Genomic DNA, 57,366 nt, shown 5'->3' on the forward strand with positions numbered 1-57,366 from the left:
ACTCCCGGCCCACCGCCCCCCCCCCCCCGCCCCCCCCCCCGGGGGGGCCCCCCCCGGGGCGGGGGGGGGCCCCCCCCGGGGGCGGGGGGGGGGCCGGCCCGGGGGGGGGGGGCGGGCGGCCGCAACCCCGGGTGGAGCGGTCGTTCAGGTGGGGTCACTCACTCCAGGAGATCCGCGTACGCCCCCAGAGCCAGTGCGATGTCGGCCTGCGCCCAGAACCGGTGGTAGGTGAAGACCGGGGCGGCTCCGCCGTCCAGGTAGGCCTGCACCTTGGGCCAGTTCGGGTCGTCCTTGTAGAACGACCGGATGGAGAGGAACGTCGAGTCGTCGTCGACGGTGTCTCCGTTGGGCATCGCGCCCGTCCAGCCACTCGGGACGTAGACCGGGTCGTCGAACCGGTTGTAGTCGGCGCGCGTCTCGGGCACCGCCACTCCGGCGTCGTCCTGGTAGTGGCTCCACATGCCGTCGAGCAGGCCCTCGGCGACGGTCTTCGCCTCCGTGTCACCCGACTTGGCCGCGTAGTAGGTCAGCGTCCTGGCGTAGGCACCGGCCACACCGACGTCGTTGGTGTAGTCGGCGACCGTGACGTGGAGACCGGCGTTGGCACCGGGACTCGACGCGTTCCAGGTGTCGGGAGCTCCGGACCACTTGAGGGTGGACGGCATGAGATAGGTGCCGTCCGGGTTGATGGTCGTCTCGGACAGGGCCCAGTCGACCCACTTGTCGAGCACGGCCTTGGCCTGGGCGTCGCCCGACTCGTGGTAGTACTCGGCGACGCGCTCCATGGACCACGCCTGGAAGCCGAACCACTGGTTGGACGGCGGGTCGTGGTAGACGGGCTTCTCGTCGTAGTACATCCCGTAGAAGGTCGGCGTCCCGGCCGGCGGCTGGGCGTAGCTGCCCTTCCAGCTGTTGGTCGCACCGCCCGCGATGGCTCCCTCGTCGGACTGGAGCCACTGGTAGAAGTCCATCTGCCGGTCCAGGCTCTTCGCCCAGTCCTGCTGACCGGTGGCCGACTTCGGCTTCAGATCGGCGACCGAGCTCAGCGCGTACGCCGCCATCGGGTTCTGGTAACCGCCGTGGGCGTGGCTGGAACCGATGCGCCAGGACCAGCCCGCCGAGGTGTCGGTGGCGCCGCCCCAGGCGTAGTACCAGGACATCAGGTAGTGCGCGCTGTCCTTGCCGCTGCCGGCCGGGCAGGTGGTCGGGCCGACGCAGTTGCCGACCTTCTTGAAGTACTTGTCGAACATGGAGTAGCGGAGATAGTCACCCATCTTCGCGGCCTTGCCGACGGTCGCCGAGACCTCGCTCGACTTGCCCTGCTCCTTCGCCCAGACGTCCGCCCAGTAGGCGGCCTGTACGGCGCGTGCGTCCGCGTCCGGCGCGTTGGTGAACTTCCACTGCTTGGCGTAGGAGGCGTCCCCGGTGAACAGGTCCAGGTAGCCGTTGTCCCCGCCGTAGGTGAAGTTGTCGCAGGTCGGGTGGGTGACGGTCTCCCAGACCGACTCCTGCGCCCCGCGCTGGAAGGTGTTGATGTACGACGGTCCGGTCTCGGTCGGACCGGCCGAGCACTTACCGGGTGTGTTGCCGTATCCGTAGACGTTGTCGACGTCCTGGATCCAGTGCATCCCGTAGATGTCATCGGTGCCGTACGCGCTCTTCAGCTCGCCCGCGATCGGGTCCGAGCCGGAGGACGCCGATCCGTCGAGTACCGCCGGGTACTCGTTCGGGGTGTCGTGCTCGGGCGCGTAGGTGGCCGGCTTCGACGCGTTGTAGAAGGAGTTCGTGGGCTGGTCGGCGTGGGTGGGGATCATGTACTTCTCCATGGTGGCCCACGCACCGTTGAACTTCGTCCAGTCTCCCGTGATCTTCCCGTACATCGCCTGGAGCCAGATCAGATAGCTGTACGCCTCCGACGTGGTCTCGTGGCCCTGGTCGGGTGCCTCGACGATCAGCGTCTCCACGGAGTGGTAGGGGATGCCCTCCGAGGAGAAGTAGCCGTTCGCCGGGTCCGTGATCTTCCCGTACAGGTCGAGGAAGCGGGCGTCGTAGTCCTTCGCCGCCGCGAGCTGGGTGACGGTGACCTCGGACTTGCTGTGACCCGGTGCCGTGACGGTGAAGGTGGCCGCTCCGGTTCCCGACGCGTCGGCCGACACGGTGACCTTCTGCGGCGTGGACCAGTTCGACGGGGTGAAGGTGAGGCTCGCCCCGCCGGTGACGCTGAGCCCGGAGTTGCCCGCCGTCCGGGCCACCGTGGCGGTGACCGACGAGGAGGGGGCCGTGGACAGAGACACGTTGAAGGTCCCCGACTTGCCCTGCTGGACGCCCAGTTGGGACGGGGTGGTGACCACTGCGGGGCCCGCGACGACGGTGATGCCCGCGGGGGTCGACTCGGCCGACGCCCCGAGGCTGTCGTATGCACGCGCGTACACCGAGTGGGCGCCCGCGGAGAGACCCGTGGCGCTGTAGGTGTAGGGAGACGTGGTGTCGGTGCCCAGCAGGGTGGTGTCGTCGTAGAACTCGACCTTGCTGATCCCCGCCCCGTCCGCGGCGGCGGCGGTGGCCGCCATCGGCACGGGGTCACCGGCGGAGAAGACGGCGCCCGCCGCCGGGCTGGTGAGGACGGTGATGGGCGGCTGGTGGGCCCCCGTGCACGCGGTGCCGTTGACGGCGAAGGTGGCCGGAGCGGTGTTGGTACCGCTGTAGGAGAACTGTGCGCCCGTCGTGACCGCGGCTCCCGCGGCGACGGAGCCGTTCCAGGCCGCGTTCTTGACGGTGACGGTCTTGCCCGACTGTGACCAGGTGCCGTTCCAGCCGTTGGTCAGCTTCTGGTTGCCCGCGTAGTCGTACGTCAGGGTCCAGCCGGCGAGCGCTGCCGTGCTCCTGTTGGTGATGGTGAGTTCGGTGCTGAAGCCCGAACCCCAGTCATTGGTCTTGTAGTCGACGCTGCATTGGACGGCGGCTGCCTGGGCCGGCGTACCGGCTGCGGCGGTCATACCCAGTGGGAGGGCGAGTGCGGCCACGAATGCTGTCAACAACCGTCGGTTTCCGGATCGGGTTCTGCCCGGTCTGCTCGGTAACCAAGTTCTTCGTGCGCGTCCCGATGGCATGCGCGGTACCTCCTCGCGGCTCGGCGACATGGGGGGCGTGCGGGGTTGAGCACAAGCCTTGAACCAGTGGGAGCGCTCCCAGCATGGGGAGGAGGAAAAAGAGAGTCAAGAGACTTGAAGAGTCGAATTATTTCGATAGCAAGAGATGAGAACGGGTGTGTTGACCGACACCACTTGACGCTCTAACGTCAAGCCACACCAGTGGGAGCGGTTCCATCAGTCGACGTGCCGTAGGGGGCACGCCCGATCTGCAAGGAGTCGCTCATGCGACATCTCCCGCACTTATCGCACCTGCTCACACTGCTCCTCGGAGCGGTGCTCGCCACGGCCGGCGGCCCTGCCGCCCTCAAGGCCGCTGTCTCCGGTTCCGTCCCCGTACGCACGGTGTACGGCGGCGCCCGGAAGGTCGCCGTCGCGGCGGGCGCGAGGCTGTACAGGGCATCTGCGAACCGTGCGGGTCACACGGCGGCCCTCCTGGCCTCCGGTGCGGGATCGGACTCCGCACCCAGCGCGTCCAGGGACCACGGCGCACTCCGCACCACGGATCCGGCCGGTACCACTGCTCCGGTGGATCTCTCCGCTCGACCCCTCGGGCTGCTCGCTCCCGCGGCCCGGGGTACCGAGCTCGTCGGCGCCGCCCTCTCGCGGGCGACCGTCGGCGGGAGCGCCGAAACCGCCCTCACCCCCTTGACCGAGGAGTACCGGCTGGGCCAGAACACCATGGATCCGCGACATGCGGACGAGACCGACGACAGCGCCGTGAAGAACCCGTACCGACGGGGCGAGGACCACGGCACCACTCCCCCTGTCCGGATCCTCCCGGATCCTGGGCACTCACACCGGCGCCGACTGCTCCGATGCACAAACCGGCCGCACCTGTCCGGGCATCGGTCACGTGACCGCGGGCATCCAGCACCTCCCGCCGCCCCGTGACGCGTCCGCACCTGAGACATCCGTGCGAACGAGGACCGCTGGAACTCCACGCTCGCACACGGTCGACGCCGAAGTCCCCCTCGCCGCAAGCGAGATCGGCGAGAACACCTGCCGCCGCGGCTTGACCAGCCGCGTCCACGCAGGAGTTCGACGACCGAGGAAACCGCTCCACCGGACGGACCCGGAGACCTGGGACCAGCACCTACGGCCCGTCCTTGATCAGCGACTACGACGGTATCCCCACCCCGTACGGAATCGGGCCGCGCAGTCCCCTGCGCGCCCTCTACAGCTGAGGAAACGGAATTCGTATGAGCCGCACCACCATGCGCCGATCGAGAATGGCACTCATAGCGGCGGGAGCACTCGTCGCCGCAGCCGCGGGATCCGCCGCCGCGGCAGCCCCCTTCGGCGCGTCCGCCGCCGCGGCGGCCGGCTGCACCGTCGACTACAAGATCCAGAACCAGTGGAACGGCGGACTCACGGCCGCGGTGAGCGTCACGAACACCGGTGACGCCGTCTCCAGTTGGCAGCTGGAGTGGTCGTTCGCCGGCAGTGAGAAGATCAGCCAGGGCTGGAACGCCACGGTCACGCAGAGCGGCAGCGCGGTCACCGCGAAGAGCCTGTCGTACAACGGCACGCTCGCCAGCGGCGGATCCGCCTCCTTCGGCTTCAACGCGACGGGCAACGGCAACAGCACCGTCCCGGCGACCTTCAAGCTGAACGGCGTGACCTGCAACGGTGGCACGACGGGCCCGACGGACCCGCCGACCGACCCGCCCGCGGGCAGCCGCGTCAACAACCCGTACGAGGGTGCCAAGGTCTACGTCAACCCGGAGTGGTCGGCGAAGGCCGCGGCCGAGCCCGGGGGCAGCCGGGTCTCCAACCAGCCGACGGGTGTCTGGCTCGACCGCATCGCCGCCATCGAAGGCGTCAACGGGGGCATGGGCCTGCGTGACCACCTGGACGAGGCGCTGACCCAGAAGGGCTCCGGCGAACTCGTCGTCCAGCTCGTCATCTACAACCTCCCCGGACGCGACTGCTCGGCTCTCGCCTCCAACGGCGAGCTCGGCCCCACGGAGATCGGCCGCTACAAGACGGAGTACATCGACCCGATCGCCGCGATCCTGGCCGATTCGAAGTACGCGGGTCTGCGCATCGTCACCACCGTCGAGATCGACTCGCTGCCGAACCTGGTCACCAACACCGGCAGCCGTCCCACCGCCACCCCGGCCTGTGACGTCATGAAGGCCAACGGCAACTACGAGAAGGGCGTCGGCTACGCGCTGAACAAGCTCGGCGACGCGGGCAACGTCTACAACTACATCGACGCCGGCCACCACGGCTGGATCGGCTGGGACGACAACTTCGGTCCCTCCGCCGACATTTTCAAGGTCGCGGCCACGTCCGAGGGTGCGACGGTCGACGACGTGCACGGCTTCATCGTCAACACGGCCAACTACGGCGCCACGAAGGAAACCAACTTCACCATCGACGACTCCGTCAACGGGACGTCGGTACGTCAGTCGAAGTGGATCGACTGGAACCGCTACACGGACGAGCAGTCCTTCGCCCAGGCGTTCCGCACCAAGCTGGTCTCGGTCGGCTTCAACTCGGACATCGGCATGCTGATCGACACCTCGCGCAACGGCTGGGGCGGCGCGAACCGTCCGACCGGGCCCGGCGCCAAGACCACGGTCGACACCTACGTGGACGGCGGCCGTTACGACCGCCGCATCCACCTCGGGAACTGGTGCAACCAGGCGGGAGCCGGTCTCGGCGAACGACCGAAGGCGGCCCCCGCGGCCGGCATCGACGCGTACGTCTGGATGAAGCCCCCGGGGGAGTCGGACGGCTCCAGCAAGGAGATCCCGAACAACGAGGGCAAGGGATTCGACCGCATGTGCGACCCGACCTACACGGGCAACGCACGTAACGGCAACAACATGTCCGGGGCGCTGCCCGATGCCCCGGTCTCCGGCCAGTGGTTCTCCGCGCAGTTCCAGGAGCTCATGAAGAACGCCTACCCGGCGCTCTAGGCTCCACGTCGGCGGGCTCCGGGCGCTTTCCCGCCCGGGCCCTGCCGGCGTCCGCGCCACCTGTCGAAAAGAGCGCGTCCGTGAACGATCGGGGCGGACGCGCTCCGGCGCGCTCCGGAACCGGTCTTCACGCCGGTTCCGGGCGCGGCCTTCCCGTCGGCCTTCCCTCGGGATCCGATGCGGGGCAGCCTGGTCCTGGAGCTGGATCCGGTCCCGCTCGCAGGCTTGTTCCCCCTCTCCACGCGCTCGGCTTCGTCTCGCGCGGCCCTGGCCGTCCTGCGCGTGGTGGGCTTCGCCGTGGCCGGTTCGTCCGCCAGGACGTGGTACCGGTGGCTGAGCCGCCGCCCCAGCAGCATGTACCCCAGCAGGGCTCCCGCCGTATTGAGGATCACGTCGTCGATGTCGAAGGCCCGCCCCGCCACGAGCGCGCCCTGTACGAGTTCGACGACCGCGATGACCAGTACGGTCAGCACCGTCATCCTGATCATCCGCAGTCGGCGCGGCACCAGGATCGGGAGAAGAACGCCGAACGGCACGCCGAGCAGCAGATTGCCGCCGGCCTGCTTGCACGCGGCGAGGAAGGTGTAGTCCTCGGCGTACTGCCGCAGGGACCTCCCCGGCCGCAGGTTCGAGGTCACTATGCCCTCCGACGCCGGTGACGGCGTGAGCGTCACCTTCGCCAGCACCACGGAGAAGGCCACCAGCGCCAGGAAGGCAGCGGTCAGCACCACCACCCGTAGCAGGAGGCGTCCCACACCTCTGCGTCGTGCACTACCATTCGCCTCTGCAGTCATGGCGGAACGGATGCCCCGTACCCCGGCGGACACACCCCCTCCCGGGTGCGACCATGTGCGCATGAGCGCACAGAGCAAGGACGAACTGCTGGCCGAGGCCGTGCGGCTTCGTGAACAGGGCCATCCCGAACAGGCAAGGGAACGGCTTCTGGCCCTCACCGCCGCGTTCCCAGACGCCGTCGACGTCGCCTATCAGACGGCCTGGGTGCACGACGTACTGGGCCTGGAGGCCGAGGCGGTGCCGTACTACGAGCGCTGTCTGCAGGGCGAGGGGCTCACGGAGGACGATCGGCGGGGCGCGCTCCTGGGCCTCGGCAGCACCTACCGCGTCCTGGGCCGGTTCGGGCAGTCCGTCGAGACCTTGCGCCGCGGCGTGACGGAGTTCCCGGACGACGGTGCCCTGCGGACCTTCCTGTCCATGGCCCTGTTCAACACCGGTGAGCACCACGAGGCCATGCAGCTTCTGCTGCGCCTGGTGGCGGCGACGAGCGACAGCCCGCATGTCCGGCAGTACAGGCCCGCCATCGAGCACTACGCCGCAGATCTCACGAAGACGATGTGACACCGGTCGGGCACACCCCGGAAAAGGGGGAAGCCCCGGCCGGATCGGGGGAATCCAGCCGGGGCGGCCTGTGTGCGGAGGCGAAACCGGATGCTGCTCGGCGATCTCCGGCTGCTTGCCCCGCGCATAGATGAACGATAAACCACCACATCGCGTTCCCGGGAACCGGCACCCCTTCGCGTGATCCACGCCACCATCGGCGCAGGTCCAGGGGTTCCATCCGGCAGGGTCACGCGATGAGTGCTCCGGTCAGCGGGTCTCGCGGAACGTGACGTGCCGCCCTGCCGCCGGATCGAACTTCCGCAGTTCCAGCCGGTCCGGGGAGGTGCGCCGGTTCTTACGCGTGACGTAGGTGTGGCCGGTTCCGGCGGTCGACCGGAGCAGCACGACGGGCCTGGTCTCGTTGCGCGCCATGGGGCCTCCAGACAAGTTCTCCGACCCCGCCCCCTGGAGTGGGAATGGGTGTCGTTTTCGGTTCTGCTCCCACCAACACGGGATGCCCCGCTCCCATTCCCGGCCCTCTCTTTGCCCCTCGCCCCACCTCCCCCACCCGCCGCGCGGACCTTTCCGAACGCACGGGCGACAGATATACGACCGTGCTTCGAACGTTTCATCGACCGACGCGTGATCCCCGTCGGCGCACGGCGATCCGCGCCACCCCTACGAGGGTGCGTATGCCCTGATCCCGGCGCGTGCGAGCCGCGCGAGTCCCCGTGCGCGGGCGTACGCGGAGCTGCTCGCGCCGTGCGACTTGCGTCAACTACCCGGCACCAGCAAGGGTGTTCGGCGGACCCACGCCCCACCCAGCCGATGGCATATGCCGGAAGCAAGAACGTATCGAGTGTTGCCAAACCCCTTACGGGCCCTCGTCGCCTGTGCAACAGTCGTGTGCGGTCCACCCCCACGAACCGGCCGCACCGCCTGTATCGGAGTACCAGATGCCGTCCCATCTGTCTGCGGACCGCCCCGCCCCACATCCGCCCGAGCGGGATGCCGTCGATGCCCTGATCAACCGGACTCGGCTGCTCCGTGGTGACGTGGACGCCGTGCGGCGCGACACCGCGGTGATCGACGACGACGATCCTCAGCTGCGCTGGCAGCGAGCCCTCTGTGAGCTCGCCGTCCATCAGCTCGACGACCTCGGCGAGCATCTGGGGCAGCTGCGGGACGGGATACCCGGCGACACCTCGGCCGACGGTCTCACGGGTGTGCTCTCCTCCCAGGCACCGGCCGATCCTCCGACGGGGTCGCTCCTCAGCAGGGTGGGCAGCGCCGAGTGGAACCTGCTCACCGACGAGGTCAGCTGGTCGGACGAGCTGTACCAGATCTTCGGCCGGGACCCCGGCAAGGGAGCGCTGTCGCTGGACGAACTACCGACCGTCCTGCTCTCGGAGGATCAGCCCCTCCTGACGGCGATGGTGACGGACTGTCTGGTGGACGGCAGGGCGATAGACGGCGAATTCCGCATCCTGCTGCCGGACGGTGAAATGCGGACCCTGCACATGATGGGCGAGCCGGTCCTCGACGAGGACGGCTGCACCGCCTCCATGTGGGCGGTCCTGCGCGACGTCAGCAAGCTGCGGCGCAGCCAGCACCTCGTGGGCAGGACCCGGGACACACTGCGGCGCCAGGAACACCGCGCCCACACGGAGCACCGGATGGCGGTGGAGCTCCAGGAAGCCGTTCTGCCCTCCTGGCGCGGGGCGCTTCCGGTGCCCGGACGGACGGCGGGCCGCCTGGACATCGCCGCCCACTACCTGCCGTCGGCGTCGAGCGACCTGATCGGGGGCGACTGGTACGACGCCCTGCCGCTCCCGGACGGCAGGACACTGCTGACGGTCGGCGACCTCACGGGTCACGGCATCCCCGCCACTTCGGCCATGGCGATGCTGCTCGGGGCGTTGCGAGGCATGGCGGTCGCCGGGGTCGAGCCCGGCGCCGTGATGGGCCATCTGAACCAGCTCATCGAATGCTCGGCACAGCCCGCTCTGGGAAGCGCCGTGTGCTGCCGCTTCGACCCGGCGACCGGCACCCTGGCCTGGGCACAGGCGGGGCACCCCGCGCCGCTGCTGTTCCGTAACGGAGTGGGGCACCCGCTGCCCGCGCCCGAAGGGGTGCTGCTGGGCGCGGCCTCCAGGGTCACCTACGAGCAGGATCAGGTGGAGCTGCTCCCCGGCGATGTCCTCGTCCTGCACACCGACGGGCTGACACGACGGAGCGAGCGGAGTGCCGGCCCGGAGGTGCTTCTGGGACTGGCACCCCGGTTCGCCCGGGCCCGCACAGCGCAGGACTGTGTACGGGCTGTCGTCGAGGAGATCGGGACGACCGAACGACTCGACGACGGGTGTGTGCTGGTGGCCCGCGTCAAGGCGTGAGGAAGCGACGGTCGGGGCGGTGGCGGTGAAGGCCGCCCGGAACGGCAGGCACTCCAGGCAGCACGGGTACGAGGTCGTCCCGCCCTGGACCCGGACGCCTGTGCTGGGAGCATCTGATGCTCCTCGACCGGGGTCTCCCTGATCGGAGGCCCGGATGTGTGGTCAGATCTGCGAACCTCTGGCCTTCTTCTTCGTCCGCTGCGGGGGCAGGACGAGCTCGATCTCCTCGCGAAGGTCCTCGATCTTGGCGTATCCGGCAAACTGCCCGGTGAGCCGGTACATCTCGCGCAGCCGGTCCCAGGTGCGATGCGAGGAGGTCTCCCCCATCGACACCAGGGCGAGTCGCGCGTAGCGGTCGGCCTGCTCGGGGTCGTCGGCGATGAAGCAGGCCGACGCGAGCGAGATGTAGTCGAAGATCTTGGACCGCTGACGACCGTTCATGCGGAGGTCGAGGGCCTGCTTGGCGTGCCGCTGAGCCGTAGCGGCCGCCGCCGGGTCGTGCTCGGCGAGCGTACGGAAGGCCAGGGCCTGCATCCCGTGCATGTCCGCCTCGTCGAACATCTGCATCCAGCTCGGCGACGGCACGTCCCCCTTGTCCGAGACGAAGAGCTCCTCGGCCTCGCCCAGGGTGCGCCGCATGGCCTGGCCCCGGCCCATCGACGCCTGCGCCCAGGCCTCGATGGTGTGGAGCATGGCGCGGGTACGCGGCAGGGTCTCCTCCCCCGAACCGGACTTGGCGAGCTTCATGAGGTCCAGGGCGTCGTCCGGCCGGCCGAGGTGGACCATCTGCCGGGCGGCACGGGAAAGTGCCTCACCCGCACGTGGTCGGTCGCCGCCCTCGCGCGCCGCGTGGGCGGCGATGACGAAGTACTTCTGGGCGGTTGGTTCGAGGCCGACATCGTGGGACATCCAGCCGGCGAGGACCGCCAGGTTGGCGGCGACGCCCCACAAGCGGCGCTGCAGATGCTCCGGATGACGGTAGGCGAGCATGCCGCCCACCTCGTTGAGCTGGCCCACGACGGCCTTGCGCTGGAGTCCACCGCCTCTGGAGGCGTCCCAGGCCCGGAACACCTCGACCGAGCGCTCGAGAGCCTCGATCTCCTCGGATCCGATGGGGGCTGCCTCGTAGAGGTCGAAGCCCGCGTTGTCGGCGTGCAGGGAGCCGCTGTGGGTCCGGGCCGCCGGAGAGGGCTCGGAGTGCAGCCAGTCGTGCATGGCGCCGGTGAGAGCTGAGCCGGCAGCGAGCGCGGCGCCCGCGCCCACCAAGCCGCGTCGGTTGAGCATGAGGTCCATTCCCGTGAATTCGGTGAGGACCGCTGCCGTCCGCTCGGGCGCCCACGGCAGTCCGTCGGGATTGTCTTCCGTCCCGGCTTTTCGCCGTTTCCCCACACGCCCGCGTCGGCCGAACCCGAGGTCCTCGATGGTCACGACACGGCCGAGTCGCTCGGTGAACAGAGCTGCCAGCACTTCGGGCACCGGATCGCGCGGGGACTCCCCCATGTCGATCCAGCGCCGGACCCGCGAGGTGTCGGTAGCCAGCTGGAGGTGGCCCATGGCCGCCGCCTGCCTGTTCACCATTCTCGCGAGTTCGCCTTTCGACCAGCCGGTGAGGCCGAACAGGTCGGACAGGCGGGTGTTGGGTTCTCCGGTCACGTCAAGCCCCCAGGTTCTCGGCTGACTTGACCCTAGCCCCCCGGCGGATGCCGGGCGAATATTCGCCAGGCTTCGCCAGGGGTCGCCAGATGTTCCACTACCCGCGCGGCGGTGTCAGGTAGGAAAGCGCCACCCCGCCCGGCAGCCCTAGGTACTCCCCAGGGTGCCGAACGGCCGCCGGCCGGGGCGGCGCACGCAACTTGTCGGCGCACGAAGGGATCTGTATCGCCCATGTACACAGCATCGTCCTCCGTGTCCGCCCCGCCCCGGCCGCTTCGTCCCATGGGGGCGGGCGGCGGGCCGTATCTCGACCCCCGCGCCGCCGCACCGGCGTCCGTCACGGGTCGGACCCGGCGGGCGGCGGGGCCGGGCACCCAACCGCTCAGCGGACGGCTCGACCTGTCGGGCACCCAGGGCGCGCAGCTGCGCATGGCCATCGCCTCGGTCCACCGCATCTGCCCCGAGTTCAATCCCGTGCAGGTGCTGCGCCGCAGCGGCCGCTCGGTGCTCATCGTGGGCACCACGGGACGCGCGACCGCGGTGGCCAAGTGTTTACTCGACCACTCCCCCGCCTGGACCGAACGGTTCCGGCACGAAATAGCGGCATACCGGGCCTTCGTCAGGCACCGTCCACCGGTCCGCGTCCCGCGGCTCATCGCCGCCGACCCGGAGAACTGCACACTGGTGATCGAGCGGATGCCGGGCCGTGTCGCGGCCCTGACGAGGCACCCGGCGGAGGCACCGCCCCGGGCGGATCTGCGGGCCGTGCTCGGAGCGGTGAGCCGGGTCAACGCCTGGCGTCCGCCGGCCGGTCTCTTCGACGCTCCCCTGGACTACGCCGCGCGCATCGCCCGGTATCACGAGCTGGGCCTCTTCACCGACCGTGATCTCGGCGATCTGCAGAAGCTGCTGCACGGCCTGGCCCACGCGGGCGGCCGTCAGGGCATGGGGCAGTTCTGCCACGGCGACGCGCTGCTCTCCAACATCCTGCTGCCGCCCACCGGCCCCGTGCTGGTCGACTGGGAGCACGCCGGCTGGTATCTCCCGGGCTACGACCTGGCGACGCTGTGGGCCGTGCTCGGTGACGCGCCGGCGTCACGGCGACAGATCAGCCAGCTGGCCCAGGCACCCGGCGCCGCGGCGCGTGACGCGTTCCTGGTCAACCTCATGATCGTGCTGACCCGCGAGATCCGTACGTACGAGACGGCCGTGCAGCGGGCCATGCGCGAAGGCGCTCCGGCCGGGGGCGGCCAGGCACGACAGGGTGTGCTGTCCTCCGGCGAGGAACAGCGACTGCTTCTGCGCAGGCTGCACGACGACTGCGCGATGGCGCGGCGGGCCGTACGGGCCGCGGTGGGCACACGCTGACCCGTGCGCTTCCAGGGGACCTGACCGACGGGGGACGGGGGAAGCGCGCTGCGGGACCGGTGCCGACACACGGGTCCCGCAGCGCGCCGGGTACGACCTCAGGCGCCGCTCATGAGTTCGCTTTCACCACATCGACGTCGGAGGCCTTCACGAAGCCGATCCGGTGGCCGATCTGCACCGTCACGTACTTCTGCTCCCCGCGGAAGTACGTGTGGTCGTACGGCTTCGACGCGTCGATCGTCGGTGCGTAGTAGTAGCCGGTGGGCGCCTCGCCGCCACCGGGGAAGGCCTGTCCCGCCTTGATGGTGTAGACGAGCGGGCTGCCCACGGTCGGCTTGACGAAGTCCGTGGGGTACTCCGCCTTCTCCGGGTAGGCAACCCCGTACACGGGCACGTCCGTCCTGCCTGCCTTCGGGCGGACGACGAGCCCTCGGGTGGGCGTGACGACGTTCGTCCCGGCAGGTGTGCGGAACCATGCCTTCTTCCCGTACCACCAGATCGCCGTCCAGCCGGGCGCCCTGTCCGCGACGACCGCCTGCTGGGTCGCGCTGATCTTGCTCCCCCAGTCCGCGGCGCAGTTCGTGCCGGGCGCGCCGTCCGGGTGCAGTCCCGGATCGGAGAAGAGCGGCGCCTCGTCGGACGACCCGGTGTGCAGCGGTACCGCGCTGCTCCCCTGCCGTGGCAGGTCGACGCCCTTCTCGCAGTCCCGGAACTCCTGCTGGTTCTTGCTGAAGTCGGCGCTCACCGTGACCAGTTCGCTGCGCGCCGGAGCGCTCGGCACCGTCGGCTTCCCGAGCAGCGCCATGAAGCGGTTCCAGTCCCAGTAGGGGCCCGGGTCCCAGTGCATGTTCTTGGTGCCCGCCGCGCTGGTGGGCGGCACGCCGTCATGCCCGAGGATGTGCTGCCGGTCGAGCGGGATGTCGTACTTCGCAGCCAGGTGACGCACGAGGCGCGCGGTCGAACGGTACATCTCGGGCGTGTACCACTTCGCGCCCTCGGCCGCGACGCCCTCCTGCTCGATGCCGATGGAGTGGGTGTTGAGGTACCAGTTGCCCGCCTGCCAGGCGACGTCCTTGTTCTTCACCATCTGGGTGACGTGTCCGTCGGACGAACGCACCACGTAGTGAGCGGACGCCTGCTTGAGCGGGTTCTGGAAGATCTTGAGTGTGGTGTCGAAGTCGACCTCGGTGTCGTGCAGGACGATGAACTTGATCGCGTTGCTCTCGGGCCGCTCCGCCGTGTCGTAGTTGCCGTACGTGTCCTTGTCGGCCGGGTCACCGGTCTGTTCGTAGGCGGCGGGAACCCAGTCGCAGTCCAGGGCGCGTGGACACTCGGGCCGCACCGTGTCGGCGCCGGCGGCGACCGGTGTGAGGAGCGCCAGGCTCAGCGCACCCGCCGCGGTCAGTGCGAGCGCGATTCTGGTCCTCTGCTTCGACGTCATGACAACCCTTCTGGAGCCGGGATGGCGGAGCTGTCCTGCGGTGCTCCCCGAGTTCGGTCTGTGGGCGCACACTCTGTGGCGGCAGATGTCGGTGCGTCAAGAGTGCAGTGTGCAACTAGACCTGAGTTTGTGTGACTATTCCGCGCGGTGCGTGCCCCGGATGGCGGAGGGGTAGTGCTGGCGCCGACAGGGCGGTCCGAGCGGACCGCGCGGAGTTCTCCGAGAGGCCAGACGCACATGGCACAGCCCTTCTCACTGCCCGACTTCTACGTGCCGTATCCGGCACGTCTCAATCCCCATCTGGACGCGGCCCGGAGCCACACGCGGGAGTGGGCGCGCGGGATGGGGATGCTGGAGGGGTCCGGGATCTGGGAAGAGAAGGACCTCGAATCCCATGACTACGCACTGCTCTGCGCGTACACCCACCCCGACTGCACCGCGGAGGCCCTGTCCCTGGTCACCGACTGGTATGTGTGGGTCTTCTTCTTCGACGACCACTTCCTGGAGCTGTTCAAGCGCACTCCGGACCGCGAGGGCGGGAAGCGGCATCTGGACCGGCTGCCCGCCTTCATGCCGATGGAGCGCGGCGCGACGACGCCGGAGCCGTCCAACCCGGTGGAGGCGGGGCTGGCCGATCTGTGGTCCAGGACCGTGCCGGGCATGTCGGACGCCTGGCGGGCCCGGTTCGCGGAGGCCACGGAGAATCTGCTCAACGAGTCTCTGTGGGAGCTCGCGAACATCAACGAGGGGCGTATCGCCAACCCCGTGGAGTACATCGAGATGCGCCGCAAGGTGGGCGGGGCACCCTGGTCGGCGGGGCTGGTGGAGTACGCCGCGAACGCGGAGGTGCCCGTCGCGGTGGCGGACTCCCGCCCCTTGCGGGTGCTGCGGGACGCGTTCTCCGACGGTGTGCATCTGCGCAACGACCTGTTCTCGTACCAGCGCGAGGTCGAGGACGAGGGTGAGAACAGCAACGGAGTCCTGGTCCTGGAGAAGTTCCTGGGCTGCTCGACCCAGGAGGCCGCCGATGCGGTCAACGACCTGCTGACGTCGCGGCTCCAGCAGTTCGAGAACACCGCCCTCACCGAACTCGGTCCGCTCTGCGCGCAGACGGGCCTCACCCCGGACGAGACCGTCGCCGTACTCGCCTACGTCAAGGGGCTCCAGGACTGGCAGTCCGGGGGGCACGAGTGGCACATGCGCTCCAGCCGTTACATGAACGGCGGCGGTGCGGCGGAGAGCGTGCCCGGCTTCGGTATGGCCGCCGCATCACTCCGCTTCACTCCGCGCGCCGAGTCGCTCCGGCTGCGCAGCCACAGCCATGCGCCGTACCAGCACGTCGGTCCGTCGCTGCTGCCCGACTTCGAGATGCCGTTCAGCACGACGCTGAGCCCGCACCTGGAAGGGGCGCGCGTGCGGATCGTGGACTGGTCACGCCGGATGGGGTTGCTGGAGGCGCAGCCCGGTGTGCCGGGTTCGCACATCTGGGACGAGGAGCGGCTCGTCGCGACCGATCTGCCTCTCTGCGCGGCGGGGCTGCATCCGGACGCCACACCGGAGGAGCTGGACCTGTCCTCGGGGTGGCTGACCTGGGGGACGTACGGCGACGACTGGTTCCCCGTGGTGCACGGCCGGACGCGTGACCTGGCGGGGGCGCGCCTGGCCAACGAGCGGCTGTCGCTGTTCATGCCGCTGGACGGGGCGTCCGTGCCCGAGCCGGTCAACGCGCTGGAGCGTGGCCTGGCGGACCTCTGGCAGCGGACGGCCGGGCCGATGGACGAGAGCGCGCGCCGGACCTTCCGTGACGCGGTGGAATCCATGACGGCGAGCTGGCTGTGGGAGCTGGCCAATCAGGCGCAGAACCGGATTCCCGACCCGGTGGACTACATGGAGATGCGCCGGGCGACCTTCGGATCGGATCTCACGATGAGCCTGTGCCGGCTGGGACACGGCAGGAAGGTGCCGGACGCCGTCTACCGGAGCGGCCCGATGCGTTCCCTGGAGAACGCGGCAGCGGACTACGCGTGCCTGATGAACGACCTGTTCTCGTACCAGAAGGAGATCGAGTACGAGGGCGAGGTGCACAACGGCGTCCTGGTCGTCCAGAACTTCTTCGGGGTGGACTATCCGACAGGTGTCGCGATCGTGCACGACCTGATGAACTCGCGGATGCGCCAGTTCCAGCATGTCGCCGAGCGGGAACTGCCCGTCCTGTACGACGACTTCGCGCTGGACACGGAGGCGCGGGAGGTCCTCGCCGGCTATGTGACGGAGCTCCGGCACTGGTTGGCGGGCATCCTGATCTGGCACCGGGGCTGCCGGCGCTACCGCGAGGAGGATCTGCGGCGTGGGACCGGGACCCCGTGGCACATCAGTGGCCCCACGGGGTTCGGGACGTCGGCGGCGCGGGTGACCCGGCTGCTGATGCCGCAGGGACGTTTCACCCCTGCTGGAACAGCTCCGCGGGAAGTGGCTTCAGCAGGGCGTACAGGTCATCGGTGATCGGCCGGTCCCAGCTGGCGATGGTGACGAGCACCCCGTCGCTCCGGTCGAACTGCACGCAGGAGATGCGGCTCTCGGAGAGCTTGACGCGGCGCACGATCAGGAGGCTGTCGCCCTGCATGACGGGGACGTCCTCGGTACCGGTCACCTCGACCGGCTCGTCGTTCTCGAGCGCGAGGAGGAGCTGGGCGACCTCGAAGGGGACCTGGCCCTCCTCGGTCTCGCGGGCCGGTGATCCCTCGGGCAGATTGCCGATGATCATCGCCGGTCCGCGACCGCCGAACAGGTCGTAGCGCAGGAAGACACCCTGGCAGCTCCCGTCGGGAGCGGGGAGCAGACCGGCGCCGAGGTTGCCGGGCCAGTCCCCCGGGTCCATGGCCAGGACGTCGAAGTCCGGGCCCGCGGGTGTGGCGGCGCTACGGCGGCGGAGGAAGGACATGAGGCCATGTTACGTGTCCCGGCTCACGTTGCGGAGCCGGGCACTCCTAGCCGGACTCCGCGGCCAGCGCTTCCAGCACCCGGATCGCTTCGTCCGCACGTGCGTGCGGAACGAAGAGGTGGTCGTGGTGGAATCCGGCGACGACGTTGCAGCTGATCGCGGCGTCCGTGAGAGCCAGGGAGACCGCCGCGGTCAGCCCGACCGCGTCCAGGGCCGAATGCACACGGAGAGTGATCCAGCCTGCGACGAAGTCGTACGGCAGGCCCGCCGCGACCGCCTGCGCCTCGGGAACGACCAGGGTCAGGCCCTCCCGCTCGGTGACGGTGACGACAGGGGTGACGCCGGTGGGCATCTCGGCCGCGGGCAGGACGGTGAAGACGTAACAGCCCGGGTTCAGCTCCGGACGCATGCCGTGCAGCAGGGTGCGGAGATCGCGCTCACCGGTCATGGGGACACGCTACGGCCGTCCGGGTGCGTCCGCGAGCCTGGGTCCGCGTAAGCCATTCAGGCACGCCTTGTATCCATACGCTCACCTTGCGTGGCAACGGCGGTGGATCGCCCATAACTTCGGCTCATGAGCAAAAGACACATGAAATGCCTGGCGGGTATCACCGTCACCACGGCCACGGCCCTTGGACTCGCGGCGGTTCCCACCGCTGCCGCCGGACCCGGTGATCATGTGGTGCGCCCGGGCGATTCGATCCAGAGCGCGGTGAACTCCGCGCGGCCCGGCGACACCATCCTCATCCTGCCGGGCACCTACCACGAGAGCGTCCTGGTCACCAAGCCGGGCCTCACCCTCCGCGGCACCGGCGGCCGTACGGTGATCAAGCCGGCCGCCGCGAAGGGAGCGAAAGGCACGAAGGGCGCGAAGGCGGCCAACGCCTGCGCCGCCGGCGGCAACGGCATCTGCGTCGTCGGGACCAAGAGCCGCACCGTCGACGACGTCAGCATCCGTTCCCTGACCGTCGCCGGATTCAGCAAGAGCGGAATCTGGGCGTCCTGGACCGACGGACTGGCCGTGCGCAAGGTGACCTCACGGAACAACGGCACCTGGGGCATCGCGCAGGAGCGCTCGACCCGAGGCGACTTCCGCCGCAACACCGCGACCGGCAACGGCGACGCCGGGATCTTCGTCGCCAACTCGGTCACCGAGGAGGGCGGGGCGACCGACACCCGGGGCACCGCGGTCCTGGACAACTCGGTGAGCGGCAACCGCATCGGCGTCACCGCCCGCCGGGTCAGGAACCTCGTCATCGACGGCAACACCCTGACGGGCAACTGCAGCGGTGTCTTCGTCGTGGGCGACGAGTCCAAGCCGGCAGCCGGGGCGATGACGATCAGCGGCAACCGGATCGTGAAGAACAACAAGTTCTGCCCCAAGACACCGCGGCTCTCCGCGATCCAGGGATCCGGGATCGTGCTCACGGGCAGCGAGAGCACCGTCGTGCGGTCCAACGTCATCCGGGACAACGTCGGGGCGACCCCGCTCTCCGGAGGAATCCTGCTGTTCAAGAGCTTTGTCGGAGCCCTGAACACCGACAACACCATCAGCCGCAACCTCGTGCGCGGCAACCAGCCGGCCGACCTCGCGAACCGGGACACCTCGGGCACCGGCAACACCTTCGTCAGCAACACGTGCGGAACCTCCGTACCGGCCGGGATGTGTGCCGGATGACGGCTCACCACCGCACCAGCAGAAACGAGACGGCATGACCACCGTGAGCCCCACCCCCGACACCACTCCCCTGACGTCCACCATCGGCGCTCCCAAGGCGGACCAGGCACCGCCGCCGGCCATGCGGCTGCGGGAGCTGGCGTTCGGAGCGGCGGTCGCCGCCGCCGTCCGCGCGGCGGCCCGGCTGCGGGTCGCCGACGCACTGGACGAGACGCCCGCGTCGGCGGCCGAACTCGCGCTGGTGGTGGACACCCAGCCCGCGCCGCTGCGGCGTCTGCTGCGCGCACTGTGCTGCTACGGCATCTTCAGTGAGACACCGGACGGCAAGTTCGTCCACACCGAGATGTCCCGGCTGCTGCGCGAGGACGATCCGCACAGCCTGCGGTACATCTCCCTGTGGTGCACGGAGCCCTGGACCTGGGACGTCTGGCCGCACCTCGAGGACGCCGTGCGATCCGGCGCCAGCGTCTTCCCGGAGACGTTCGGCAAGGGGTTCTTCGAGTACCTCCACCAGGACGCGGGCGAGTCCGCCCAGGTGTTCAACCGGGCGATGACCACGTCCAGCGTGCAGTCCGCTCAGGACGTCGCCGAGCTCCTCGACCTCACCGGGGTGAAATCGGTCGCCGACATCGGCGGCGGACAGGGGCATGTGCTCGCCAGCCTGCTGGAGAAGCACACCTCGGTCCAGGGAACCCTCATGGACCTCCCGGGCGTCGTCGCGCGGGCGGACGCCCGGCTGCGCGACGGCGGCTCGCTCGCGGACCGGGTGCGGATCGTGCCCGGCGACTGCCGTGAGGAGATCCCCGTCGGCGTGGATCTGTACGTCATCAAGAACATCCTGGAATGGGACGACGAGAGCACGCGCAGGACCCTGCGCAACGTGGTCGACGCGGCCCGTCCGGGTGCCCGCGTGGTGATCATCGAGAACCTCGTCGACGACACCCCCTCGATGAGGTTCACCACCGCGATGGACCTGCTGCTCCTCCTCAATGTCGGAGGCGCGAAGCACACCCGGGAGAGCCTGGTCGGACGTCTGTCCGAGGCCGGCCTGCGGGTGGGCGAGGTCCGTCCGGTCAACGCGTACCTGCACGCGTTCGAGTGCCTCGTCCCGTAGCCGGGATCTCGCCACAGCGATCGCCCCGGGTCCGGCACTCAGGTGCCGGACCCGGGGCGGTCGTCCGTCTCGTCAGGTGGCGCTGTCGCTCTGCCACCGGTAGAACTGCTGGGCCATGGCGTCCTTCGGACCGCGCCAGGTCTGCGGGTCGTAGGGGCTCACGAAAGCGGTGAGCTGGTCGCTGATGGCCTTGAACTCGGGGTGCTCGGTCACCTTGGCGATCTCCGGGCCGGGGGGCCGGTCGGACTCGATCAGGTGCAGGTACACGTCGCCGAACTGGAACAGGGTGCGCCTCTTGACGCCGACCAGGTGGGGCAGGTCGGTGTTGTCGGAGGCCGAGAACAGCTTCGCGATGTCCGGGGCGGACTCCGGTGCCATCCGGGCGACGATCAGTGCGTGGTGCATCCGGCTGCCTTTCGGGGCATCAGTTGGCGGGGACCGAGGCGGAGCGGCGCTCCCGGTCGCGCTGTTCGATCTTGTCGCGGATGAGTTCGAGCTGGACGCGGGAGTTGCGGTTGATGTTGTCGGTCATCCACGCGTCGTCGACCGGCGCGTCGGGCCGCATCGCGAAGTCCTGCCGCCAGTGCATGCGCGTACCGCCGGGGACCTCCGAGTACTCCCACCGGATGTCCATGTGCTGGAACGGGCCGGGCTCGACGCGGCGCGCGCGTACGTTGCGTCCCTGGCGGTCGGTGGTGCGCTCCGACACCCAGCTCCAGACCTTGCCGTTGTCGTCGGGGTGCATGGTGAGCCGGAAGGTCGTCTTCTCGCCCTCCCGCTCGATCACCTCGACCGACGCGTACTCGCTGAACAGCTGCGGCCAGTTCTCGAGATCGTTCGTCATGTCCCAGACGAGGTCCAGGGGGGCGGCGATGGTGATCTCGTTCTCGGTGTGTCCGGACACGTCAGGCTCCTGTCACGAGGGTGTTGTTCACGAGGTCGAGGAACTCGCGGGGCGTCTTGCACCGGTCGGCGTCCACGGGCAGCGGGTGCCCGTAACGGTTCTCCAGCGCGGCGACGATCCCGAGCAGGCCGAGCGAGTCCAGGCCGTACTCGTCGAAGGCCGAGCCGGGGCTGCTCTCCATCTGCGACGGGTCGACGGAGACGCCGGCGCCGCTCTTCATCAGCGCGGCCAGTTCCTGGTAGGTCAGTTGAGCGGTCATGACGGATTACTCCTTCTCACAGCTGGGTGTCGGTGGGGCGCCGCAGCACGAGGGCCGAGTTCGAGCCCATCAGCCCGCGGCTCAGCACCAGCGCCGTCCGCAGTTCGGCGGGACGTGCGCGGCCGGTGACCACGTCCAGGTCGTGGCAGACCTCGAACACGTTGGGCGTGGGCGGGACGAGACCGTGCTCCATGGCGAGCGTCGCGGCGGCGGTGTCGAGCACGGGCGCTCCGCAGTAGGCCCGGCCGATGCCGGTCTTGGGTGCCGTCACCGGGACGCGCCGCCCGTGCGCGCCCAGGGCGTCGGCGATCGCCAGGGCTTCGGCCCGGTCCGCCGCGGGCACACCGAGCGCGTCCGCGAAGACGACGTCGATCTCCTCGGGCGCGCAGCCGGCCTCGCGCAGCGCGCCCTCGATCGCGTGGGCCAGCCCTTCGCGGGACTGCTCCCAGCGGGACGCCCCGGTGAAGGTGGCGGCGTGGCCGGCCAGTTCGGCCCGGATCTTGGCACCGCGCTCGCGGGCCTTCGCCTCCTCCTCCACCACGAGCATCCCGCCGCCCTCGGCCGGTACGAATCCACAGGCGTCGGAGGTGAACGGCCGATACGCGCGGGTCGGTTCGTCACAGAGGCTGAGGTCGTCGTAGCCGAGCTGGCAGACGACCGAGTAGGGCGCCAAGGGTGCTTCGGCGGCGCCGACGACGACGGCGTCGGTGCCGCGCCCGATGGAACGGGCGGCGTGCATGATCGCGTCCAGGCCGCCTGCCTCGTCGCTGGCCACGACGGCGCACGGTCCCTTGAAGCCGCCCCGGATCGAGATCTGCCCGGTGCTGGCCGCGTAGAACCAGGCGATGGACTGGTACGGGCCGACGAACTTGGAGCCCTGGCCCCACAGCCGTTGCAGCTCCCGCTGGCCGAACTCACCGCCGCCCGAGCCCGCCGCGGTCACCACGCCGACCTTGAAGGGCTCGCCCTCGTAGTCGGCGCGGCCGAGCCGTGCGTCGTCCAGGGCGAGATCCGCTGCCGCCATCGCGTAGTGCGTGAAGCGGTCGGTCTGGACGAGGTAGCGCTCCTCCACGGCCGCGACCGGGTCGAAGTCCCTGACCTCGCCGGCGACCCGCAGCGGGAGGTTCTCGCATCCCTCGCGGGAGACCCTGTCCAGGACGCTGACGCCCTCCTGGGTCTGCTTCCAGAAGGCGCCGGTGCCGCTCCCGTTCGGTGCGATGACGCCGATCCCCGTGATCACGGAGTTGCGGCGAGCCGGGGTTGCCGGAGTTTTCATGGTGTCCTCCCGCCTGATCGGGTCAGGGCCACGGCGGACTGGAAGCCGCCGAACCCGCTGCCGACCGAGAGCACGCTGCGCAGCTTGAGCGGCCGTGCGGTGCGCGGTACGTAGTCGAGGTCGCACTCGGGGTCGGCGGTCTCGTAGTTGGCCGTCGGGGGCACCGTCTGGTGCTCGAGCGCCAGGACGCACGCGGCGATCTCGATCGCCCCGATGGCACCCAGCGAGTGGCCGACCATGGACTTGATGGAGCTCATCGGGACCTTGCGCGCGTGTGCGCCCAGGGCCCGCTTCACCGCCGCCGTCTCGTGCCGGTCGTTCTGCTTGGTGCCCGAGCCGTGGGCGTTGACGTAGTCGACCTGCGAGCCGTCGAGCCGGGCGTGTGCGAGGGCGGTGTTGATGGCCTCGGCCATCTCCAGGCCCTCGCTGGTCAACCCGGTCATGTGGTAGGCGTTGCCGAAGGTGGCGTAGCCGGATATCTCGCAGTAGACGGTCGCACCGCGTGCTCGTGCGTGCTCCAGCTCCTCCAGTACGAGGACCGCTCCGCCCTCGCCCATGACGAAGCCGTCGCGGCGTGCGTCGAACGGCCGGGAGGCGTGCTCCGGGTCGTCGTTGTTCGCCGAGGTCGCCTTGATCGCGTCGAAGCAGGCGACGGTGATCGGGGTGATCGGGGTGTCGGAGGCTCCGGCGATGCAGACGTCGACCCGGCCCTCCTCGACGGACTGGAAGGCGTAGCCGACCGCGTCCAGACCCGAGGTGCAGCCGGTGGACACGGTCTGTACGGGGCCGTGCGCGCCGACCTCCTCCGCCACCGCCGAGGCCAGGGTGCTGGGCGAGAACGCCCGCTGGAGGTGGGCGCCCGCCGGCCGGTGGTCGACGTCCCAGCGCGCCCCACTGCCGCTGACGGCGACGTAGTCGTGTTCGAGGCGGGTGGTGCCTCCGACCGCGGTGCCGAGGGAGACCCCCACGCGCCAGGGGTCCTCCTTCTCCATGTCGAGCCCGGCGTCGCCGAGAGCTTCGCGGGCGGCGACCAGGGCGAACTGGACGTACCGGTCCGACCGCGCGATCAGATCGGCGTCCAGGCCGTGCGCCACGGGATCGAAGTCGCACTCCGCGGCGATGCGCGAACGGAAGGCCGCGGGGTCGAAGAGGGTGATGCCCCGGGTGGCGGTCCTGCCGTTGGCCAGCAGGTCCCAGAACGCAGGGGCTCCGATGCCACCGGGGGCGACCACGCCGACCCCGGTGACGGCCACACGTCGTGTCATGACGCCGCCCCCGTTCGTTCTGGCGGGGCGTAACCGTCGCTGGGGTCCGCGCTCTCCGTGACCTCGGTGTCCACGTGACCGAGTTCGGGACGCGGGGCGAGCGGGCCGAGATGGAAGACCATGCGCGCTTCCACGTCGCCCACGTTGCGGAAACGGTGGCGCACGTGCGGCGGGATCAGCAGCCCCTGGTCGGGCCGCATGGAAAACGTCTCGCCGTCCAGGTCCACTTCGAGGAGCCCGTCCACGACGTACACGAACTCCTCGGAGTACGGGTGGTAGTGCTCGCCGATTCGGTCACCGGGGTCGACGAGGGCCAGCCCCATGAAACCGCTGGTCGCACCCACCGCCGTGGGTGTGAGCAAGGCGCGCAGGTCGCCTCCGCGCCTGCGGTTGGGCTGAGTCTCGCTGAGGTCCACGATGCGAGGCCGGTGGGTGGTCATGGCTGGTCTCCTCCAGGCACGTTGTGCGGTGTGACGGCAGCGGGGGGTGGACCCCCCGCTGCCGGTGACGCGGGTCAGGCCTCGGCCGCCCGGCGATCGGTGATCAACTTCATCTCGGCCTGCGCGAGGAAGCGCGCGGCCTCCTTCTCGGTCGTGGGCAGACCGTTGGCTCCGCCGTCGAGCAGCCGGCCGAGCATGGCCGCCTTGCGGTCGCCACCGATGCCCAGTGCCTGCGAGGGCTGGGCGCCGAGCGGGCCGCTCACCTCGAGGAGCCGCACCACGACGTCGTCCCGCTGGAAGATGGTGCTGCTCTCGATGGGGCTCGTGGAGTCGTCCGCCGCCTCCTCGTCCTCGCCGGCGAGCAGGCGGGCCAGCGCCATCCCGCAGCCTTCCTTGGCCTGGTAGAACAGCGCGTGCCGCTGCACGTCGGCGGATGCGTGACGGCCGGCCGTCACGTGGTGGACGGTCGGGAGCGCCGCGCGGGTGAAGAACATCCGGGCGGAGTCCGGATCGCTGAGGTCGCGGTCCTGCTCCAGGTACGGGTTGATGGCCTCCTCGACGGCCCGGACCTCGGGCTGACGGGAGACGTGGCGCAGGGCCGCCATGAGATCGCCCTCGACCTCGACCGCCCGCACGACACGGTTGCCGTGCATGAAGAGCGAGGTGCGGCGCAGTCGGGTGTTCTCGTCGACGCGGGCCTGGGGGGAGTCGTAGTCGGCGAGGATCTTCGCGACCATCTCCTCCGTGCCCGGCTTCACCGTGAAGGTCAGCGCGTGACGCACGACGCCGTCTCCCAGGCGCGGCGCGGCCTGCAGATTGCGCTTGGCGGGCTCAGGGCTGCTCTCGAACGCCGCCCCGGTCTCCCGCAGGACGCTGAAGCGCAGGGAACGCGTGTCACGGACGCAGCTGTGCAACGGCTGCACCGTGGCGACGTGCTCCTCGCTGTTCACCCAGGCGAGGAAGGGCGGTGCGCTCTCCCACTCGCTGGTGATGAGCCACTGCGAGGGGTTCTCGATGGACTGGCACAGCTGGTCGCTGATGTGTCCGGGGATCGAGGCCACCTGGTTGCGCATGTGCTCGTACGCCTCGAGGAACTGGTTCTGGGCGCCGTCGTGCAGGTCGAGCAGCAGTATGACGCGGAGCCTCGAACCGTCGAAGGCCGACTGAGATATACGTTCCGAAAGGGTGGTCGTCATCGTTGGCTCTCCTTCGATACGGTGCGGCGGCCACGTCCGGTGGCCTCGTCATCCGTCGGTTTCGGTGGAAGCGGCGCATGTCCCTGCCCGCTGACGCGTGACGTCCTCCCCCTCATCACGACGAGCATCGCTCCCGCGACTGATCGTGGAACGCTGGTACGGGTGGCGCGAGATTTATGAACCGTTCAGGTGAGGACCCGTCCGATGCCCTGCCGAAGGCCCCGTCGCAGGGCATGAACACTGCATCCCTCATGCCTCCGAGCTGGAGCAGCTGATGAACGAGAACGTCGACCTCCGTGTACCGGTCCTCATCGTGGGCGGGTCCCTGGTGGGCCTGTCCACCTCCCTTTTCCTGAGCCGGCTCGGCGTCCGCCACCTGCTGGTGGAGAAACACAGCAGCACGTCGACCCACCCGCGCGGGCGCGGCAACAACGTCCGCACCATGGAGCTGTTCCGTACCGCGGGTGCGGAGCAGCTGATCAGGGACGCCGCATCCGTGCTGGCGGACAACCACGGCATCCTGCAGGCGGGTTCACTCACCGGAGACGACCAGGAGTGGCTGTTCAAGGAGATCGACCCGGGCGGCGGCCTCGCCCGGTTCAGTCCGAGCGGCTGGTGCCTGTGCAGCCAGAACGACCTGGAACCGGTCCTGGTGACACATGCCCGTTCCCTGGGGAGCGAGCTTCGGTTCTCCACCGAGATGATGAGCTTCGAGCAGGACGAGGACGGCGTCACCGCCGTCGTGAAGGACCGGGAGACGGGCAGGCACACCACGGTGCGGGCGGACTACCTCGTCGCCGCCGACGGCCCCCGGAGCCCGGTCCGGGAGCAGCTGGGTATCGGCCAGACGGGTCCCGGCGACCTCTTCCACAACGTGAGCATCACGTTCCGCTCACGGAAGCTCGCCACGGTGGTGGGCGACCGGCGTTTCATCGTCTGCTATCTGACCGCCCCCGAGGCGGACGGGGCGCTGCTCCCGGTGGACAACGTGGAGCGGTGGGTCTTCCACGCCCCGTGGCAGCCGGACCGGGGCGAGACCCTGGAGGACTTCACCGACGAGCGGTGCGCGGAGCACATCCGGCGGGCGGTCGGAGCGCCGGACCTGGACGTCGAGATCACGGGCAAGGCCCCGTGGCACGCGGCCGAGCGGGTCGCCGAGCGCTACGCGTCGGGCCGGGTCTTCCTGGCCGGTGACTCGGCGCACGAGATGTCCCCGACAGGCGCGTTCGGCTCCAACACCGGCATCCAGGACGCCCACAACCTGGCGTGGAAACTGGCCGCCGTGCTGGAGGAGGCGGCGGGCCCCGGACTCCTCGACACGTACGAGGCCGAGCGGCTGCCCGTGGCCAAGGCCACGAGCGCACGCGCGTCGGCCCGCTCGGGAGAGCACAGCCACCCCGGGTACGCCGGCTCGCCCGGCCCGGGCGGCGGGCGCAAGGGCGGCATGCTCACGGTCGCGCTCGGCTACCGCTATGCGCGCGGCGCGGTCCTGGACGTGGACCCGGCTCTCCCGGTGGTGCCCGAGGGCATGGGCCTGACGGGCGAACCCGGTACGCGGGCACCGCACCTGTGGCTCGGCCGCGACGGAGAGCGGGTGTCCACCCTCGATCTCTACGAGCGGTCCTTCGTGCTGCTCTGCGACGCCCGCTTCCCGGACTGGCGTGAGGCCGCCCGGCAGGTGTCGAAGCGTCTGGCGGTCCGGCTGGACGCCTTCGGGATCGGTTCCGGGCCGGAGGCGGATCTCCGGTCCGAGGAGGGCGTCGACTGGGCCGCCGCGCACGGGACGTCCGCCGAGGGCGCCGTGCTCGTGCGCCCCGACGGGTTCGTCGCCTGGCGTTCGGAGGGCGCGGCCGCCGACCCCGAAGGCACCCTGTACGAGGTCATGACGACGCTGCTTCACCGGGTCTGACCCGCGTCGGATGACCGGCCGCCGCGCGCGGCCGGTCATCCGGTGCCTGGTCATCCGATGCCGAACGACCTGAGTGCGGCGAGGAACTCATCGGGGTTCTCGTCGTGCACGAGGTGGCCGGCGTCGACGGAGACGAACCGCGCTCCGGGGATCTGTTCAGCCATCCACGCCAGTTGCTCCTGGTCGATGTGGCTGCGGACGCCTCCGACGACGAGTGTGGGGGCGGTGATCTTGCCCAGGTCCTCCCTCGCGGCCGGGTCCGGGGCGTTCAGCTGGGCGTCGGTGGAAGGAACCACGTGCCAGTCGAAGCCGAGCGCTCCCGGCGGCCGCACGGCCGGCGGTCGGGGCGGGTCCAGGGGGAGCAGCAACGGGGCGTCCTCGACGACCAGTGCCCCGGTCAGTGCCGGGTCCCGCTCGGCGAGCAGGACGGCGGCGACACCTCCCATGGAGTGCCCGATCACGGTGGCGCCTGCGAGGTTGCGGGCTTCCAGGAACGCGTGCAGGTCGTCGCGGAAGAGCTCGAAGGAGTAGCGGCCGGGCCAGTCGCTGAGGCCGTGGCCGCGGAAGTCGAGGGCGTACACCCGGTGGCGGGTCGCGAGCGCTTCGGCGATGCCGGTCCAGTCCAGACTGCTGCCGCTCCGGCCGTGGGCGAGGACGACGGGAGGGGCTGTGGGCTCGCCCCAGGTGCGGTACGCGAGCCTGATTCCGCCTGCCTGCACACTGCTGACCCCGGGGTCGAGGAAGGCGGTGACGGTGCGGACGAAGGCGCCCGGGTCGTCCATCCAGGGAAAGTGGCCCGCGCCCCGCTGGACGGCGAACTCCCCGTGGGGGAACAGCGCCGCGAGTTCCGCCGCGCGGTCAGGGGTCGGCCCTCCGTCGTACTCCCCCGCGAGGACCAGCACGGGCGCCCGCAGCTCCCGCAGCGCGGCGAGCACGGGACCGGGGTCGATCCCGCTCTCCGGGTAGTGGTGCGAGGCCGCCACCGCGTTCTTCTGCCGGGGCGATTCGGCGGCGTGCGCCTGGGCCGCGGCGTCCCATCTCCCGTAGGTGAGCGGCCTGATCGCGGCCCAGGTCTCGGGGGTGGCGTGTCCGGCCTGTATCTCTGCCAGTGCGGCTGCCGCCTCGGGGTACCAGGGTTCATGGGCGCGCAGCGCGGCGGCGTCACGCCGGTCCTGGTCGGTGGCGGGGAGCCCCAGGGTGCCGGTGGCGGGGGTGACGAGGGTGAGGGAGCGCACGCGCTGCGGGTACCGGGCTGCGTAGAGCGCGGCCAGTTCGCCGGAGGCGGAGTGTCCCAGCAGGTCGGCCTGGTCCAGACCGAGGTGCGCGCGCAGCGCCTCGACGTCCTCGACGAGCCGGTCGATGCGATAGGTCGACGTGTCCTCAGGTGTCGCCGAGTCCCCCGTGCCCCGCAGGTCCAGGAGGACGAGCTGTCGTGCACGGGAGAGCCCGCCGAGATCCGCGAGGTAACGAGATGCCCGCATGGGGCCGCCGGGCAGGCAGATCAGCGGTTCGCCCTCGCCCTGGAGGTGGTAGGCGAGCTGAGTCCCGTCGTACGTGCTGAAGATCGGCATGACTGCCATCCAAGCAGGGCCGGACGCGCCGTGCGGGAACGTCCGCCGAAGGAGAATCAGCCGGCCGGCGTGCCGGCCAGCAGCTGAGCCGCGGCCCGCCCGGCCTGCCGCGCGGGCTCGGGCGATCCGGAGACGGCCGCGGTGACGATCGCGCCCTCGGCCAGGAGCACGTAGGCGGCGGCGGACTCCTCCGGCCGTCCGGCGGCCACGACCAAGCCGGTGACGTAGGAACGGAAGGCTTCCTTGTGTGCCCGCGCGATTTCGGCGACCGACGGGTCGGTCGCACCGAGTTCACCGAATCCGTTGACGAAGGCACAGCCGCGGAAGTCCGGTTCGGAGAACCAGGCGTGGAGCCAGTCGAAGACGGCGAGCACGCGGTCCTGCGGGTCGGGGCGGCTGTCGACGTAGGTGGCCAGCCCGGCACGCCACCGGGTGTCCCGGGCTTCCAGGCAGGCCCGGACGAGCTCGGACTTGGAGGGGAAGAGCCCGTACAGGCGCTTGAGCGACACGCCCGAGGCGGCACGGATCTCGTCCATGCCGACGGCCTGGATGCCGCGTGCGTAGAACAGGTTCTCAGCGGCTTCCCGTACCGCGGCCCGCGCCTGTGCGAGTTCCACCGTTGCTCCCCCCTCGGTGCCCGCGTCATCGACCCGCGCGAGCGATGCGTGCTTCCCGCCCTTGTCGTCGTTCCTGTTTGATGCCCCGACCCTTGCGGGAGAACGAGCGTTCTCATACAGTACGGCAGCAACGCGGAGAACGCACGTTCTCCCTTGGCAGGCTGGAGACCGTCATGACCGGACAGCCCCTCGTCCCGCCGTTCACGCACGCCACCGCGGTCGCGAAGGTGCGTCGCGCCGAGGACGGCTGGAACAGCCGGGATCCCGAGAAGGTCGCACTCGCCTACACACCGGACTCGCGCTGGCGCAACCGCTCCGAGTGGGTGACCGGCCGGGAGGAGATCGTGGCGTTCCTGACACGCAAGTGGGCCGGCGAGCTCGATTACCGCCTCATCAAGGAGCTGTGGGCGTACACGGACGACCGGATCGCGGTGCGCTTCGCCTACGAGTGGCACGACGGGGCCGGCAACTGGTTCCGCTCCCACGGCAACGAGAACTGGGAATTCGACGACAGCGGACTGACGCGGACCCGGCACGCGTCGATCAACGACGTGCCGATCGAGGAGTCCGCGCGGCGTTACCGCTGGCCGCTCGGGCGCCGGCCGGACGGTCACCCCGGACTCGGCGAGCTGGGCTTCTGACAGGGAGTTTTCCACAGGCCGCAGATCACCCCTTGCCAGGACGCCCCGTCTCCTGAATTACTGACCGGAGCAGGCGACCGAATGGTCGGTCGTCGATCGGCGAGGGGATGATCCGTATGACGGCGCTGCTGGACGCCGGCGAGCGGCTCGGCCGCGACGAGCTCGAGACGCTGCAGCTGGAGCGGCTCCGAGCCACATTGCGGCACGCCTACGACCACGTCGATTTCTACCGGGCGGCGTTCGACAGAGCGGGCGTGCGGCCCGAGGACTGCAGCACGCTCGCCGACCTTGCCCGCTTTCCGTTCACCGTCAAGTCGGACCTGCGGGACAACTACCCGTTCGGGATGTTCGCGGTGCCGGAGGACGAGGTCCGGAGAATCCACGCGTCCAGCGGCACGACCGGCCGCCCCACGGTGGTCGGGTACACCGAGCGCGATCTGGACACCTGGGCGGACGTCGTCGCCCGCTCGATCAGAGCAGCGGGCGGCCGCCCTGGGCACAAGGCCCACGTGGCCTACGGATACGGTCTGTTCACCGGTGGTCTGGGAGCGCACTACGGTGCGGAACGCCTCGGGTGTACGGTCATCCCCGCGTCAGGTGGCATGACCGCACGCCAGGTGCAGCTGATCCAGGACTTCCGCCCCGAGATCATCATGATCACGCCTTCCTACATGCTGACCCTGCTGGACGAGTTCGAGCGCCAGGGCGTGGACCCCCGCACGACCTCGCTGAAGGTGGGCATCTTCGGCGCCGAGCCGTGGACCGAGGAGATGCGCCGGGAGATCGAGGAACGCTTCGCCATCGACGCCGTCGACATATACGGGCTGTCGGAGGTGATGGGGCCCGGCGTGGCGCAGGAGTGCGTCGAGACCAAGGACGGGCTGCACATCTGGGAGGACCACTTCTACCCGGAAGTCGTCGATCCGTTCACCGGTGAGGTTCTCCCGGACGGGGAGGAGGGCGAGCTGGTGTTCACCTCCCTGACGAAGGAGGCCATGCCGGTGATCCGCTACCGGACCCGGGACCTGACGCGCCTGCTGCCGGGTACGGCACGGGTGTTCCGCCGGATGGAGAAGGTCACCGGCCGCAGCGACGACATGGTGATCCTGCGCGGGGTGAATCTCTTTCCGACCCAGATCGAGGAGATCGTGCTGCGCACACCGGGCGTGGCCCCGCACTTCCAGCTGCGACTGACGCGGCAGGGCCGCATGGACGCGCTGACCGTGCGGGCGGAGGCCCGCTCGGGTGCCACGTCCGCCGAGCGGGCGGCTGCCGCCCTGTCGATCGCGGCAGCCGTGAAGGACGGAGTGGGTGTGAGCGTCGGGGTCGAGATCGTCGATCCGGAGTCCCTGGAGCGCTCCGTGGGCAAGATCAAGCGGATCGTCGATCTGCGGGAGACCACCTGACCCTCGGGACGACGACCGCGGCGCAGCGGGATGACCTGCGATGCCTGCGTTCCCTGCGCGGACTCCGGCTCGGGCGCCGCGTCAGGCTCGCCGGAGGACGGGTGACAGGCTCAGCGCGAGGAGGTGAGGGAAGCGAAGACGACGACGTTGTCCTGGTATCCGGACTTCTTCGTGTAATCACCCCCACAGGTGATCACTCGCAGTTCGGGCCTGGTGGAAGGGCCGTACACCTTCTGGTCGGGGAAGTTCTTCTTGCTGTAGACCTCGATGGCGTACACCGTGAACACTGCGGTGCGCTGATCGGCCCGGTCCACCTCGATGGTGGAGCCCTTGCGCAGCGCACCCAGCTTGTGGAAGACACCTGGCCCGACCCGGGTGTCCACGTGGCCGGTTGCGACGGCGGTGCCCACCGCTCCCGGCACGGTTCCGCCGGCGTACCAGCCGGCGAGCACGGGGTTGTTGTCGGGAGGTGGCTCCAGGGCGCCCGCCTCGTCGAGGCCGAGCTCCATCAGGGGCGCGTTCACCGTGATGGACGGGATCCGCAGCCGGAGGGGGGTCGCCGGCGGGAGCGGCTGTACGGCAGGGCGCGACGCTGTCGCGGTACCGCGTGGGGCCGGGCCCGGGGTGGATGCGGCGCCGGGCTCCGTGGTCCGCGAAGGGTTCACGGGCGGGGGCAGCAGGGGGGCGGGGCGAACGTAACGCGGAGGAAGGAGGGCGGGCGGGGCGGTGGCAGGGCGCATGTAGGAGGGTGCTGCGGGTGCGGGGCGCTCCGGGGCCAGGTAGGCCGGCACACGGACAGCCGACGGGGTGGGTCCGGGGCGGCGGACGGTGGACGGAGCCGCCGCGAAGTCAGCGGGCGGCGCGGGGGCCGTGACGGTACGGGCGGCAGGCGGCTGCGGTGGGCTGTTGTCACGCAGCCCGGTGACCACCAGCACGGTGCCCACGACAAAGGCCCAGACGAGGTGCTTGACCGCCGGGAACGACTGAGGTGACGGGGTGCTGGTCCTGCGCCCGGTTCGCATCGCGTGTGCCTCTGCTTCGCATCGGGTTGCTTTCGCATGGGGTCGGTTTCGCATCGGGTGAGCCAGATCCCTCGGGGTCGGGATGCGCGAGCCCCGGGACGTACAGGGCCACGGGACGCGCAGGACCCGGGACGCGTGAGCCCTGAGACGTACAGGCCAGGGGCCACGCAGGACCCGGGACGCGCGAGCCCTGGGACGCGCAGGCTTGCGGCGCTCCGGGGCGTGTGGCCCCAGACAGTTCGGCGCTTCCGGGGCGTCTGGCTCCCAGGGAGTGCGGCGCTTCCGGGGCGTGTGGCGCCTCCGGGGCTCAGCGGAACGGGTCGCGGCGGACAGCCGTTCCGCTGCGCTCGGCGGCGTACGGATCAACCGTGGGCTGCGGCCGTCCTGCGGCGCATCCTGACCACTCCCCCGGCCACGGCGCCGGCGAGCAGTACGCTGCCGACGGCGAGCTGGGTGCTCCCACCGGAAGGGGCTCCGAAACCGGCGTCGACGGCGCCGGTGGGCGCGCGGTCGACGATCCGGTACGTTTCCGTGATCTTGATCCGCGGCGGGCACTTCAAGGTGACGGTGTCGACGTCGGCCTCGGTGTCCTTCGGGATCTCGAACACGCCGACGAGTTCGCCCTTGTGGTCGCCCTCGAAGAGGTGGAAGGCTCCCGCCACCTCGGACGTGCCTTTGCCGTAGGTCTCCTTGCCGCAGGCTCTCGTCCTGACGGTGATCTGTGTCCCCGGCGACGCCTTCGCCGGGCTGATCCGGGCGGTCTGTTCACCGGAAGGGCCGGCCGCGGCTCCTGCGGCCGGAGCCGCGAGCGCCAGGAAGCCTACGGCCAGACAGATACCCGCACCGATGCGTGTGTTGCGCATGATGATCCTCCAACGGGAGCAGGGTCCGGCCGGTCTGCGCGGCACCTCTGCTGTACTCCACTCCCGAGGCAACCGACACCCCGTCACCGGCGCAACATGAGGTGGCGCCCCGCTCGTCACCCGGCCGGTCCCGGGGTTCGGCCTTCCGGCGATCATTTGCGCAGGTCACCGGAGAGCGGACCGAACCCGAGGAGGAATCGCACCGGGACCGCGAACGGGCTAAGCCGTCGGCGCTCGCCTTACGCCCTCCGGGGAACGGCCCCCGGCCCGCACCCCGTCCCGAGACGTGACGAACTCAGGGCTTGCGGGCTTGCTGAGGGGCCGGGCCGCCGAAGCCGCCGACCGTCCGCGCCGGTCCAGGAGGGCTCAGGGGAACGGGGGCAACACGCCGAAGGCGTGCCGTCCTGCTCGGAGTTCCGCGCCGGCGACAGCGCTTCCCGCCCTCCGTGAAGTAAGTGTCGGGCGCTCACCCAAGGCACGCCGTGACCAGGGCATGCCCGGCACGGCGTGCCCTGGTCACGTTCTCCGCTCGGCAACGGGTCACGGGCGGTCGAGGCGATGTGTGGCCCGTGGGCAGACGGACGGTCACGGCCGGAACGCGACCGAACGCAGACGGACGGCCACGCGCGGCGGTGGTCAGGAGTACGTGTCCCGAAGCTCCCTCTTGAGGATCTTCCCACTGGCGTTGCGCGGCAGTTCGCCGACGAACAGGACCTTCTTCGGGGCCTTGAAGTGGGCGAGCTTCTCGCGGGCGTGCTCGATCAGTTCGGTCTCCGACGCCTCGCCCCGGAGCACCACGATCGCGGTCACCGCCTCGATCCAGCGCTCGTCGGGCAGCCCCACGACGGCAGCCTCGGCCACCGACGGATGGGTGTAGAGGGCATCCTCCACCTGCCGTGAGGCGACGAGAACGCCTCCCGAGTTGATGACGTCCTTCACCCGGTCGACCACCGTGAAGTAGCCGTCGGCGTCGCGTACCGCCAGGTCGCCGGAGTGGAACCAGCCGTCGCGGAACGCCTCTGCCGTCTCTTCGGGCTTGTCCCAGTAGCCCTGGCAGAGCTGAGGAGAGCGGTAGACCACCTCGCCCGCCGTACCGTCGGGCACCTCCTTGCCGTGCTCGTCCACCACCTTCGCCTCGACGAAGAGCACAGGGCGCCCGCAGGAGTCCATCCTCCCCTCGTGCTCGTCGGGACCGAGCACGGTGGCGAGCGGACCGATCTCGCTCTGGCCGAAGCAGTTGTAGAAGGCCAGTGCCGGCAGCCGCTCGCGCAGGCGCTCCAGCACGGGCACGGGCATGATCGACGCGCCGTAGTACGCCTTGCGGAGGGCACCGAGCTGACGGGTGGCGAACTCCGGGTGGTTGGCGAGTCCGATCCAGACCGTGGGAGGCGCGAAGAGGCTGTCCGCCTGACCGGCCTCGACCAGGTCGAAGATCCGGCCGGGGTCCGGGGCGTCGAGGATGGTGTTCTCGGCTCCCACCGCGAGGTACGGCAGCAGGAACACGTGCATCTGCGCGGAGTGGTAGAGCGGCAGCGAGTGCACCGGCCGGTCCGAGGCGCGCAGGTCGAGTGCGGTGATGGCGCTGACGTATTCGTGCACCAGCGCACCGTGCGTCATCATCGCGCCCTTGGGCTGGGCCGTGGTGCCGGAGGTGTAGAGGAGCTGGACAAGGTCCTCCGCCCCCGGTTCGCGCTCGGGGGTGAAGGAACGAGGGGTTTCCAGTTCCGCGAGGAGGGAGTCCGGTGCGTCGCGCAGCGCTCGGACCGCGTGGCCGTCAGGGATGCGCGGAGCGAGGGCGGGGTCGGTGAGAACCAGTGCGCTGCCGGACTGCCGGAGGATGTAGTCGAGGTCCTCACCGGTCAGGTTCTGATTGACCGGCACATGGACGAGTCCCGCACGCGCGCAGGCCAGATAGGCGATCAGGTACGCATCCGAGTTGTGGGCGTAGGAGGCCACGCGGTCGCCGGGACGCAGCCCGTGCGTGCTGGTCAGGACGGCGGCCGCGGTGCTGACCGCGGTGTCAAGGGCGGAGTAGGTCCAGGACCGCTCCGCGTACCGCACGGCGGTGCGCCCGGGGGTGCGCCGGGCGCTGCGCGCCACGACGCCGTCTACTGTGCTGCTGCGTACACCTGTCATGGCGTGATCCTGTGCGGCCTCGAGTCCGAGGTCAAGAGCCCGCGATCACGGTGTCACCCCGCAGCCGGCCTCCGGCTGCCCCCTCCACCTGCTCCTGAGGCGCCGACGCGACGGCCTCCCACCCAGCGCCTTTACTGACGGGCCGTCAAATTCTTTGTCACACCGAGGACCCACGGGAAGGCGGAGGCGACAGTATTCTCCCCTTCGGCAAGAAGTTTCATCACCGTACGAGATTTCGAAAGTTACTTTCACGGGCACGCTCGGAGTGCTTTCGAAGTGAGGGGAAGGGGTTCCGGATGGCCGGGGACGTGTCGGACCGGGGAATGAGCCGCCGGAGGCTGGGCGGCGGGATACTGGCACTGGGCGGAGGTCTCACCCTCGCCCAGATCCCCTTCGCGGGGGCAGCGGGAGCGGCGGCCGGCGCCGGGCCGGCCGCGGATCCGGGCGGCGGATCCCCGGACACACCATCGGGAACCGGGACGGGCATGGGATCAGCACGGCGCCGACCGACACTGCGCCGAGGTTCGGCCGCGCGGGCGGGTCTGCTGCCGGACGAGCTCGACCAGCTGGTCGCCGAAGCGGAGAAGTTCCTGACCGACTCCCCCAAGCACCCCTGGTACGCGGGCGCGGTGCTGCTCGCCGGCCGCGGGGGGACCGTGGCCCTGCACCGGCCGATCGGCCGGGCGGTGCGTTACGCGGCGTACGACGAGAAGACCGACACCGGAGTGGAGTTCCCGCCGGACCAGCAGATCGCCATGGCCGAGGACACGGTCTTCGACCTGGCGTCGGTGTCCAAGCTGTTCACCTCGATCCTGGCCGTGCAGCAGATCGAGCGGGGCACGCTGGAGCTGAAGGCCCGCGTCGCCTCGTACCTCCCCGACTTCGCGGGCGGGGGCAAGCAGGACGTCACGGTCCGCCAGCTGCTCACCCACACTTCGGGTTTCCGGTCCTGGATCCCGCTCTACAAGGAGCCGACCCGCGAGGGGAAACTGCGCCTGCTCTGGAACGAGGTCCTGGCCTCCGCCCCCGGCTCCACGTACCTCTACTCCGACCTCAACCTGATCTCACTGCAACTGATCCTGGAACAGATCACCGGACGCACCCAGGACGTCCTGCTCCGCGAGGAGATCACCGATCCGCTCGGGATGCACCGCACCCTCTACAACCCGCCCGCCTCGTGGAAGCCCAGGATCGCGGCGACCGAGGATGCCCGGCTCCCGTGGTCCGGGCTGGAGCGTGGTCTGGTATGGGGTGAGGTCCACGACGAGAACGCGTACAGCCTGGGCGGGGTCGCCGGGCACGCCGGCGTCTTCTCGTGCGCCTGGGATCTCGCGGTACTGGCCCGCACACTGCTCAACGGTGGCACCTACGGCAGGGCCCGGATCCTGTCCGAGGAGTCGGTGGAGCTGCTGTTCACGGACTTCAACACCTCGTTCCCCGGCGACGAGCACGGGCTGGGCTTCGAGCTCTACCAGCACTGGTACATGGGCGCGATGGCGACCCCGCGCACGGCCGGCCACACGGGTTTCACGGGCACGAGTCTGGTCCTGGATCCGACGACGGATTCCTTCCTGATCGTGCTGGGCAACTCCGTCCACCCTGTGCGCAGCTGGCGTTCGGGCAGCGCGCCGCGTGTCGCGACCGCCAACCGGATGGCCCGCGCGGTGCCGGTCCGTCCGTCCCAGGGCGGCACCGCATGGTTCTCCGGCATGACCGGTGCGGCGTCCGCCACACTCACTCTGCCCGCCCTGCGCCCCTCCTCCTCGCACCCGGCGCTGAGCTGCGCCCTCTGGTGGGACACCGAGCCGGTCTCGGACGCCCTGTTCCTGGAGATCTCGGCCGACGCCGGGGGGACGTGGCAGCCCGTACCGTTCACCACCGTGGCGACGGAGGGTGAGCGGCCCCGGGAGTCCCGGCCGCACCCGGAAGGCTCGGTCTCCGGCTGGTCCGGACGCGTATGGCATCGCCTGGACGCGGACCTCAGCGGCCGCGGGGGCACGGAGGTGCGGCTGCGCTGGCGGTACACGACCGACCAGTTGTACGTCGGGCGCGGGGTGTACGTGGACGGCATCCGGGTGAAGGACGGGGACGTCACGCTCTTCGACGGGAACCGGCCCCGCGACGCGGGCCGCGTCGAGGCGACGGGATGGACCCGCTCCGCGAACTGACCCGGTCGGACGGCGGCCCGTCACGCACGTCGATGAGGCCGCTGCCGGACGGATACGGTGACGTCGCGGCCACCACAGCGGTGGCCGCGAAGCCGGTCGGCGCCGCGGCGTGACGGCCCCGGACCGGGCTGCGGCCGCCCCTGCTCCGGCGCCCGGAGGAACGCGGCCGGGGAGCTCACGGCATCCCGCCCCGACGGGCCGGTCAATTCGGTGGATACCTCGGCCGCGGAGGTCTACGGTGTCGAGTTCAAGATCCATACGTTCAGAACGAGGTGCATTGATGACGGTCCGGGCAACGGCGGTCGACTCCGGTCGGCTCCCCTCCGAAGACGACATGACCTCATCGAACGTAAGGAACACCTCTCGTGGATCTTCCACGCATCTTCACCGTCCGCGAAAGTAGCCACCGCATCCACAACCCGTTCACTGCGGAAAAGCTCGCCGCCCTGGGACAGGCGCTGCATCTGGCGCCCGGGACGCGTGTGCTCGATCTCGCCAGCGGGTCGGGCGAGATGTTGTGCACCTGGGCTCGTGACCACGGGGTCACGGGGACCGGCGTGGACATCAGCACGGTGTTCACCGACGGGGCCCGAGCGCGCGCAGCCGAACTCGGTGTCGCCGATCGGGTCACCTTCGTACACGACGACGCCTCGGGTTACGTCGCGGACGAACCGGTCGATCTCGCCGCGTGCGTCGGCGCCACCTGGATCGGAGGCGGCGTGTCCGGCACGGCCGAACTGCTGGGCAGGAGTCTCCGCCCCGGCGGGCTGATGCTGATCGGCGAGCCGTACTGGCGCCGGGATGTGCCGGACGAGGAGACCGCCGTGGCGTGCCACGCCGGCAGCAAGGACGACTTCCTGCTGTTGCCGGAGCTGATCGAGCAGTTCGGCGACCTCGGGTACGACGTCGTGGAAATGGTGCTGGCATCCCAGGACAGCTGGGACCGGTATCAGGCGGCACAGTGGCTCAACCTCCGCCGTTGGCTCGACGCCAACCCCGGTGACGAGCTGGCCGCCGAGGTACGGGCCGAACTCACGACCGAGCCTGCCCGCTACACGCGGTACCAGCGTGAGTACCTCGGCTGGGGGGTCTTCGCGCTGATGGCCCGCTGACGGTCCGACCAGCGCGGGTCCGGGCGGCGTGCTGCCCGGACCCGCGCTCTCGCATGTTCCTGACCACGGGACCCCGCCGCCTCTGCGGGACGAGCGCACCGCGCTGCTCCCGGGCCGGGCCGTCGAGCTCGGGTGAGTAGTCGGGTGGGCAGTGAGCAGGCGGCGGCATGCCGGTCCCTCTCGTCCGTGACCTAGGCGTCGTGGGCCGGTCGCCATCCAACAGTTGTCTGGGCCGGGCTCCGGAACGCATGGGCCGACGTCTCCCGGCGTGCCATTCACCGATGCCCGAAACTTTTGTCAGTAGCTATGAATGTGTTTCGTAACGCCCGAAGATAATCATCGAAGTCTCGGACATGTCAGCCCGGTCACCTGCAGGGGCATTCCATCTACGCAGGTGCAGTCGCCAACTCCACTCACATGAGCGGGAGTTCGCTCGGAAATATTTCGGAAATGCAGCGTTGACGTGACTTCCCGTCAAGCGCATACTCTCCCTCGCTCCCCTTGTTCCACAGCCCTTCCACGCGTGGGCGGCGCATCCGCCGGATGTGCCGCCCACGGCTGCACAGCACCTCGAACGGTCCGAATCCCCCAGTCCGGGCTCCCCTGTTCGACCGCCCGGCAACCGGAAGAAGAGGCTGGAATACGTGATGGCCCAGATACCACCAGGCGGCGCCCCCGCCCGTACGCAACTGCCGGCCCGCGCCAGACGGGCGCTGTCCTTCGTCACGGCGGGTGTCCTCGCCGCAGCCGGGGTAGTCGCGCTCGCCGGCAACGCGGAGGCCGTCGGTGCACTCGGCGACGCGGCAGCGGCCAAGGGCCGCTACTTCGGCACGGCGGTGGCGGCCAACCACCTCGGTGAAGCGGCGTACGCCTCCACGCTGAACGCCCAGTTCGACTCGGTCGCCCCCGAGAACGAGATGAAGTGGGACGCGCTCGAGAGCACCCGCAACTCGTTCAACTTCACAGCGGCGGACCAGATCGTCGGTCACGCGCAGAGCAAGGGGATGAAGGTCAGGGGTCACACGCTCGTATGGCACTCCCAGCTTCCCGGCTGGGTGAGCGGCCTGGGCGCCACCGACCTCCGCTCGGCGATGACCAACCACATCACCCAGGTGATGACGCACTACAAGGGCAAGATCCACTCCTGGGACGTGGTGAACGAGGCGTTCCAGGACGGCAGCAGCGGCGCCCGGCGCAGCTCGCCCTTCCAGGACAAGCTGGGCAACGGCTTCATCGAGGAGGCCTTCCGCACCGCCCGTACGGTCGATGCCGACGCGAAGCTCTGCTACAACGACTACAACACCGACGGCCAGAACGCGAAGAGCAACGCGGTCTACGACATGGTGAAGGACTTCAAGCAGCGCGGCGTCCCGATCGACTGCGTCGGCTTCCAGTCGCACTTCAACAGCAACTCGCCGGTCCCCTCCGACTTCCAGGCCAATCTGCAGCGCTTCGCCGATCTCGGTGTCGACGTGCAGATCACCGAGCTGGACATCGAGGGCTCGGGTTCGGCCCAGGCCACGAACTACACCAAGGTGGTCAACGCCTGCCTGGCGGTCACCGGCTGCAAGGGCCTCACCGTCTGGGGTGTCACGGACAAGTACTCGTGGCGCAGCAGCGGCACGCCGCTGCTCTTCGACGGCGACTACAACAAGAAGCCGGCCTACGACGCGGTGCTCGCCGCACTCGGCGGGTCGAGCGGAGGCGGCGACGGCGGCGGTGACGGCGGCGGCACCGGCGCCTGCACGGCGACGTACACCCGGACGGCGTCCTGGAGCGGCGGGTACAACGGGGAAGTGACCATCAAGGCCGGCGGGTCGGGCATCACCACCTGGGCGGTTCCGGTGACCATCCCGTCGTCCCAGACGGTCTCCGCCGTCTGGAACGGCACACCCACGACCTCGGGTGGCGTGATGACGGTGAAGCCCACCTGGAACGGGACCCTGGCGGCCGGTGCGTCGACCAGCTTCGGGTTCACCGTGACGACCAACGGCAGTACCGCGGCGCCCGTCGTCGGCGCCTGCACCGCCTCCTGACGGAGCGGCCATCCGGCCGGAACGGGGCGCGGCGAAGCCCGCACTCGACCCGTCCCGTTCCTCTGCTCCGCTCCGTCCGGTCGCCGACCGGACGGGGCGGAGCGCTGTCCGGCCGACGTCGGCCCGGACTCAGCCGACGGCGGGACGTCCGGCTCCCGTCGAGGCGAGCGCCGGGGCGGAGGCCCTCCGGCCCTTCGCGGGCGGCTGCCCCGTGACGGGTGCCGCCTCCGGGGCGGACGCCGTCGATTCGCGTACCACCAGGCGGGGTCTGATCAGCAGCGACCGGCCGGCCGCGGGTGCCGAGTCGATGCGCGCCCGCAGTTGCTGGAAGGTCTCGGCCGCCATCTCGGGCAGCGGCTGGCGGACCGTGGTGAGGGGCGGCTCGAAGAGGTCGGCGAGCAGGATGTCGTCGAAGCCGACCACCGAGACGTCCCGGCCCGCGCTGCGCCCCGCGTCCTTGGCCCCGCGGCAGATCCCGATCGCGCACATGTCGTTGATCGCGACGAAGCCGGTGGGCGGGTCCGGCCGCGACAGGAGCTCCCTGGCCGCGTTCCTGCCCAGCTCCGCCGCGTCCTTGTCCCCGAACTCGGTGGTGTCCGCGCCCGGCCAGACGATCGCGTCCGCCGGGTCGAGCCCGGCCGCCTCCAGGGCCGAACGGAACCCGCGCAGACGCTCACGGCGGTTGACGCTGCTGACCGATCCGGAGACGAACGCCAGCTTGCGGTGGCCCAGTTCGACCAGATGACGGGTGGCGAGCTCGGCGCCCATCGCGTTGTCCACACTGATGCTTGCCAGTGACGCCGGGTCCCCGGCCTGCGCGGTCCGGTCGAAGGCCACCATCTTCAGCCCCCGGCTGAGCAGCGGCGCCATGTGGTCGAGTGAGGGCAGCGAGGAGCACAGCACCACGCCGCTCACCCCGTCGGCCAGCAGTTCCTCGCCGTACTTGAGTTCACGGGCGGGATCACGCTCGCTGTTGCAGAGCAGTACGTGGTAGCCCTCCGCCAGAGCGATGGCTTCCAGCTCCCGGGCGAGCGCCCCCCAGAAGGGGTTGGCGACCGACGGGACGATCAGGCCGATGACCTTGATCCGCCCGGTACGGAGCATGCGGGCGGCCCGGTTGGGCCGGTAGTTGAGCTGCTCGATCGCATGCTCCACGCGCGCCAGGGTGGCCGCCTGCATACGGTCGGTGCGCCCGTTGAGGACGTTGGAGACCGTGCTCGCGGAGACGCCTGCGGCCTCCGCGACCTGATGGATCGTTACCCCGCTCATGCCACCTCCGGTTCGGAACGCACTGCCGAAGTTAGTGTACCGATTTACTGAACGCGCTCCACCGGTACACCCGTTAACGTCCCAGAAAAATATTGTGCACCAGCTGTTGACGTTGCTCTCGGCGCGTTCCTAGCATCAGTGCATCGATTTACCAGCACTTCCCAGCCATGGCTGGGATGCCCCAGCTGGATCGATCCACCGACTCCACCTCAAGAGGGGTGTCCCATGGAACTCAACAGACGGTCCGTGCTCGCTGCCATCGGTGCAGGCACTGCCGCGGCTGCTCTCGCCGGTTGTGGCGGCGGCGCCTCGTCCGCCGGCTCGGCCGACGGCCCCGCCGAGGGCGAGATCACGCTGCTCACCCCGATCTACGAAGGTGCGAACGGCAAGACGCTGTTGGAGCAGAAGATCCTCGGCGGGTTCCGGAAGAAGTATCCGGACGTCAAGGTGAACGTGGACTACACCACGTATGCGCAGCTCAACGAGAAGATCACCACCGGTCTCGCGGGCGGGCTGCTGCCGGACGTACTCATGATGGGTGTCGGCTGGATCCCACCGTTCGCCGCCAAGGGGGCGATCGCCGAGCTGCCGGAGAAGTTCGCCTCGGCGCACGACTACGAGGAGCGGGTGCTGGAGCCCTCGCGCTACGAGGGCAAGCTCTACGCCCTGCCCGTCGTCCTCGACACCCGCATCGTCGTCTACCGCAAGGACCACTTCGCCGAGGCGGGGATCAGGAAGACACCCGCCAACTGGGCCGAACTGCGGGCCGTCGCGAAGCAGCTGACCGGCGGCGGGCGCATCGGCTTCGACCCGTTCTCCATCGATTTGCGCCAGTGCTGGGAGACCTTCCTGTTCGCCAACGGCGGCCAGCTGTTCAGCGCGGACGGCAAGAAGGTGCTGTTCACCGACGCCCGTGGGGTCGAGGCCCTGCAGTTCTTCAAGGACCTGGTCAAGGACGGTTCGGCGGACTACGCCAGGAAGACGGACGCGGGCGCCCCGTCCAACGTCCAGACGGGCAAGGCGTCGATGATGATGTCGACCAGTGCCCTGTGGGTGCAGACGAAGGACCAGAACCCCGATCTCATCGAGGACGACAAGCTCGGCGCGTTCGTCCTGGCCAACCGCAGGCCGGCCATGCTCCAGGGCGGCACGCTCGTCACGCAGTCCGCGCGCTCCAAGCACCCGGGGGCGGCACGCGCGCTGGTCGAGTACCTCGCTACGCCCGAGTCGATCCTCGGCGCGGCGGAGCAGCGCGGTTCGGTGCCCGGTCTGCGGGACCTGAACGACAGCGGATACGTCAAGGAGAACCAGTTCGTCGATCTCTCCCTGCGGAATTTGCAGCACGCCGTCTCCGAGGGCGGCACCGCGGCCTGGATGGAGATCCGCGAAAAGATCAAGCCGACGCTGGAGCCCGCCGTCGTGGGCGGCCAGTCCGCGAAGGAAGCCATCGCGGAGCTCGGCCGTCTCGCCGAGGCCGCCATCGGCCGGATGTGAGGGCACGTCACCATGGGAGCTACAACCGCACTGAAGGCCAGGCCCGCCCGGCCGCCTTCCCCTCCTGAGACCCCGGCACCTCGGCGGGCCCGCCGGGCCGTCACGGGCCCGGGCCGCCGTCGGCGCCGGGCGGGCATGCTCATGGTGGCGCCCGCGCTGCTGCACGCCTCGCTGTGGATCGGCCTTCCGGTCGTGGTCTCGGTGGCCCTGGCCTTCACCAAGTACGACGTGCTCACCGCACCGGAGTTCGTGGGCCTGGCCAACTTCCGGGACATGCTGGACGACGCGGTCTTCCGCAAGTCCGTCGTCAACACCCTCCTGTACACCTTCTTCACCGTGCCGTTCGGGATGGCGCTGGGTCTCCTGGTGGCCCTCGCCCTGCACACGGGGCTCAAGGCGCGCGGCATCTTCCGCACCGCCGTGTTCCTGCCGCAGGTCACCGCGACCGTCGCGATCGCGCTGGTCTGGCTGTGGATCTACAACCCGGGCAACGGCCTGCTCAACACCCTGCTGTCGTTCCTCGGCATCGACGGCCCGGCGTGGCTCTCCTCGACAGGGTGGGCGATGCCCTCGGTGATCCTCGTGGGCATCTGGCAGGGCATCGGGATGAAGATGCTGATCTATCTGGCCGCGTTGCAGTCCCTGCCGAAGGAGCTGTACGAGGCGGCGTCCGTGGACGGGGCCTCCAAGGCCAGGCAGTTCTTCTCGATCACGCTGCCCCTGCTGAAGCCGGCGACGTTCTTCGTGCTCATCACCTCGATGATCAGCGCGTTCCAGTCCTTCGACCAGATCTACATCCTGACCGACGGCGGTCCCGCCAACAGCACCACGATGATGACGTACGAGATCTACAAGTCCGCCTTCCGGGAGTTCCGCGTCGGCTACGCGAGCGCGCAGTCCCTGGTGCTCTTCGTGCTGCTGATGGGCTTCACCCTGGTCAACAAGCGGATCATGGGAGGCACACGTGGCCACAACTGAGCTGCTGAAGCCGGCTCCCGCGCCGCGGACACGGGCCGTTCCGCTCGGCCGGATCGCGCTCTACGTGACGCTGTCGGTCGTCTCCCTGCTGATGGTGGTGCCGTTCGCCTGGATGGTGATCACCTCGCTCAAGACACCGGTGGAGATCGCCTCGCAGGACGCCGGACTGCTCCCGGACCAGTGGGAGTTCGGGAACTACGTGGAGGCGCTGAAGGCCGCGCCGTTCGCCACGTACGCCCGGAACAGTTTCGTCATCGCGCTCAGCCACACCGTGCTCAACGTGCTGATCGCCTCGATGGCCGGGTACGCGCTGGCGCGGATCAAGTTCCGCGGCAGCGAGATGATCTTCTACCTCTTCATCGCCGCCCTGATGATCCCCACCTACACCAAGGTGCTGCCGGAGTTCCTCATCGTCCGCTTCATGCCGCTGGCCGGCGGGAACGACATCCTCGGCCAGGGCGGCAGCGGCTGGCTGGACAGCTGGTGGGCCCTCATCATCCCGGGAGCCGTCACCCCGTTCGCGGTGTTCCTCTTCCGGCAGTTCTACCTGGACCTCCCGGTGGAGCTGGAGGAGGCGGCCCGGCTCGACGGGCTCGGTGAGTTCCGGATCTACGCCCGGATCATGTCGCCGCTGGTCAAGCCCGCCTTCATCACGGTCGCCCTGCTGACCTTCGAGTCCTCCTGGAACAACTTCCTCTGGCCTCTGCTGGTGACCCACACGGACAGCCTGCGGGTGATCCAGGTGGGGCTCTCCGTCTTCAAGACGGAGAACGGCACCCAGTGGCACTTCCTGATGGCGGGCACCACGCTCGCCACCCTGCCCATGGTCGTCCTCTTCCTCATCGGCCAGCGCTACTTCGTGCAGGGCTTCGCAACCGCCGGTCTCAAGTGACCGGTTCCGGCCCTCCGCGGGCCGGTCACCGAAAGGGCATCACCCATGTCTGCTGATCTCCATGGTTCCCGCGCGCTCGTCACGGGGGCGGGCCACGGCATCGGCCGCGCCATCGCCGTCGCCCTGGCCGAGGCCGGTGCCGACGTCGCCGTCCACTACCACTCCTCCGCGGACGAGGCGGCGAAGACCGTCTCGGCGATCGAGGCCCTCGGCCGCAGGGCCAAGGCCTTCCGGGCCGACGCGACCCTGTCCGGCGAGGTGGACCTCCTGGTCGAGGAGGCCACCGGCTTCCTCGGCGGGCTGGACGTCCTCGTCTGCAACGCGGGCCACCTCATCGGCCGCGAGAGGATCGAGGACATGTCCGACGACCACTTCGAGCGGGTCGTCTCCACGAATCTCACCTCCACCTTCAGGACCGTGCGTGCCGCCCTGCCGCATCTGAAGGAGTCCGGGGCCGGGCGCGTCATCACCATGTCCTCGCTGGCCGCGCACAACGGCGGCGGTCCCGGCTCGGTGGCGTACGCGGCTGCCAAGGCCGGCGTCCGGGGCTTCACCAAGGGCCTCGCCAAGGAGCTCGCGGGAACCGGGATCACGGTCAACGCCGTCGCACCCGGCTTCATCAAGGGCACCGCCTTCCACGACACGTTCACGGCCGCCCCGGCCCAGGAGGCCATGGAGGCCGGTATCCCGGTCGGCCGGGCCGGCACTCCCGAGGACGTCGCCCACGCGGTCGTCCATCTGGCCTCGCCCGCCTCGGGCTTCCTCACGGCCACCACGGTGGACATCGACGGTGGCGTATGGCCGCGTTGAGGCGGATCCCCCGGGAGCGGGGCGGCTGGTGGCACGCGTACGTGTGCCCGGCGCACGGTGTGGAGCTCGATCACGGTGATCTGCTCGCCGGGGTCTTTCCCGAGGGCGGGGCGCGGTGCCCGCACGGCTGCCGGGTGGACACGGCCGCGGTGCGAGGCGCCTGGGTGGTGCTGTCGCACCAGGCGTGGGCACGGCACCTGCGGGTGCTCGCCCACCGGGGCGAGCGCGCGGAGGCGGTGGCGCGGCTCGTCGAGTACGCCGGTGTGTACGCGTCCCTCGCCACGGACCGGCACGGCGACGCGCAGGGCTGGATGCTGCGCGGCCGGCTCTTCCACCAGGCGCTGACGGATGCGATCTGGGCGGTGAACATCGGCCACTGCGTGATCACACTGGCCGAGCAGGGCACGGAGGACCTGGCCGCCGTCGTCCCCCTGCTGGACGAGCTGGAGCGGGCGGCACTGGAGGCCCGCGGCGTCCTGACCGGCCGGGGTGACCTGGCCTCGAACTACACGGCGTGGCTGAACGCGGCGGGCGCCGTCGCGAGCCGCGCGGCCTCGGCGGCCCGTGGTCCGGAGTGGGACGGCGCGAAGCAGTGGCTGGAGGGCGAGCACGGGCTGTACGCGCACCTGCGGGTGGCCGTCGCGGAGGACGGCTGGGAGTGGGAGGGCAGCACCTACTACCACGGCTTCGTACTGCGAGCGGCGCTGCTGGCGCTGCGCTCCACGGATCCGGCGTCCGTCCCGGCCGACGTGGCCGGGGTGCTGGCCGGGATGACGGACGTACTGGCGTCGATCGCGACACCGGGCGGACTGCTGCCCGCGCTGCACGACGGCCCCTATCTCCGGCATCCACTCGCCCTGGAGTGGCTCGAACTCATAGCCCTGGCACAGCAGTTGGTGCCGTCCCCCCGCCTCGACGCGGTGGCGGCGCGGGCCCGGGACGAGCTGGGACCGTACGACGACGGGCTGGACCGTGAGCTGCACGGCTGGTTCGCGGGGCCACCGCTGCCCCCGCGCCCCGAACCGGGCCCGGTCAGCGTGTTCCCGGCGGCCGGTTACGGGGTGGTACGTGCGGCGGGCATCCACGCCCTGCTCGACTTCGGCCCGCACGGCGGTTCGCACGGGCACCGCGACAAGCTCTCGCTGTACCTCTACGGGGACACGACGCGCTGGCAGCCGGACTTCGGTCAGGTGCCCTACGCCCACGCCGAGTTCCGTGAGCTGTACGCGTCGTCCGCCGCGCACCCGGCGTTCCGGGCCGACGGCGCGGAGCAGGCGGAGTGCGCGGGTGACCTCCTCGCCTCGGACGACCGCTCGGTGACCGCTGAGGTCACCACCGCGTACGAGGGCGTCCGTGCGGTGCGCAGGGTCGTGGCGGGTGACTGCTACCTGGTGGACCTGCTGACCGTGACCGGTCGGGAGCCCCGCCGCTTCACGGCCCAGTTGCGCCCGGGGACCGCCCTGGACATCCAGCAGCAGGCAGCCGGCCCGGTGCGCACCACGTGGTACGGCGACGAGACCCTGCACGGCTGGCACACGCACACCCCGGGGGCCGAGGTGCGTCCGTTCTCGCGGCCGGGCCCCGGACCGGCGGACGATCCGCAGCGCACGCGCACCTGGGTCGACGTCACGGCCGTGGCGGAGCGGATCACGTTCGCCTCGGTGTACCAGGCGGCGTCCGCGGGGCCCGCGGTGACGGGTGTGGGTTTCGACGGCGAGGAGCTGACGGTGGAACTGGCGGACGGTTCGGCCGCGCGCTTCGGAACGGGGAGCTGACCCGTGCTCCTCTCCGCCACCCCGCCTCCCGGTCCGCGCCCCGCGCGGGAACTCCGGTTGCGGGAGGAGGCCGCCCGTCACCGCGGCCTCACCCCGCCCCGTACGCATCCGCTCGCCAGCATCACCTGGCTCGGCCCCGCGGCCTCCAACCCCGCGCTGGCGTACCGCGTCACGGGCGACCGCGCGCATCTGGACGAGAGCCGGCGCTGGATCGAGGCGGTCGTCCGGCTGCCGCACTGGGGCCGGGCGCACATGCCCGACCACGATCTGGACGCGGGCTGGCTGCTGCACCACCTCTCGCTCGCCTACCGGTGGATCGGTGACGAGCTTCCGGAGGGGACGCGGGCGCTGCTGCGGTACAAGCTGCTGCTGCAGGGTCGCCGGATGTACGAGTTCGCGGTGGCGAGCGAGGGCGGCTGGTGGTCCTCGTCGTACTGGCAGAACCACAACTGGATCTGCTACGCGGGGCTGGCGACGGCCGGTTACGTACTGGGCAAGGAGGAGTGGACCGAGCGCGCCAAGGACAACCTCGGCACCGTCCTGGATCTGATGCCGCAGGACGGTTCGCACGCCGAGGGCGTCGTTTACTGGCGCTACGGCGTGCCGTTCCTCGCGATCCATCTGGATCTCCTCCAGGAGGCCGAGGGCATCGACTGGTGGGGGCGGGGCGGGTTCCTCTCCTCGACGTTCCGCTACCGGCTCCACCAGACGGCTCCCGGCTTCGCGTTCAACGTCGACCACGGGGACTGCCACGACCGGCGCAGCGGCCACAGCGCCGGCCTGTACTACCGCCTCGCGGCGCAGTACGGCCTGGCGGAGGCCCAGTGGATGGGGGATCTCGCCTCGGGCGAACTGCTGTGGCAGGAGGCCGCCGAGAGCGGGGTGCGTCCGGGAATCCTGCCGGAGGCGTATCTGGAGTACCTCTGGTACGACCCGTCCGTGACCGCGGCCCGGCCCACCGAGACCCACGCCTGGTTCCCCGACCTCGGGCTGCTCACGGCCCGTACCGGCTGGGACGACGACGCCACGCTGGTGTCGTTCAAGGCGAGTCCGGGCGGCGGTCACACGGCGTGGGAGACCTCGGCGAAGCACCGGGCGGAGCTGGGCTGGGAGACCCTGAACCAGGGGCATCACCATCCCGATTCCGGCTCGTTCGTGCTGGTCTCGCAGGGAGCGTTCCTCGCCGTGGACGAGGGTTACAGCAACCGCAAGAGGGCCGCGCACCACAACCTGCTGCTGGTGGACGGCCAGGGATACGCGGACGAGGACCGCTACCACGTCTACCGGGACATCCCGCACGAGCGGCAGGCCCGGCAGCGTGACGTGCTGGTGGACGGTGAGGGCGGCTGGGCGCACGCCACGGCCGAGATCGCCGCGATGTACGACCCATCCCTCGGTGTCCGGCGCCTCGACCGGACGTTGGTGTCCACGCCGTCCGGGCGGCTCGTCCTCCTCGACCTCGCCGAGGCGGAGGAGGAGCGCGAGTGGACGTTCCTGCTCCAGACGGACCGGCCGACGGAACCACAGCCCGACGGCGCCAGGCTGATCAGGTCGGGGAGCGCCACCGCGCTGGTGCGGCGGTTCGCACCCGCCGGGGCCTCGGTCGGCAGCGGGGTCACCGAGGTCGAGGCCAATCCGACGTCCAGCACTCCGGAGCTGCGTCTGACCCGCACGCTGCACACGCTCCGCGCGACGACGGAGCGTACCCGTGACGGTCTGTTCCTCACGGCCCTGGCACCGGGTCCGACGGACGGCGGCGAGCGGGTGACCTGCTCGAAGGGGCACGGGGTCGCCTTCGCCGGCACCGGGGAGACCGTGTTCCTCTCCCCCGTCGGCCGCCGCATCCGCACGCAGGCCGTCGTCGCGGACGCGGCGGCGGTGCTGCTCAGCGGTGGAGCCCCGTACGTCGTGGGGTGCACGCGGCTGGAGCTGCACGGGCACGTGCTCCTCGACGCGACGGAGCCGTACACAGGAAAGGTCGGCTGATCATGCAGGCAATCCTCCCGTCCGGCGGGACCGCGCTGCTGCGCCGCCTGGAGTTCATCGCCTATCCGGCCGCCGCGGGGGCCGCGTGCACCGTGCTGTCCCTGGGTGTCGTGAGCTGGCTGCCCGCTCTCGCGGCGATGGGGCACGCCCTGCAGCTCTGGCGGACCGAGGGCGACAGCCGCGTGTTCGCCAACTCCTTCGCGGCATTCCCCCGTTACTGGCGCGCCCTGTGGCGGCACGGGCTGCTCTCCACGGTGGCGGCGGTCGTCCTCGTGGCGAACACCCTGTATCTGCTGGGCCGTTCCGAGCCCTGGACCTTCGTCGTGCTCGCCGCGCAGGTGGGCATCGGAGCCGCGTTCGTCATTCATCACGTCGCTCTGGCCGCCGAGGCGGGGCGGGTTCGCGAGGGCTCGGTGCGCAGCTGGTCGGCCGGTGCCCTGGCCCTCGGCTTCGGCTCCCCCGCCAGGGGTACCGCGCTGCTCGGCGCCGTGGTCTCCGCCGTTCTGCTCTCACTCGTCGTACCGCTGGGCCCGCTGCTCCTGGGCCCCAGTGTTCCCGTACTGCTCGCCCTGTCCTTCGCCGATCCCAGGAGGCACATCTCATGAGCCGTTTACTGCGTTCCGCCCTCGTCGCCGCGCTCGCCGCCGGCACCCCGCTGCTGCTCTCCCCGCCGTCCTCGGCCGCCGTGACCGCCACCGCGTACTACGTCTCGCCGTCCGGTGCCGACACCAACGCAGGTACGTCGGCGGGGGCGCCGCTCGCGACGATCCAGAAGGCCCTGGACCTGGCCCCCACCGGCTCGGTGGTGAACCTCGCGGCCGGTACGTACCGGCAGGACGTGGTCACCACGCGCTCCGGGGTCACGATCACGGGCCCTTCGAACGCCGTGGTGAAGGGCGCGGGCGACAGCCGCATCATCCAGGTGCGGCACGACTCGACGACCCTGAGCGGCTTCACCGTCGACGGGCTGCACGGCTCGGCCGCCGACGTGTCCGGCTACCGCCTCAAGCTCGTCTACGTGATGAGCACGACCCCGGGGAACGGGGTGGGCGCGCTGCGCATCACCGGGATGACGCTCAAGAACGCGGCGGACGAATGCCTGCGGCTGCGCTATCTGGTCACGGGTGCCGACGTGAGCGGCAACACGATCACGGACTGCGGGGTCGCCGACTTCGCGTTCGGCGGAGGTGGCAAGAACGGCGAGGGCATCTATCTCGGTACGGCACCCGAGCAGCAGGGCGCGAACGGCGCTCCGGACGCTGCGGCCGACGTCAGCAGGAACAACCGCATCCACCACAACACCATCGTCACCCGGGGCAACGAGTGCGTGGACGTGAAGGAGAACTCCACGAACAACTACGTCGAGTACAACGACTGCAGCGGCCAGAAGGACTCCAGTTCGGGCGGGCTGGACGCACGCGGCAGCGGCAACATCTTCCGTTACAACACGGTGCACGACAACGTGGGCGCGGGAATCCGCCTCGGCGGTGACACCGCGACCGACGGCATCGACACGAGCGTGTACGGCAACACGGTCACGGGCAACGCGGGCGGTGGGATCAAGTTCATGCGCACCCCGCAGGGTCCGGTGTGCACCAACACGATGAGCGGCAACACCGGCGGCGACGCGGTCGGTACGTACGCGAGCGAGTACGACCCGGCCGGGGCGTGCCCGCAGTGACCGCCCGGGGGCCCGCGAGACGCGGGGTACTGACGGCCGCAGCTGCGGGAGTCGCCGTCGCGGCGGCCGCGCCCGCCGCACGGGCGGCGCAGTCCGACGGCTCCGCCGGACCGAAGCGGGCCGGCTCATGGGTCACGTCCTGGGCCACGGCGCAGACCGCGCCGACCGCGGCGGACACCGTGGCCGCCACCGGGCTGACCGACGGGGTGGTCTCGGCCACCGTGCGGCTCTCGGCCGGGGGTGGGGTGCGTCTGCGCTACGGGAACGCCTTCGGCGCGGTCCCGGTCCTGATCGGCCCGGTGACCGCCGGCGGGCGGGCCGTGACCTTCGGCGGGAGGCGCCAGGCATGGCTGGCCGCCGGTGCCTCGCTGACCAGCGACCCGGTGGGCGGGCTGCGCGCCCCTGAGGGGTCGGCGCTGACGGTGGAGACCCGGTTGCCGGGCCCCACCGGGCCGTTGTCCTTCCACCGCAACACCCACGCCTCGCACAGCGTCGACGGGGTCCGCACCACCTCCGTGTTCCTCCTGGCGGGGGTCGAGGTGACCGGCGGGTACGGACCGGTGGTCGCCGTGCTGGGGGACTCCGTCACGGAGGGCGTCGGCACACCCGACGACGCGGATCTCCGCTGGCCGGACCAGCTCGCGCGGCGTCTTCCCGGCTCGGCGGTCGCCAATCTCGGTGTCAGCGGCAACAGGCTGCTGCTGGACGACGCCCGCTTCGGGCCCGGCGGGCAGGCCAGGTTCGACCGGGACGTGCTCTCGCTGCCGGGACTGCGCACCGTCCTGGTCCAGCTGGGCGTCAACGACCTCCAGCAGCCGCCGTCCCAGACGGATCCCGCGTGGGTCCTGGACGGATACCGCCAGCTGGTGCTGCGCGCCCGGAGTGCGGGGCTGCGGATCGTCGGCGCGACCGTGGCCCCGTTCGAGGGCTGGACGCGCTGGACTCCCGAGCTCGACGAGGTGCGACAGCGGATCAACCGGGCGATCCGCACGGGCCGGCTGTTCGACGCGGTCGCCGACTTCGACGCCGCCCTGCACGATCCCGCCCGCCCGTCGCGGCTACTGCCCGCGTTCGACAGCGGTGACGGTCTGCATCCCAATCCCTCCGGTCACGCCGCGCTCGCCGCGGCCGTCGACCGCCGAACCCTGTTGTGAGGACCCGACCCATGAACCCAGGCACGGGCGCGACGCGCCGCACAGTCCTGGCCGGAGCGGCCGCGCTCGGCGCGGCCTTCACCCTGCCCCTCACCTTCACACCCGGGACCGCGAACGCCGCGGCGGGGGACGCGGGCACGCTGCGGGCCCGCTGGCACACGCTGCTGACCGGCGGCCCCGGCCTCGACCCGGACGACGCCCGGACAGCGGCGGCCGTGGCCAGGACCGGCCGGGCCGCGACCACGGCGGCCAAGGGCCTCGACCCCTCCCGTACGGACGGCCTGTTCGCCGATCTGACCAGCACGGCGCTCTCCAACCACGTCACCACCTCGTTCAAGCGCCTCGCGACGATCGCGACCGCGTGGGCGATCCCCGGCACGCCGCAATACGGTGACGCGGCCCTGCGTGACCTGCTGCTGGCCGGTATCGACTGGATGCTGACGAACCGTTACGGTCCCGGTCACACCCGCTTCGACAACGACTGGGACTGGGAGATCGGCTCGGCGCTCGCCCTGAACGACACGGCGGTGCTGCTGTACGACGTACTCGGAACCGAGCGGCTGGGCCGGGTCACCACGGCCGTACGGCACTACACACCGGATCCGAACCTGTGGCGCGCCGACCGCCAGATAGCGACCGGCGCCAACCGTGTGTGGGTGGCCACGGTGGTCGCCGTCAACGCGGTCCTGCGTGACGACGGGGACTCCCTGGCCCGGGTGCGTGACGCTCTTTCGGACGTCGAGGGTTCGGGTGCCAACAGCGTCCTGGCCTTCAACGACCGTACCGACGGCACGGCGGGCACGGGCGAGGGCTTCTACTCCGACGGATCGTTCCTCCAGCACTGGAAGCATCCTTACAACGGCGGTTACGGCAAGGAACTGCTCAACAGCCTCTCCCGGCTGCTGAACCTGCTCGGGGGAACGGACTGGGCGGTCACCGACCCCGACCTCGACAACATCCGCGGATGGGTCCTCGACGGCTTCGACCCCCTGCTGGCGCGGGGTGACGTGATGGCCTCGGTGTGCGGGCGCGAGATCGCGCGACCCAGCAAGCAGGGCCACGCCTCCGCGCAGACGGTCGTCGAGGCGGTACTGAGGCTCATCCCCGGCTTCCCGGGCGAGACGGCCGACGCGTTCACCGCGCTGGTCAAGCAGTGGATCGCGGAGGACAACTACCGGGACTTCCTCGCCGTCACCGACCCGGCCTCCCTCGTCGCGGCGCTGCGCGTCATCGACTCACCCGTCGCCGCGCGCGGGCCGCTGGTCGCTCACAAGCAGCACCCACGGATGGACAAGGCGGCGCACCACAGACCGTCGTTCGCCCTGGGTATCTCGGCCTACTCGAGCCGGATCTACAACTACGAGTCGATCCAGAACGAGAATCTGCACGGCTGGCACCTCTCCGACGGCATGGTGCTGCTGTACACCGACGACCTCGGGCACTACAGCGAGGACTACTGGCCCACCGTCGACCCCACCCGGCTGCCGGGGACCACGGTCGTCGCCGGACGGCCGGCGGACGCCGCGGGCCAGCGCACGACGAGCACCGCCGACTGGGCGGGCGGCACCGCCCTGCCGGGCACGACGCTCGGCGCGTACGGCATGGAGCTGCGGGCCTACGGAAGCACGCTGCGTGGCCTCAAGAGCTGGTTCTGCCTGGACGACGTGATCGCGTGCACCGGATCCGGCATCACCGCCGGCGACGGGACGGTGGAGACGGTGGTCGAGAACCGCAAGCTGCGCGATCCGGCCGCCGCACTCCTCGTCAACGGCACCCCCGCGCCGGCCGGCACGGACTGGTCGGCAGGGCTCGCCAAGGTGCGCTGGCTGCACCTCGACGGGACCGGCGGCTACATCTTCCCGGAGCCGGCCACCCTGCGCGGTCTGCGTGAGGAGCGTACGGCGACCTGGCGGGAGATCAACCTCAAGTACGGCACGGACACCCCCGTCACCCGCCCGTACCTGACGCTGTGGCAGGACCACGGCCCTGCCCCGGCGGGCGCCGGTTACTTCTGGCTCCAGGCTCCGGCGGCGTCCGCCGCCCGTACCCGGCAGTGGTCGGCGGCGCCCCCGGTGGACCTGGTGGCCCGCTCGACCGCGGTGCACGCCGTGCGCCGGTCGGCCGACGGGCTGCTCGCCGCGAACTTCTGGACCGCCGGCACGGTGCGGGAGCTGACCAGCGACGGTCCCGCCTCGGTGCTGGTACGCCCCCGGGACGGGAAGCTCACGGTCGCCCTGTCCGATCCGACGCAGCTGCGTTCCACGGTGGTGCTGGACCTGGCCAGGCCCGGTCTCACGGTCGAGGCCGCGGACCCCGGTATCCGCACGACCGCCACGGGGCGGGGCCTGCGCATCACCGCCGACACGGCGGGACTGCACGGCGCGACCCTCACCCTCACCCTGAAGAGGAGCTAGACCCTTGCTGTTCGACATGCCGCTGGAGCGGCTGCGGGAGTACCGGCCGGAACCGGAGGAGCCCGCCGACTTCGACGCCTTCTGGGACAAGACCCTCGGGGAGGCGGCCCGCCACGGTCCGGGCGCGTCGTTCGTCCCGTACGACGCCGGATTCGCGACCGTCGACGTATTCGACGTGACGTTCAACGGCTGGGGCGGACAGCCGGTGAAGGCCTGGCTGCTGCTCCCGCGTGTCCGCTCGGGGCCGCTGCCGGCGGTGGTGCAGTACATCGGCTACAACGGCGGCCGGGGCATCCCGTACTCGTGGCTGACCTGGAGCGCGCTCGGCTACGCCCATCTGGTCATGGACAACCGCGGCCAGGGCGGCGGCGGGAAGAACACCGCGGACACCCCGGACATCGGTCCGGACGGCCATGGTTCCTCCTCCCCCGGCTTCCTGACCCGGGGCATCGAGGACCCCGCCCGGCACTACTACCGGCGCCTCATCACCGACGCCGTGCGCGCGGTCGACGCGGTGAAGGCCCACGAGGCCGTGGACCCCTCCAGGGTCGCGGTCCTCGGTGGCAGCCAGGGAGGCGGCCTCGCGCTCGCGGTGGCCGGGCTGCGGGACGACGTGGCCGCGGCGGTCGCCGACGTACCGTTCCTCTGCCACTTCCGGCGCGCCTCGCAGATCACGGACTCGGGGCCGTACGCGGAGATCGCCCGCTGGCTGTCCGGGCACCGCTTCAGGGTCGAGGAGGCGATGCAGACGCTGTCGTACTTCGACGGTGTCAACTTCGCGGCACGGGCCACGGCCCCGGCGTGGCTCTCGGTGGGTCTGATGGACCGGATCTGCCCGTCGTCGACGGTGTTCGCGGCGTACCACGCCTACGCGGGCCCCGCCGAACTGGAGGTGTTCACGTACAACGGTCACGAAGGAGGCGCGGAGTACGACCTGCCGCGCAAGCTCGAGGCACTGCGCGGGGTGTTCGGCCGGTAGGACGGGACGGTCACCGGCCCAGCGCCGCCATGGCGGCGTTGTGGCCGGGCACCCCGCTGACCCCGCCGCCGCGCACCGCGCCCGCTCCGCAGAGCAGCACGTTGGCGTGGGCGGTCTCCACTCCCCAGCGGCCGGTCTCGCCGGTGGCGTGGGGGAAGGAGAGGTCCTGGTGGAAGATGTGCCCGCCGGGAAGCCGCAGTTCGCGTTCCAGGTCCAGGGGTGTCTTCGCCTCGATGCACGGCCTGCCGTCGGCGTCGAGGGCCAGACAGCCGGCGATCGGCTCCTCGAGATGGGCGTCGAGTTCGGCGAGGGTGGCGTCGAGCAGGGCGGTACGCGTGGCCTCGTTGTCCGCCGTGAAGAGCCGGGCCGGCGTGTGCAGCCCGAACAGGGTGAGCGTCTGGTAGCCCCGCGCGGCGAGCCCGGGGGCGAGGATGGACGGGTCCGTCAGGGAGTGGCAGTAGATCTCGGAGGGCGGCGCGCCGGGCAGGCGGCCGGCCGCCGCGTCGCCGTAGGCCGCGGCCAGTTGTCCGTAGCCCTCCGCGACGTGGAAGGTACCGGCGAACGCCCGGCGCGGGTCGACGGAGCGGTCGCGCAGTCTAGGCAGCCGCGTCAGCAGCATGTTCACCTTCAGCTGGGCGCCCTCCGCCGGAGCGGGCGGCTCCTCGCCGAGGAGCGAGGCCAGCGCCGTGGGCGAGGCGTTGACCAGGACCCGGCGCGCGCCGACGGCGTGTTCCCCGCCGGGTGACCGGAGGGTCACCTCGGCCCGGGTGCCGTCGGTCTCGATCCGGGTGGCCTCGTGCAGCACACGGATCTCGGCGCCCGCCGAGCGGGCCGCGCCGGCCAGCGCGTCGGTGAGGGCGCCCATGCCCCCGACCGGGACGTCCCAGTCACCCGTGCCGTTTCCGATCACGTGGTAGAGGAAGCAGCGGTTCTGGATCAGGGACGGGTCGTGCGCGTCGGCGAAGGTGCCGATCAGCGCGTCGGTGAGGACGACCCCGCGGACGAGGTCGTCCGCGAAGGTCTTTTCGACCGTGACACCGATGGGCTCCTCGAACAGCGCGCGCCAGGTGTCCGGGGCGTCGACGCGCGCCCGCAGGGCCGCGCGGGA

46 protein-coding genes (1 of these 46 only partly in view) are annotated in these 57,366 nt (G+C 70.4%); 25 read left to right on the plus strand and 21 right to left on the minus strand.

The annotated features are described in order from the left end of the window. Positions 1-158: 158 nt before the first annotated feature. On the minus strand, positions 159-2,996 hold the full coding sequence (locus ACFYQ6_RS31635) for a glycoside hydrolase family 48 protein (protein ID WP_361582219.1): 2,838 nt from the start codon (positions 2,994-2,996) through the stop codon (positions 159-161). 1,370 nt (positions 2,997-4,366) lie between these two features. On the opposite strand from ACFYQ6_RS31635, the gene ACFYQ6_RS31640 reads away from it, so the two are divergent. Further along, positions 4,367-6,079 (plus strand): glycoside hydrolase family 6 protein, encoded by a 1,713-nt coding sequence (locus tag ACFYQ6_RS31640; RefSeq protein ID WP_388766401.1) that lies wholly within the window; start codon positions 4,367-4,369, stop codon positions 6,077-6,079. On the opposite strand, the gene ACFYQ6_RS31645 is transcribed toward ACFYQ6_RS31640, so the two are convergent. Then, complete coding sequence (locus tag ACFYQ6_RS31645; protein WP_361581925.1) at positions 6,076-6,873, minus strand: VanZ family protein; 798 nt, start codon at positions 6,871-6,873, stop codon at positions 6,076-6,078. The two genes, ACFYQ6_RS31640 and ACFYQ6_RS31645, sit on opposite strands and share 4 nt — an antisense overlap. A 61-nt stretch (positions 6,874-6,934) precedes the next feature. Here ACFYQ6_RS31645 and ACFYQ6_RS31650 point away from each other — a divergent pair, with 61 nt between their 5' ends. Then, positions 6,935-7,435: a tetratricopeptide repeat protein gene (locus ACFYQ6_RS31650; RefSeq protein WP_361581928.1), complete on the plus strand. Its 501-nt coding sequence runs from the start codon at positions 6,935-6,937 to the stop codon at positions 7,433-7,435. Positions 7,436-7,684: 249 nt separating this feature from the next. Here ACFYQ6_RS31650 and rpmG read toward each other — a convergent pair whose 3' ends face one another. Then, positions 7,685-7,849 carry a 50S ribosomal protein L33 gene (gene rpmG / locus ACFYQ6_RS31655; RefSeq protein WP_361581931.1) on the minus strand — a complete coding sequence of 55 codons (165 nt, stop codon included), beginning with the start codon at positions 7,847-7,849 and terminating at the stop codon, positions 7,685-7,687. 524 nt (positions 7,850-8,373) lie between these two features. Here rpmG and ACFYQ6_RS31660 point away from each other — a divergent pair. Further along, the gene (locus ACFYQ6_RS31660) at positions 8,374-9,810 is read left to right on the plus strand and encodes a PP2C family protein-serine/threonine phosphatase (RefSeq protein WP_388766278.1); all 1,437 of its coding nucleotides are present in this window, start codon (positions 8,374-8,376) and stop codon (positions 9,808-9,810) included. Between the two features lie 162 nt (positions 9,811-9,972). On the opposite strand, the gene ACFYQ6_RS31665 is transcribed toward ACFYQ6_RS31660, so the two are convergent. Next, positions 9,973-11,463, minus strand: coding sequence for a hypothetical protein (locus ACFYQ6_RS31665; RefSeq protein WP_361581936.1), 1,491 nt, complete (start codon positions 11,461-11,463; stop codon positions 9,973-9,975). A 231-nt stretch (positions 11,464-11,694) separates the two neighbouring features. Between ACFYQ6_RS31665 and ACFYQ6_RS31670 the strand changes: the two genes are divergently transcribed. Beyond that, a complete protein-coding gene (locus tag ACFYQ6_RS31670; RefSeq protein WP_388766281.1) occupies positions 11,695-12,831 on the plus strand; it encodes an aminoglycoside phosphotransferase family protein in 1,137 nt (378 codons plus the stop codon). A gap of 109 nt (positions 12,832-12,940) precedes the next feature. Here the strand turns inward: ACFYQ6_RS31670 and ACFYQ6_RS31675 are convergent, their stop codons facing one another. Beyond that, positions 12,941-14,272 (minus strand): peptidoglycan recognition family protein, encoded by a 1,332-nt coding sequence (locus tag ACFYQ6_RS31675; RefSeq protein ID WP_361581941.1) that lies wholly within the window; start codon positions 14,270-14,272, stop codon positions 12,941-12,943. 237 nt (positions 14,273-14,509) lie between these two features. On the opposite strand from ACFYQ6_RS31675, the gene ACFYQ6_RS31680 reads away from it, so the two are divergent. Then, a complete protein-coding gene (locus ACFYQ6_RS31680; RefSeq protein ID WP_388766283.1) occupies positions 14,510-16,774 on the plus strand; it encodes a germacradienol/geosmin synthase in 2,265 nt (754 codons plus the stop codon). Here ACFYQ6_RS31680 and ACFYQ6_RS31685 read toward each other — a convergent pair. Both ACFYQ6_RS31685 and ACFYQ6_RS31690 read right to left on the minus strand, forming a co-directional pair. Continuing rightward, positions 16,713-17,213 (minus strand): hypothetical protein, encoded by a 501-nt coding sequence (locus ACFYQ6_RS31685; RefSeq protein ID WP_325748050.1) that lies wholly within the window; start codon positions 17,211-17,213, stop codon positions 16,713-16,715. The two genes, ACFYQ6_RS31680 and ACFYQ6_RS31685, sit on opposite strands and share 62 nt — an antisense overlap. A 46-nt stretch (positions 17,214-17,259) precedes the next feature. After that, positions 17,260-17,661 (minus strand): ACT domain-containing protein, encoded by a 402-nt coding sequence (locus tag ACFYQ6_RS31690; protein WP_388766286.1) that lies wholly within the window; start codon positions 17,659-17,661, stop codon positions 17,260-17,262. 126 nt (positions 17,662-17,787) lie between these two features. Between ACFYQ6_RS31690 and ACFYQ6_RS31695 the strand changes: the two genes are divergently transcribed. Together ACFYQ6_RS31695 and ACFYQ6_RS31700 are read left to right on the plus strand one after the other, a co-directional pair. Further along, a complete protein-coding gene (locus ACFYQ6_RS31695) occupies positions 17,788-18,891 on the plus strand; it encodes a right-handed parallel beta-helix repeat-containing protein (RefSeq protein WP_361581950.1) in 1,104 nt (367 codons plus the stop codon). A gap of 34 nt (positions 18,892-18,925) precedes the next feature. Then, positions 18,926-20,005, plus strand: a complete 1,080-nt coding sequence (locus ACFYQ6_RS31700; RefSeq protein WP_361581953.1) for a methyltransferase — start codon at positions 18,926-18,928, stop codon at positions 20,003-20,005. A 72-nt stretch (positions 20,006-20,077) separates the two neighbouring features. Here ACFYQ6_RS31700 and ACFYQ6_RS31705 read toward each other — a convergent pair whose 3' ends face one another. The 7 genes from ACFYQ6_RS31705 to ACFYQ6_RS31735 form a co-directional block, all read right to left on the minus strand. Then, positions 20,078-20,410 (minus strand): TcmI family type II polyketide cyclase, encoded by a 333-nt coding sequence (locus tag ACFYQ6_RS31705; protein WP_361581956.1) that lies wholly within the window; start codon positions 20,408-20,410, stop codon positions 20,078-20,080. 19 nt (positions 20,411-20,429) lie between these two features. Beyond that, entirely contained in the window at positions 20,430-20,909 is a 480-nt protein-coding gene (locus tag ACFYQ6_RS31710; RefSeq protein ID WP_356739002.1) for an SRPBCC family protein, read from the minus strand. Position 20,910: 1 nt separating this feature from the next. Next, entirely contained in the window at positions 20,911-21,168 is a 258-nt protein-coding gene (locus ACFYQ6_RS31715) for an acyl carrier protein (protein ID WP_361581959.1), read from the minus strand. Between the two features lie 16 nt (positions 21,169-21,184). Then, positions 21,185-22,444 carry a ketosynthase chain-length factor gene (locus tag ACFYQ6_RS31720; RefSeq protein WP_361581961.1) on the minus strand — a complete coding sequence of 420 codons (1,260 nt, stop codon included), beginning with the start codon at positions 22,442-22,444 and terminating at the stop codon, positions 21,185-21,187. Next, complete coding sequence (locus ACFYQ6_RS31725) at positions 22,441-23,709, minus strand: beta-ketoacyl-[acyl-carrier-protein] synthase family protein (protein WP_361581964.1); 1,269 nt, start codon at positions 23,707-23,709, stop codon at positions 22,441-22,443. Before ACFYQ6_RS31725 ends, ACFYQ6_RS31720 begins: the two co-directional genes overlap by 4 nt. Next, positions 23,706-24,149: a cupin domain-containing protein gene (locus ACFYQ6_RS31730; RefSeq protein WP_361581967.1), complete on the minus strand. Its 444-nt coding sequence runs from the start codon at positions 24,147-24,149 to the stop codon at positions 23,706-23,708. The genes ACFYQ6_RS31725 and ACFYQ6_RS31730 overlap by 4 nt, the downstream gene beginning before the upstream one ends. 74 nt (positions 24,150-24,223) lie before the next feature. Further along, a complete protein-coding gene (locus tag ACFYQ6_RS31735) occupies positions 24,224-25,345 on the minus strand; it encodes a TcmI family type II polyketide cyclase (protein ID WP_361581970.1) in 1,122 nt (373 codons plus the stop codon). A 274-nt stretch (positions 25,346-25,619) separates the two neighbouring features. Between ACFYQ6_RS31735 and ACFYQ6_RS31740 the strand changes: the two genes are divergently transcribed. Continuing rightward, positions 25,620-27,254: an FAD-dependent monooxygenase gene (locus ACFYQ6_RS31740; RefSeq protein ID WP_361581973.1), complete on the plus strand. Its 1,635-nt coding sequence runs from the start codon at positions 25,620-25,622 to the stop codon at positions 27,252-27,254. Between the two features lie 50 nt (positions 27,255-27,304). Here ACFYQ6_RS31740 and ACFYQ6_RS31745 read toward each other — a convergent pair whose 3' ends face one another. Both ACFYQ6_RS31745 and ACFYQ6_RS31750 read right to left on the minus strand, forming a co-directional pair. Then, on the minus strand, positions 27,305-28,825 hold the full coding sequence (locus ACFYQ6_RS31745; protein WP_361581975.1) for an alpha/beta hydrolase: 1,521 nt from the start codon (positions 28,823-28,825) through the stop codon (positions 27,305-27,307). 56 nt (positions 28,826-28,881) lie between these two features. After that, complete coding sequence (locus ACFYQ6_RS31750) at positions 28,882-29,442, minus strand: TetR/AcrR family transcriptional regulator (protein ID WP_361581978.1); 561 nt, start codon at positions 29,440-29,442, stop codon at positions 28,882-28,884. Between the two features lie 173 nt (positions 29,443-29,615). On the opposite strand from ACFYQ6_RS31750, the gene ACFYQ6_RS31755 reads away from it, so the two are divergent. Both ACFYQ6_RS31755 and paaK read left to right on the plus strand, forming a co-directional pair. Beyond that, complete coding sequence (locus tag ACFYQ6_RS31755) at positions 29,616-30,083, plus strand: DUF1348 family protein (RefSeq protein ID WP_388766291.1); 468 nt, start codon at positions 29,616-29,618, stop codon at positions 30,081-30,083. 116 nt (positions 30,084-30,199) lie between these two features. Continuing rightward, entirely contained in the window at positions 30,200-31,489 is a 1,290-nt protein-coding gene (paaK, locus tag ACFYQ6_RS31760; RefSeq protein WP_388766293.1) for a phenylacetate--CoA ligase PaaK, read from the plus strand. A gap of 110 nt (positions 31,490-31,599) precedes the next feature. Here paaK and ACFYQ6_RS31765 read toward each other — a convergent pair whose 3' ends face one another. The 3 genes from ACFYQ6_RS31765 to ACFYQ6_RS31775 all read right to left on the minus strand — a co-directional run bounded on the left by ACFYQ6_RS31765 (position 31,600) and on the right by ACFYQ6_RS31775 (position 35,510). Further along, a complete protein-coding gene (locus ACFYQ6_RS31765) occupies positions 31,600-32,565 on the minus strand; it encodes a class F sortase (RefSeq protein WP_388766295.1) in 966 nt (321 codons plus the stop codon). Between the two features lie 308 nt (positions 32,566-32,873). Beyond that, on the minus strand, positions 32,874-33,374 hold the full coding sequence (locus ACFYQ6_RS31770) for a sortase (protein WP_361581987.1): 501 nt from the start codon (positions 33,372-33,374) through the stop codon (positions 32,874-32,876). A gap of 636 nt (positions 33,375-34,010) precedes the next feature. Beyond that, positions 34,011-35,510 carry an acyl-CoA synthetase gene (locus ACFYQ6_RS31775; protein ID WP_361581990.1) on the minus strand — a complete coding sequence of 500 codons (1,500 nt, stop codon included), beginning with the start codon at positions 35,508-35,510 and terminating at the stop codon, positions 34,011-34,013. A 296-nt stretch (positions 35,511-35,806) separates the two neighbouring features. Between ACFYQ6_RS31775 and ACFYQ6_RS31780 the strand changes: the two genes are divergently transcribed. The 4 genes from ACFYQ6_RS31780 (at position 35,807) to ACFYQ6_RS31795 (ending at position 40,826) form a co-directional block, all read left to right on the plus strand. Then, entirely contained in the window at positions 35,807-37,678 is a 1,872-nt protein-coding gene (locus ACFYQ6_RS31780; protein ID WP_388766298.1) for a serine hydrolase, read from the plus strand. Continuing rightward, positions 37,657-37,791, plus strand: coding sequence for a hypothetical protein (locus ACFYQ6_RS31785; RefSeq protein ID WP_361581996.1), 135 nt, complete (start codon positions 37,657-37,659; stop codon positions 37,789-37,791). The genes ACFYQ6_RS31780 and ACFYQ6_RS31785 overlap by 22 nt, the downstream gene beginning before the upstream one ends. 252 nt (positions 37,792-38,043) lie before the next feature. Continuing rightward, on the plus strand, positions 38,044-38,790 hold the full coding sequence (locus tag ACFYQ6_RS31790; protein ID WP_361581999.1) for a class I SAM-dependent methyltransferase: 747 nt from the start codon (positions 38,044-38,046) through the stop codon (positions 38,788-38,790). A 647-nt stretch (positions 38,791-39,437) separates the two neighbouring features. Beyond that, the gene (locus ACFYQ6_RS31795; protein WP_388766301.1) at positions 39,438-40,826 is read left to right on the plus strand and encodes an endo-1,4-beta-xylanase; all 1,389 of its coding nucleotides are present in this window, start codon (positions 39,438-39,440) and stop codon (positions 40,824-40,826) included. A gap of 129 nt (positions 40,827-40,955) precedes the next feature. Here ACFYQ6_RS31795 and ACFYQ6_RS31800 read toward each other — a convergent pair whose 3' ends face one another. After that, a complete protein-coding gene (locus tag ACFYQ6_RS31800) occupies positions 40,956-42,095 on the minus strand; it encodes a LacI family DNA-binding transcriptional regulator (RefSeq protein WP_388766303.1) in 1,140 nt (379 codons plus the stop codon). 225 nt (positions 42,096-42,320) lie between these two features. Here ACFYQ6_RS31800 and ACFYQ6_RS31805 point away from each other — a divergent pair, with 225 nt between their 5' ends. The 11 genes from ACFYQ6_RS31805 (at position 42,321) to ACFYQ6_RS31855 (ending at position 56,258) form a co-directional block, all read left to right on the plus strand. Further along, complete coding sequence (locus ACFYQ6_RS31805; protein WP_388766305.1) at positions 42,321-43,589, plus strand: ABC transporter substrate-binding protein; 1,269 nt, start codon at positions 42,321-42,323, stop codon at positions 43,587-43,589. A gap of 141 nt (positions 43,590-43,730) precedes the next feature. Beyond that, positions 43,731-44,567: a sugar ABC transporter permease gene (locus tag ACFYQ6_RS31810; RefSeq protein ID WP_361582009.1), complete on the plus strand. Its 837-nt coding sequence runs from the start codon at positions 43,731-43,733 to the stop codon at positions 44,565-44,567. Beyond that, complete coding sequence (locus ACFYQ6_RS31815) at positions 44,554-45,459, plus strand: carbohydrate ABC transporter permease (RefSeq protein WP_388766308.1); 906 nt, start codon at positions 44,554-44,556, stop codon at positions 45,457-45,459. Before ACFYQ6_RS31810 ends, ACFYQ6_RS31815 begins: the two co-directional genes overlap by 14 nt. A 45-nt stretch (positions 45,460-45,504) precedes the next feature. Continuing rightward, positions 45,505-46,269 (plus strand): SDR family NAD(P)-dependent oxidoreductase, encoded by a 765-nt coding sequence (locus ACFYQ6_RS31820; RefSeq protein ID WP_361582015.1) that lies wholly within the window; start codon positions 45,505-45,507, stop codon positions 46,267-46,269. Beyond that, positions 46,257-48,044, plus strand: a complete 1,788-nt coding sequence (locus ACFYQ6_RS31825) for a heparinase II/III family protein (RefSeq protein WP_388766311.1) — start codon at positions 46,257-46,259, stop codon at positions 48,042-48,044. Before ACFYQ6_RS31820 ends, ACFYQ6_RS31825 begins: the two co-directional genes overlap by 13 nt. Positions 48,045-48,047: 3 nt before the next feature. Beyond that, a complete protein-coding gene (locus ACFYQ6_RS31830) occupies positions 48,048-50,030 on the plus strand; it encodes a hypothetical protein (RefSeq protein WP_388766314.1) in 1,983 nt (660 codons plus the stop codon). A 2-nt stretch (positions 50,031-50,032) separates the two neighbouring features. Next, positions 50,033-50,635 carry a hypothetical protein gene (locus ACFYQ6_RS31835; protein ID WP_388766316.1) on the plus strand — a complete coding sequence of 201 codons (603 nt, stop codon included), beginning with the start codon at positions 50,033-50,035 and terminating at the stop codon, positions 50,633-50,635. Beyond that, positions 50,632-51,711 carry a DUF1565 domain-containing protein gene (locus ACFYQ6_RS31840; protein WP_388766318.1) on the plus strand — a complete coding sequence of 360 codons (1,080 nt, stop codon included), beginning with the start codon at positions 50,632-50,634 and terminating at the stop codon, positions 51,709-51,711. The genes ACFYQ6_RS31835 and ACFYQ6_RS31840 overlap by 4 nt, the downstream gene beginning before the upstream one ends. Next, positions 51,699-52,865, plus strand: coding sequence for an SGNH/GDSL hydrolase family protein (locus ACFYQ6_RS31845; protein WP_388766320.1), 1,167 nt, complete (start codon positions 51,699-51,701; stop codon positions 52,863-52,865). Before ACFYQ6_RS31840 ends, ACFYQ6_RS31845 begins: the two co-directional genes overlap by 13 nt. Positions 52,866-52,876: 11 nt before the next feature. Then, on the plus strand, positions 52,877-55,279 hold the full coding sequence (locus ACFYQ6_RS31850) for a polysaccharide lyase 8 family protein (protein WP_388766322.1): 2,403 nt from the start codon (positions 52,877-52,879) through the stop codon (positions 55,277-55,279). A gap of 4 nt (positions 55,280-55,283) precedes the next feature. After that, positions 55,284-56,258 carry an alpha/beta fold hydrolase gene (locus ACFYQ6_RS31855; RefSeq protein WP_361582034.1) on the plus strand — a complete coding sequence of 325 codons (975 nt, stop codon included), beginning with the start codon at positions 55,284-55,286 and terminating at the stop codon, positions 56,256-56,258. A 10-nt stretch (positions 56,259-56,268) separates the two neighbouring features. On the opposite strand, the gene ACFYQ6_RS31860 is transcribed toward ACFYQ6_RS31855, so the two are convergent. Beyond that, a protein-coding gene (locus ACFYQ6_RS31860) for a phytoene desaturase family protein (RefSeq protein ID WP_388766325.1) crosses the window boundary here: on the minus strand, positions 56,269-57,366 show its 3' portion. Its footprint extends 477 nt past the window's final position; only the last 1,098 of its 1,575 coding nucleotides appear in the window; its start codon lies off the right edge, out of view — the gene reads right to left on this strand; it ends in the stop codon at positions 56,269-56,271.

Source organism: Streptomyces sp. NPDC005494 (assembly GCF_042872025.1).
In the GTDB taxonomy this organism is placed as follows: Bacteria; Actinomycetota; Actinomycetes; order Streptomycetales; family Streptomycetaceae; genus Streptomyces.

What these genes read in the sequence shown, in the direction of transcription:
- ACFYQ6_RS31635 (WP_361582219.1), bottom strand. Translation starts at nt 2,996, where the DNA reads ATGACCGCCGCAGCCGGTACGCCGGCCCAGGCAGCCGCCGTCCAATGC.
- ACFYQ6_RS31650 (WP_361581928.1), top strand. Translation starts at nt 6,935, where the DNA reads ATGAGCGCACAGAGCAAGGACGAACTGCTGGCCGAGGCCGTGCGGCTT.
- ACFYQ6_RS31725 (WP_361581964.1), bottom strand. Translation starts at nt 23,709, where the DNA reads ATGACACGACGTGTGGCCGTCACCGGGGTCGGCGTGGTCGCCCCCGGT.
- ACFYQ6_RS31840 (WP_388766318.1), top strand. Translation starts at nt 50,632, where the DNA reads ATGAGCCGTTTACTGCGTTCCGCCCTCGTCGCCGCGCTCGCCGCCGGC.
- ACFYQ6_RS31690 (WP_388766286.1), bottom strand. Translation starts at nt 17,661, where the DNA reads ATGACCGGTGAGCGCGATCTCCGCACCCTGCTGCACGGCATGCGTCCG.
- paaK (WP_388766293.1), top strand. Translation starts at nt 30,200, where the DNA reads ATGACGGCGCTGCTGGACGCCGGCGAGCGGCTCGGCCGCGACGAGCTC.
- ACFYQ6_RS31825 (WP_388766311.1), top strand. Translation starts at nt 46,257, where the DNA reads ATGGCCGCGTTGAGGCGGATCCCCCGGGAGCGGGGCGGCTGGTGGCAC.
- rpmG (WP_361581931.1), bottom strand. Translation starts at nt 7,849, where the DNA reads ATGGCGCGCAACGAGACCAGGCCCGTCGTGCTGCTCCGGTCGACCGCC.
- ACFYQ6_RS31850 (WP_388766322.1), top strand. Translation starts at nt 52,877, where the DNA reads ATGAACCCAGGCACGGGCGCGACGCGCCGCACAGTCCTGGCCGGAGCG.
- ACFYQ6_RS31730 (WP_361581967.1), bottom strand. Translation starts at nt 24,149, where the DNA reads ATGACCACCCACCGGCCTCGCATCGTGGACCTCAGCGAGACTCAGCCC.
- ACFYQ6_RS31755 (WP_388766291.1), top strand. Translation starts at nt 29,616, where the DNA reads ATGACCGGACAGCCCCTCGTCCCGCCGTTCACGCACGCCACCGCGGTC.
- ACFYQ6_RS31765 (WP_388766295.1), bottom strand. Translation starts at nt 32,565, where the DNA reads ATGCGAAACCGACCCCATGCGAAAGCAACCCGATGCGAAGCAGAGGCA.
- ACFYQ6_RS31740 (WP_361581973.1), top strand. Translation starts at nt 25,620, where the DNA reads ATGAACGAGAACGTCGACCTCCGTGTACCGGTCCTCATCGTGGGCGGG.
- ACFYQ6_RS31670 (WP_388766281.1), top strand. Translation starts at nt 11,695, where the DNA reads ATGTACACAGCATCGTCCTCCGTGTCCGCCCCGCCCCGGCCGCTTCGT.
- ACFYQ6_RS31795 (WP_388766301.1), top strand. Translation starts at nt 39,438, where the DNA reads ATGGCCCAGATACCACCAGGCGGCGCCCCCGCCCGTACGCAACTGCCG.
- ACFYQ6_RS31735 (WP_361581970.1), bottom strand. Translation starts at nt 25,345, where the DNA reads ATGACGACCACCCTTTCGGAACGTATATCTCAGTCGGCCTTCGACGGT.
- ACFYQ6_RS31785 (WP_361581996.1), top strand. Translation starts at nt 37,657, where the DNA reads ATGGACCCGCTCCGCGAACTGACCCGGTCGGACGGCGGCCCGTCACGC.
- ACFYQ6_RS31640 (WP_388766401.1), top strand. Translation starts at nt 4,367, where the DNA reads ATGCGCCGATCGAGAATGGCACTCATAGCGGCGGGAGCACTCGTCGCC.
- ACFYQ6_RS31770 (WP_361581987.1), bottom strand. Translation starts at nt 33,374, where the DNA reads ATGCGCAACACACGCATCGGTGCGGGTATCTGTCTGGCCGTAGGCTTC.
- ACFYQ6_RS31705 (WP_361581956.1), bottom strand. Translation starts at nt 20,410, where the DNA reads ATGCACCACGCACTGATCGTCGCCCGGATGGCACCGGAGTCCGCCCCG.
- ACFYQ6_RS31715 (WP_361581959.1), bottom strand. Translation starts at nt 21,168, where the DNA reads ATGACCGCTCAACTGACCTACCAGGAACTGGCCGCGCTGATGAAGAGC.
- ACFYQ6_RS31675 (WP_361581941.1), bottom strand. Translation starts at nt 14,272, where the DNA reads ATGACGTCGAAGCAGAGGACCAGAATCGCGCTCGCACTGACCGCGGCG.
- ACFYQ6_RS31800 (WP_388766303.1), bottom strand. Translation starts at nt 42,095, where the DNA reads ATGAGCGGGGTAACGATCCATCAGGTCGCGGAGGCCGCAGGCGTCTCC.
- ACFYQ6_RS31645 (WP_361581925.1), bottom strand. Translation starts at nt 6,873, where the DNA reads ATGACTGCAGAGGCGAATGGTAGTGCACGACGCAGAGGTGTGGGACGC.
- ACFYQ6_RS31810 (WP_361582009.1), top strand. Translation starts at nt 43,731, where the DNA reads ATGGTGGCGCCCGCGCTGCTGCACGCCTCGCTGTGGATCGGCCTTCCG.
- ACFYQ6_RS31695 (WP_361581950.1), top strand. Translation starts at nt 17,788, where the DNA reads ATGAGCAAAAGACACATGAAATGCCTGGCGGGTATCACCGTCACCACG.
- ACFYQ6_RS31720 (WP_361581961.1), bottom strand. Translation starts at nt 22,444, where the DNA reads ATGAAAACTCCGGCAACCCCGGCTCGCCGCAACTCCGTGATCACGGGG.
- ACFYQ6_RS31700 (WP_361581953.1), top strand. Translation starts at nt 18,926, where the DNA reads ATGACCACCGTGAGCCCCACCCCCGACACCACTCCCCTGACGTCCACC.
- ACFYQ6_RS31805 (WP_388766305.1), top strand. Translation starts at nt 42,321, where the DNA reads ATGGAACTCAACAGACGGTCCGTGCTCGCTGCCATCGGTGCAGGCACT.
- ACFYQ6_RS31745 (WP_361581975.1), bottom strand. Translation starts at nt 28,825, where the DNA reads ATGCCGATCTTCAGCACGTACGACGGGACTCAGCTCGCCTACCACCTC.
- ACFYQ6_RS31775 (WP_361581990.1), bottom strand. Translation starts at nt 35,510, where the DNA reads ATGACAGGTGTACGCAGCAGCACAGTAGACGGCGTCGTGGCGCGCAGC.
- ACFYQ6_RS31660 (WP_388766278.1), top strand. Translation starts at nt 8,374, where the DNA reads ATGCCGTCCCATCTGTCTGCGGACCGCCCCGCCCCACATCCGCCCGAG.
- ACFYQ6_RS31685 (WP_325748050.1), bottom strand. Translation starts at nt 17,213, where the DNA reads ATGTCCTTCCTCCGCCGCCGTAGCGCCGCCACACCCGCGGGCCCGGAC.
- ACFYQ6_RS31835 (WP_388766316.1), top strand. Translation starts at nt 50,033, where the DNA reads ATGCAGGCAATCCTCCCGTCCGGCGGGACCGCGCTGCTGCGCCGCCTG.
- ACFYQ6_RS31820 (WP_361582015.1), top strand. Translation starts at nt 45,505, where the DNA reads ATGTCTGCTGATCTCCATGGTTCCCGCGCGCTCGTCACGGGGGCGGGC.
- ACFYQ6_RS31780 (WP_388766298.1), top strand. Translation starts at nt 35,807, where the DNA reads ATGGCCGGGGACGTGTCGGACCGGGGAATGAGCCGCCGGAGGCTGGGC.
- ACFYQ6_RS31680 (WP_388766283.1), top strand. Translation starts at nt 14,510, where the DNA reads ATGGCACAGCCCTTCTCACTGCCCGACTTCTACGTGCCGTATCCGGCA.